This window comes from Streptococcus infantis (genome assembly GCF_047464415.1).
In the GTDB taxonomy this organism is placed as follows: domain Bacteria; phylum Bacillota; class Bacilli; order Lactobacillales; family Streptococcaceae; genus Streptococcus; species Streptococcus infantis_AE.
The window spans coordinates 1-57671 of record NZ_JASHBX010000013.1 but is presented as its reverse complement, the minus strand read 5'-3'; the positions used below and the strand labels follow the sequence as shown (position 1 = coordinate 57671).

The following is a 57671-nucleotide window of genomic DNA, read 5'->3' as shown; positions in this document are numbered from 1 at the left end:
AAGACCTAGCTCAGGAAGAACTAAAAGCCTTGTCAGACATCAACGATGAAAATAAGGACAAATCAGGCTATGATGCCAATAAACTCAATGTAGCCCTTGCCGATATCAAATCTGCTATCGCTAAAGCAAAAGAGTCCAAAGGTGAGCTTACTGAAGATGATGTTCGTAAGATTGTTGAAGATACGTTGAAAAATTATAAGCTGGATCAGGTTATAACAGGAAACCAGATCAATGTCATCATCAACTTTGCCTTCAATCTTTCAAAGAGCGATATTCTTAATAACGAAGACTTTACTAAGACGCTAAAAGATCTGAAACAAAGTATCGTCGCACAAGCAGGTGATAGTTTCAGCAATATTGACCTTAAATTTGATGCTAATAAAGCTATTCAAGACGGTGGCAATATCCTCAGTGCTATTTGGCAAGCAATTGTAAACTTTTTCAAGAGTTTTGGTGCTTAGGCTAATTCATGGTATAATAGATGGTAACAGAACAGTTGCCGTCTTTTTTTGTTGGCTGATAGAAAGTGAAAAATATGTTAAAGAAAAATGATATTGTAGAAGTAGAGATTGTCGATTTGACACATGAAGGAGCAGGTGTTGCTAAGGTAGATGGCTTGGTCTTTTTTGTTGAGAATGCTCTTCCGACTGAGAAAATCCTCATGCGTGTCCTTAAAGTCAACAAGAAGATTGGCTTTGGTAAAGTCGAGGAATACCTTACGCAATCACCACATCGCAACCAAGATTTAGATTTGGCTTACCTGCGTTCAGGGATCGCCGACTTGGGACATCTAGCTTATCCAGAACAACTCAAGTTCAAAACCAAGCAAGTAAAAGATAGCCTCTATAAAATTGCTGGAATCATGGATGTAGAGGTTGCTGATACTCTTGGTATGGAAAATCCTATCAAGTATCGCAACAAGGCTCAGGTACCTGTTCGTCGTGTTAATGGTGTTCTAGAAACTGGTTTCTTCCGTAAGAATTCTCATGACCTTATGCCATTGGAAGATTTTTACATTCAGGATCCAGTCATTGACCAAGTTATTGTAGCTTTACGAGATTTGATTCGCCGCTATGACTTGAAGCCTTATGATGAGAAGGAACAATCAGGATTGATTCGTAACCTTGTTGTACGTCGTGGACATCATTCAGGACAAATCATGGTTATCTTAGTGACTACACGTCCTAAAATTTTCAGAGTTGAACAGGTGATTGAACAACTCATCAAACAATTTCCAGAAATTGTGTCTGTTATGCAGAATATCAATGACCAGAATACTAATGCAATTTTTGGGAAAGAATGGCGTACGCTTTATGGTCAAGACTACATTACTGACCAAATGTTGGGCAATGATTTCCAAATCTCTGGACCAGCCTTTTACCAGGTCAATACCGAAATGGCAGAGAAGCTTTATCAAACAGCCATTGACTTTGCGGAGTTAAGAGCAGAGGATGTGGTCATTGATGCTTACTCAGGAATTGGGACCATTGGACTATCTGTCGCTAAGCATGTCAAGGAAGTTTATGGCGTAGAGGTTATCTCAGAAGCAGTAGAGAATAGCCAGAAGAATGCTGCCTTAAACAATATCATCAATGCCCACTATGTCTGCGATACAGCTGAAAATGCCATGAAGAATTGGCTCAAGGAAGGCATCCAACCAACTGCTATCCTAGTCGACCCACCACGCAAGGGCTTGACCGAAAGCTTTATCAAAGCCAGCGCCCAAACAGGAGCTGATCGTATCGCCTATATCTCTTGTAATGTGGCCACCATGGCGCGTGATATTAAACTCTACCAAGAGTTGGGCTATGAATTGAAGAAAGTACAGCCGGTTGATCTGTTTCCACAAACGCACCACGTCGAGTGTGTAAGCTTGTTAGTGAAACGGGGTTAATCCTCAAAAGGTTCACCCAAACCTTTTGAGTCTCGCAGACGCACCATGTTGAGGCAGTATCACTGCTTATACGAGCTGAGGCATTAGCGAAGTAGAAACAGATGTTCTGCCCATGGGATAGCTGTCGTAGAGTAAGGGGTATACGACGAAACGATACGGTAAGTCCGAAACGCTGAATGTGTGAGTTTGTTAGTAAAACGTGTCTAATCCAGGTTCACCCAAACCTTTTGAGTCTCACAGACGCACTATGTGGAATGTGTAGTGTTGCTACAACGACTAAAAGGGTGAAAATTCTTGATTTTAAGCACTTTTTCAAGCATTTTGTCTTTATTGAAAAGAGTGATTTTGACATAAAAAAGGTGCAAAAAAAATACATTGATGTGAACGTCTGTTTGAATGTCGACTGCGTAGACAAAAAATAGATACGTCAGTAATAAATGAATCCAGCGAGAACATTTTGATAAGTGTTCTCGCTTTTTTTATCTTTTGTAAGTCACTTTTTATTATCAAAAAACTTGCATTTTATCATTTAAAATGATAAAATACATACAAAATGATAAAAAGGAAAAACAATGAATGTTAAAAAGATAATTTCTATTTTTCAATCGTTTTATATTAATGTAAGTGTTGAAAAAATAGCTTTAACTTTACCAATTAGTTTTGAAAAAAGATTTCAATATGCTCAAATGAAGTTTCATAAGGAGTCATTTTTATTGATTAAAGAAAAGAGAAGAGGAAGTTTAGACTCATTTGTTACTCAAGCTCGTATTATGGGTGAAAAAGCTAGCATGGATATTATTTTGGTATTTTCAAAGCTATCAGACATTGAAAAAAAACAACTCCTTCAAGCTAGAGTTCCTTTTGTAGATTTCAAGGGAAATCTCTTTTTTCCTCCATTGGGATTAGTATTGAATGCTAATGATGATGTTGTAGCATCTAAAGAATTAACACCTAGTGAACAATTAACTTGGATTGCCTTTTTATTGACAAAAGGTCAAAAAGTAGTAGATGTTGATATACTTTCACAGGTAACTGGACTTCCAAACTCAACGATTTATAGATGTTTGAGGACTTTTAAAACTTTAGATTGGTTAAATAAGCCAAATAAACTTTACACCTATACTGCATCAAAGAAAGAATTATTCTTAAAATCAGAGTCCTATTTATTTAATCCAATCAAAAAACGGCTCTTATTGCCCAATGTAGATCTAGAGAATATAAAATCTGCTTCTAGTCTTCTATACGGTGGTACTTATGCTTTATCCTATTTGACCTTTTTAGCTGAATCGGATGAAAATAGTAGCTATGTCATATCACAGAGACAATTCAATAAATTATCCTTGCCATTATCTCAGCATGTTTTAGAAGGCAAGGTATTAGAAATATGGCGATATCGTCCTTTTGTATCTGAATTTTGGAACGGTTTTAAAGAAAATCAAGATAGACAGTTTGTAGATCCTATTTCACTTTATTTGACCTTAAAAGATGATGATGATCCACGTGTGGAGGAAGAGATTGAAGCACTAAAAAATAATATATTACAGTATCTAGGAGAAGATGATGTCAGCTAATACGAAAGCTATTTTTCAAGAAATGTTTGCGAATTTTCAAGACTATTATGTTTTGATTGGAGGGACTGCAACCTCTATTATACTGGATTCGCAAGGATTTAAAAGTCGGACAACAAAAGATTATGATATGGTAATCATTGATGAATTAAAAAATAAGGAATTTTATGATACCTTGAATCACTTTTTAGAATTGGGAGAATATCAAGGAAGTCAGAAGGATGAAAAAGCACAGCTATTTCGATTTACAACCAATAAGCCTGAGTTTCCTTCTATGATTGAACTATTTAGCATTTTACCAGAATACCCATTAAAGAAGGAGGGGAGAGAAACACCCTTACATTTTGATGAAGATGCTAGTTTGTCGGCCTTATTATTGGATAAGGATTATTATAATATATTAGTGCATGAAAAAGAATCCATTCAGGGATACTCGGTGTTGAGTAATCGTGGTTTAATTATTTTCAAGGCTAAAGCTTGGTTGGATATGAGAGAACGCTCTGCCACAGGTACTCAAGGTTTAAGTAAAGCCATTAAAAAACATTTGAACGACATTACTCGATTAACAGCTTTATTAGTAGGGAGTGAAAAGCTATCAAATATAACCTCTAGTGACACGGTGAAAGCAGATATGCACCGTTTTGTGATAGAACTTGAGTCTGTGATATCAACTATTCCTCAAAATGATGATATTTTGTTGAATCGAAATGAAGTTTTTGAAATTTTGAAAGATTTTTTAGATAGTTAAAATAATTGTAGTAACATAGGTATATTGGAATGTGACATACTTGTTTATGTCTGGGAGGACTGATGCGTTAGTTTTCCCGTTTTTTATGTTCAAGTTACTTGATTTAGTTCAGGTGGCTTTTTTGCTGTTCTTTTTTCTGCGATAACCATTTCAAGGCGTTTTTGGTAGGATTTGAGAGAAATATAAATTGCAGGAGATAGTCACATGTTGATTCAAGAAAAAAGTGAGAAACATGTTTTTCGTAAAAGCAAAAAATACCGCCCTTTTGTTCGATTACGATTGGAACACTGATGATCACAGTTGTTGGTCTAGGTGGACAACTTGTTCATGCAGATGAGGTTGTGAGAACTGAAAATCCTGCCACCAATCTTACACAAGCAAAGCCAGCTGATAGTGCTGAACACATAAACTAAGCCAAATTAAGTGGTCAGGCAAGTGGAGAATTAACCTTTGCCGTTTCGAACGAGGAATTAGATAAAGTAGCCCAAGTAGCTAAGCATGAAGCTGTTCAAGTTATCACAGATAAGGAAGTCAATCTGGCTACAAAAACAGCTGTGGAAACAAGCGTCGCTCTTTCAAAAGTACAGACTGACTCTGATAAGCAGGTCTCGGAAGTTAAGAAAGTGACAGCTGGTTATGCATTGGGAAATTATGGCCTATCTCCTTTAAAATCAATCAAATTTAACAAGGCTAGATGGAAAGAAATGGTAAAACCTTATTTTGAAAAAATGATGTTTTTACTATGCCTCAAAATGAAAATATAAGTTTCTAAAAGGAACAGAAGTAAATCTGTGTTTAACTGCACCTAGTAAGTTGCAGTTTTTTGTTTTGAATAATGATATAATAGGTTAAGAAAATAATGAAAACGCTATATATTTGAAAATTGATTAGGAAAGCAGAAAGTATAGAAACAATCGATATGCTAATTAAATCATCAACTGAATTTTATAACGATTTAAAAGCTGATGAAAATGATAGATATCGTTCATGGGGAGCATTGCTATTCACATTTTATGACAGCTCGAAAAGAGAATGATGTGAATCTTGATTACCTGAGTTTACAACTTGCATTTTATTTAGCAAGTTGGGGGATGTATCGAGGTTCTTCATTCTTATTACAAAAGGATTATAGAGTACATATACCTGTAGTAAGAGAAATCTTAAGCAATAAATATGATTCTCTAGCAGGAATAGAATGTAAAGATTTTAAAAATGAAAGTAATCAAAAATTGCTAAAGGAAATAAATGAATTTATTGCTAATTATTATGATGAAATCAGGCGTGAAGTAAAAGGTTCAGCACTAAAAAATAACTTGTCAGAAACACTAATCACAAAGATACTGATGGGCACACTCGATTGTGTTCCGGCATATGATAGATATTTTGTTTCTGGGGTAAGATCACAAAAGATTGCAATTGGTACCTATAATATTAAATCTATTTTACAACTAGTAGATTTTTATGAGAAAAATATAGAACAATTTGATTCAGTCCAAAAAAGTTTTATTATTGCTGATATGCTATATCCTTAAATGAAAATACTTGATATGGGATTTTGGCAGATTGGTTTTGACCTAGATAGTAAATAACTATTTACGTCTAAATCTGGAGTTAATTAATGAACTTAGCTTGAAAAGATAGTAACTATAAATCTGAAGAGATTATTTTTTGATTAATAATAATTTTTCATTGAATTGATTTTAGATTATTAGCTTTCATAGTATGGTATGCTACATATTAATTTGATTATTAGGGAAAGCAACTAGATAACATCGTATTAAGATATTTTTACATAGATGATATTGCATTTTGAATTATAACAACGGAGTACTAACATGCCGAAATATACCGACGAAGATATTAGAAAATTAAATAAAATCACATTAAAAATCGCTGGTGATTATTTAGGTATAAGTTCACAGGCAGTTGCGATAGGTCTTAGAAACAATCTTCTTCCAATTGGTTTTGCTATTCATAATGAAGAAAGAGACAGACGTTTCACAGAGAGTTGGTCATATCATATTATCGCCGAAAGAATGATTTCATACAATCACGGTAAGCTATCAGAGATCCGTGTTGAAAATATTGAAGCTAGTTTAGATAAAATTATAGAGGAATTTAACGGTTTAAAACAAGATTTACTTTTTATATTAAGCGAAAATGCAGAAGTGAAGAATTAGAAGTTTTTGAATTTGCGTTTTCGCTTGGTAAATATAAAAACAGTGATGTAAAGTATAAGGGTAAAGGTGTTTCAAATGAAGATGATAAAGACCTTTTCTAGAGAAGAACTCTATGAAGAAATCTGGGAGATAAGTGCGAAACAAGTTTCATTGAAATATGATTTAAGTTATTCTGACTTACTCAAGAAATGTAAAGAATTTGAAATCCCAATTCCAAAGGGTAGTTATTGGTATCGTAAGAATACTGGACAAGACTTAAGTGAACTTATCGTTCCATTACCACAAAATGACATAAATGAGGTTCATATTGATAGAAAAAGTTTAAAGAACAGTAGAATTAAAGCTGCTAAACATAAAGAAGATAGTACGGAAGATAAAAAAGAAGATACTGTTAAACTTGATACAACTAGTATAAGAAGTTCATTATCATTTTTAGAGGACGATAAAATAGAGCTTATTATTGAAACAGTTTCAAATCTAAATCAGTCTCCAAATAAGAGATTACATAAATCTGTAGCTAATCTAAGAGATAAAATTTCAGAGTGGAATAAGAGGGAAAAAGCTGCTTCTTATCCTTACTTTGATTCTAGGCACAGATATAATGATTTAAAAGAACCTAAATTTGTAAAAAATATTTCACTAAATTCTCTTCCGCGTTTATATCGCTTTTTAGATACACTAGTTACTGTAATTGAAAAAATCGGCGATAATGTAACTTCAAATTGGGATATTCAAATTGAAAAGGATATTGTTCGTTTTGAAGTTATAGAATCAACAGACAAAGTAATTCATGAATTAACAAAAGAAGAAGCTAAAGAACTTGCAGAGTACAATGATAGCGTTAAGTTTAATAGATATGCTTTTAAACCAAGAATAAAGAAGTATGACTATATTCCAAATGGAAAATTTCGATTTAAGATAATAGATGGTAAATACATTAAAGATACTAAAGAATTCACACTTGAACAATCAATACCAGAAATAATCGTTTTAATTTACCAAGAGTATTATAAAGTTAAGAACTTACGACTTGAACGTGAAGAGAGAGAAAGACAATACGAAGAGGAGCAGGAGCGAAAAAGAAAATTACAAAATAAAATCGAAGATGAGAAGAAGCGGACAATGTCTCTTCTGAATATGCTAGAAGATTTTCAAACAGCAAATGATTTAAGACTAATGGCTGATAAATTGGAGATAGCAGGGAAACTTAGTAAGGAGGAAATTGATTGGATTAGATCCAAAGCTGACTGGATCGACCCAATAGTTTCTTCAACAGACGAATTACTAGGAATTAGAAATCATGAAAATTCTAGAGAACAAAAAGAACAATATCTAAGTGAGAAAAGGTACTACTGGTAACTTTATTTATTATAAAAAGCTGTAAATAATGGAGTTATAATTATGACAAATAGTTCAACAATTAATGAGTTTATAAAAAAACAAAAGGTGCTTTAGATGTAATAAAGAAAGATCCAAAACTTGGGGTTAGAGGCTTTGAATTTGATAACTCAACATCTGAAAAGATTGTGTTTTGGTGATTGGTCTAGATCCTGCAGGAAATGAAAAGGAAGTAAACAAGATTAAGATTAGTAAATGAGATAAAAGATTATTTAAATAAACTTGAAACAAAAATAGAAAAATAATTAAAATTAAGTGTCAGGGTCAAGTTACATGAAAGAATATATTGCGAGTTTAGAAAAAGAATTTTCTTTGATAGAAAATGGATTTAAAGAAGAAGAAAAAAGAGCTCTTGCTGACTATCAATCAAACGATAATGCGTATACTAAAGAATTAGCATTTCTAGCCTTTAAATCCAATGTATATCAAGTTAGAATGTACAGTGTATTTCTTTTGGGATACTTATCAGAACAAGATGATATTTTAGCTTTTATGCGAGATGAAGTTTCAAAAGATGATAATTGGAGAGTTCAGGAAGTGTTGGCAAAGGCATTTGATGAATTCTGCAAGAAAAAAGGATATGAAAAAGCACTTCCAATAATTGATGAATGGTTAAAAAACAATAATCCTAATACAAGGAGAGCTGTTACGGAGGGACTAAGAATATGGACAAGTAGACCATATTTCAAGGAAAATCCGAATGAAGCTATTGAAAGGATTGCCAACTTAAAAGAAGATGCAAGCGAATATGTGAGAAAATCAGTTGGAAATGCTTTAAGGGATATTAGTAAGAAATTTCCAGAGCTGATTAAAATTGAGCTTGATAGCTGGAAATTAGAAAGTAAAGAGATAAAACAAGTTTACAAGTTGGCAAGTAAATTGATTGTATGACAAATAAGAATTCATAGGAGGTAACGATGAACAAGATTACTTGTATTTGTTTAGGTGTGAAAGATATGGAAAGGTCAATAAAGTTTTATAGAGATGGTTTAGGATATAAGACTGATTGCAGAGAAAATAATCCGTCAGTATGCTTTTTTGATACTCCGGGAACAAAGTTTGAACTATTTCCTTTGGAACAATTAGCAAAAGATATTGATGAAAATAATCCACCAAAAGGGAATGGATTTTCAGGAATTACATTAGCCTACAATGTTGAACATAAAGAAGATGTAGAGACTGTAATTGCATTAGTAAGAAAAGCAGGTGGAAAAATTGTAAAAGAGCCACAGGAAGTTTTTTGGGGTGGATATCACGCATATTTTTCGGATTTAGATGGATACTATTGGGAAGTTTCATGGGGACCGAATTTTCAATTTGATGAAAATGGATTGCTGAAATTTTGAGGATAAATAGGGAAAGAGTATGCCATAAAGTAAGGTATATTTGATTTTGAAGGAGGTAATCATGGTGAATGAATTTAATGAATTTGTTCGTGAGATTTTTTCCGCAGCAGGTGATATTGTCATAAGATCCATGATGGGCGGATACCTTATATATTTTAACGGTAAGCTGATAGGTGACATTTGTGATAATGAACTATTTTTAAAGAGAACGCCGACATCGGATAAACTTCTTGCAGACTCAGAATTGCGTTATCCGTATGAGGGTTCAAAGACATTGATGTATGTATTCGACAGATTTGAGGATATGGATTTGATTACTGAACTACTGAAAGGTATGTTTGCGGAACTGCCAGAAAAGAAACCCAAGAAAGCTAAATGAGACAAACAAGCGTCAGTTTGTTGAACTTAGCAAGGTATAAGTTTCTATGAGATGAAACTTGTAAAACTTGTACGGATATTGTAGGGTAGGAAAAGAAATTTTCCTCTATACTAAAATAAACTGAAGGAAAGGGGGAATCGAAATGAATATTATCAAGTCGTTTAATGATACGATTGATTATCTTGAAACAGTTCTTGATGATGAAATTGATGAAAAGAAAGTAACTCAGTTATCCGGATATTCGTATTCAATGTTCAGTCGCTTGTTTTCTATTCTGACTGAAACAACGCTTTCAGAATATTTAAGAAGCAGAAGATTGACGGAAGCAGCCGTTATATTAAGAAATACGGATGAAAAAATTATTGATGTTGCTTTCAAATTTGGATATGAGTCATCAGATTCATTTGGAACAGCTTTTAAAAATTTTCATGGATTTACTCCTTCTGAGGTAAGAAATGGAAAACCATTCAAATTAGTATCACGAGTGCAGTTAGCACTAAGTGTAAGAGGAGGAAGAAGCATGAACATTACAATTCAAAAGAAACAAGCATTTACAGTTGCAGGGGTAAATGAACAAAGCATCAATTCATCATTATGTCCGAGTGTATGGAATAAGCTATATAAAAAATACAGTCACGATGAACTTGCAAGTTTGGGAAGCGATCAAAGTATGGGCGTTTGCCATGATGTGGAAAATTCAAGCACAATAAATTATATGGCTGGTTATATCGTTAATGATGTAGATAAAGCCACAAGTATGGGCTTAGATGTTTTGGAAGTGGAAGAAGCAGAGTATGCAGTTGTAGAATTAGTAGGAAGTGTTCCGGAGTGCATTCATAACGGGTGGAAATATGTAATGGAAGTATTCTTCCCTGAGCATGGCTATATTCATTCAGAAAAACCTGACTTTGAATATTACTATGAAGGTGATATGCACAGCAAAGACTACAAAATGGAACTTTGGATTCCGATAACTAAAGCTTAAAAACCAGCTTGTCGAGCTGGAAAATTCCAGTTTGCCGAGGTAATACCTTTTAACGATAACCTCAAGCTATCGTTAAATAGTTTAGTGGATATGTTTCCGCATACAAATCAACTACTTGACATACTTGGTGTTCACTCGTTCCATGTTGAGGCGGTATCACTGCTTGTACGAGCTGATACTTTAGCGAAGTAGAAGTAGATGCTCTGCCCATGCGACAAGGTGAGACCGAAGGTCGAGAAGGTGCCCTGGGGTATAGCCGTCGTAGAGTGAGGAGATTACGACGAAACGATACGGTAACAGCGAACCGCTGAGTGCGTGGCTCTGCTCTTCCGATTTGAGACAGTGAAAAGTAGAAGGGGATGGTATTGGTATCAATCAATGAGTAACAAAGTAACAGCATGATTCGAAACATTTGCTTGTAATTTGCGGAGGAACATCAATATGGATGGAATAACAAAAGATTCTATAAAAACGGCTAGACTAATGAAACAATTATGGCCCCAATTGACCGATAAAGAAGCTATTGATGAAGTAAAAAGATATACGAATGGCAAAAATACTGCAATCTTTACTGAAGTTGAAAGTGACACAATTGTAGGTCTAGCACTATGTTCACTCAGATTTGATTATGTTGAAGGTTGTAAATATAGTCCTGTTGGATTCTTAGAAGGGATTATTGTCGACGAGGAATATCGTTTAAAGGATATTGCTAAAAATCTCTGTACAAAATGTGAGGAATGGGCGAAAAATAAAGGATGTAAGGAATTTGCAAGTGACTGTACTTTAACGAATACGGATTCTATAAGATTTCATCTCAATATTGGATTTCAGGAGGCAAATAGAATTATTCATTTTAAGAAGAAATTATAATTTAGAAACATGAATAAACTTGTTAAACTTTATGTATCTTTAGAAAGTGTGTTAACTTGAAAGAACAAATTTTTTTGATGGGTGGGAATCCCCCAATAACGAAATATAGCATTGTTGATAAAATTGTATTATCAAGCAAGATTGAAAGAATTGTTATTTTTACAGTTTTTCGAGATAATTGGCAACCCTATATGAAAAAGTACACGGAAATTTTCCAAAGTCAATTTCCTAATCTAAACACTGATTATTTACTCTTGGACACTGAGCAGATTGATTTTGATAGCTATCTAGATGCTGATCTAATTATCATTGGTGGTGGAAATACGGAAAAGTATCTAGCTACTTATGTCAATCAGGAGTTCAAAAATTATATCGATCATATGCTTAATAAAGGGGCAAAAGTTATAGGGTTTTCTGCAGGAGCCCTATTATTAGGAGAAAAAGTCTATATCTCACCTAATGATAATTCAGATTATCAGATAAAGATAAAAAATGGATTAGGACTCTTTAGTCAGTTTTTAATTAGTGTCCATTATGATTCCTGGAATGACAAAGCTAATAAGGATAGAGCAGAAGAACTCGTCAGTGTTCCCATAATTCCACTAAATGATCATTCCTGTCTTGTATTAGATAAACTTGGAAACATTATTGAGAAAATTGACTAGTTTTAATCATGCGAATCTGAATCTACGAAACTAAAGTATTGACGAAATGAATAATGAAAAGCCTTGATTGTAAGGCTTTTTTGTGTTTTTGTGATAGAATATAGGTAGTTATAATCGATAGCAACTAAGAAGCAGTAAAAAATATTATTCATAAAATAATCAAAATAAGGAAGATAAAATGACAGAAATTGACAAAAAGAATTTAAAAAATTATCTTTGTTTTGCATTTGGAATTACTTATATAGCTTGGGGGATTCTTGCCATCTTTACTCAATCTCATATTTTGGGATTAGAAACATTTATAGGGAGAATGTTACATATAGTAGGTGCACTCGGTCCAGCTATTGCAAGTGGCTTTTATTTGAAAAGTAATAATATAAAATTTAAACATTTTGTATTTAATAAAAGAAAAAATAGTAGTATTTATTTCATTATTCACCTGTTAGCAATTTTGATACTATTTTCTGTATCTTCTTTAGAATTAAATGGAGTATCAATTTATCTGATGCCATTATTCTTTATACAACTAATTTTTTTTGGTGGCGGACATGAAGAATTAGGATGGAGAGGAATATTACAACCATTACTTGATAAAAAATATACTTATTGGCAATCTAATTTGATTGTAGGTTCAATCTGGGGAATTTGGCATCTGCCTTTATGGTTTATAGTTGGAGAAAGTCATCAAGGATTTCCTTTTATTTTATTTTTTATATATACATTATTTCTAAGTTTTGTTTTAGGGCTTCTTTACCGTCAAACCCAATCAGTGGGTTACTGTATATTATTTCATGCGTTCGCAAATTTGTTAAATCTCTATTTTGTGTTAAAAATTAATGTTATTTTTATTATCATTTTTATTGCTTATTTAATTTATACTATATTGGCTAGTAATAGAATTAGTAAGGAAAAATATTTTAAATTTTAGAACAGGAAGTCCATTATTGAAAGTAACGATTTGCTAATTAGATGATCAATGTTAGAGACTTTTCTATTTGATGAGGCATTACTACTTGTTCAAACTGATTGAACAAGTATTTATCTAGTGAGAGTCCTTTAGTAAGGAGTTTAAGTATGAAATTCCATGAATTTGGTGATAAGAATTTGCCTCCTATTTTACTGATACATGGTGGTGGCAGTTCTTGGTGGAATTATCTTCGTCAAGCACGGATCTTATCGGAGGAGTATCGTGTCATTCTACCCACCTTGAATGGCCACGGCGAAGAATATCAACTTGATTATGTTTCTACTGAAGATTCTGCTTTGGAGATTCTAGACTATATCAAAGCAAACTGTGGTGGGAAATTGTTTGCAATCGGTGGTGTTTCACTTGGTGGTCAAATTGCCATGGAGCTTTTGTCTTTAGACAGTGAAATTGCTAAGAAGGCCATCATAGACGGAAGCCTCTGCATTCCTCAACCAAGGTTAGCTAAAATCAGCATCTTTCTAGTGTCTCTATTTGGTAAGTTGATGTTCAATAAAATCTCTTGCAAACTTCAGTTAAGCATGATGAACAAACTCTATACTAAACTGACTTATCCAGAGGAAATAAAAGCTTATTATTTGGAGGATTTGCCAAGGACGCCTGTCAAAACATTGGTGACCATTTACAAAAACTATATGGGGCGTTACAAGCTGAAAGATATGATTTTTGCTAGCAAGGCTCAGGTTCTGTATATCTATGGTGAAAAAGAATTGAACTGCGTGAAAGAATCAGCGAAATTATTTCATCAGCTACATTCAAATACAATTTTGTATGAAGCAAAGGACTATAATCACGGCTATTTATCAGCTTACCTGCCTCATGAGTGGATTGATTTGGTGGTGCCATTTTTAAAGAGTGATTCATCGGAAACGTGTAACGAATCGGATATGCCATAAGGAGGAATCTTTTGCTTGGAGCAATAGTAGGAGACATTGTAGGTTCTGTTTATGAATGGAACAATATTAAAACCAAGAATTTTCCTTTATTTCGTGAGGATTGTTTTTTTACTGATGATACAGTTATGACCTGTGCTGTTGCTGGTAAAAACGTTAAAACTTTCTAGCAAAAAAATTTATAAAAGCCTTGATTGTAAGGCTTTTTGTTATACCAAAAATTACAATCGAAAAGTAATCAATTTAAACGATAATATGACTCATACAGATTGTTAAATATTGAACTAATATAACTGTTATGCTATAATATAAACAGATAAAACAGAGATAACAGTTGGATAGTTAGGAGGATATGGAGTGTGAATATACAAATTAATAATTCAAATGATGATCCGATTTATTTGCAGATAAAAAATCAAATAAAAGCTCAGATTATTTCGGGAGAATTAAAGGTTGGCGAGCAATTGCCATCAATCAGATTTTTAGCAAAAGAACTACGAGTGAGTATGATAACTGCTAAAAGAGCTTTTGATGAACTGGAACTTGATGGTTTCATTAATTCAGTTCAAGGTAAAGGTAATTTTGTTGCGGCTCAGAACAAAGAGCTTATTCGTGAAGAATATTTGAAACAAATTGAATCAAAGTTACAAGATATTGTTGAGCTTTCAGCAATTGCAGGTGTATCCAATGATGAGTTGGTGGAGATGTTTAGTAGTTACATGGAGGGGAAATATGAGTGATTATGCTATTGAAATCAAAAACTTGGTTAAAAAGTTTGATGGCTTTACATTAGGACCGATAGATTTGTCTATTCCTAAAGGGACTATCGTTGGATACATTGGTCAAAATGGTGCAGGAAAAAGTACAACCATAAAATTGTTGTTAGGATTACTTAAGAAAGATTCAGGAGAAATTAAAATTTTAGGTTATGATAATCCTAACAGTATTGAACTGAAAGATAAAATCGGAGTAGTGTTTGATGAGTTGTTAGTTCCAGAAGAGTTGGCACTTGTTGATTTGGAAAAATTTTGTTCAAGGATTTATTCAAAGTGGGACAGAGAATTTTTTTATCAATTAAAAAGGAAATTTAATCTATCTGAAAAACAGGCTATTAAAAGTTATTCTCGTGGAATGAGAATGAAATTATCTATGGCAGTAGCTTTATCTCATAATGCAGAAATTCTTATATTGGATGAAGCTACGAGTGGTTTGGATCCGATAGTAAGGGAAGAAATTTTAGATTTTCTTCTTGACTTTATGCAAGATGAAAATCATACAATTTTAATATCGTCACATATCCTATCAGATTTAGAGAAGGTAGCAGATTATATTGCTTTTATCAATGATGGTAAAGTTCTTTTTGTAGAACCAAAGGATGAACTCAAGGAAAACTATGGTATCTGTACTTTATCTAATGAAGAAGTTAAAGATCTTAATGAGGAAGCCATAATTGGGAGAAGGCTACACTCATTTGGACAAGAGTTACTTGTTAAAAGAAATCTTGTTCCGGATGAAATAGGATTACAAAAACCATCTATCGAAGATATTATGATTTATTTTGTGAAAGGAGATAAAAGATAATGACTGCATTGATATTAAAAGATATAGCTACTTTAAAGAAAACACTACTATTATCGATTACTCTCTGTATTGCACTCGTTGTGTATGAGGTATATGAAAATGAAATTTTTATGATACCGCTTATTTGTACAATGATACCGTTAATTTTAACTGCTATCGCTTTTGGTTATGATACGAAATCAAAGTTTGAACAATTTGCCTTTTCAATGCCTATTAAAAAGAGTAGCTTTGTATTGAGTAAATTGTTTTTTGCATTTGTGTTTGGGCTATTCGGTTCAGTATGTTTATTTGTTCAATTGGTAATTAAAAGTGAGATGTCGATAGATAATATCATATTTATCTCACTAATTACATTAGTTGCTAGTATTCTGATATCAGCTATTCAACTTCCGTTTATCCTTAAATACGGTGCTGAAAAAGGTAGGTTGATTATGGTTATAACCTACTTTACAGTATTTGCTCTATCTAGTCTTTTAAAAGCAAAATCAGATTTACTGACTAATGTTGTAGAGTTCTTCTTAAATAATTCGAGGGGAATGATTTTTCTTGGAATAGTCTTTGTCAGTATTGTTATCATAGGAATTGCTATAAAAATATCTATTTTAATTATGGAGAAAAAAGAATATTAGAGAAGTTGAGAGTTGATTATAAAAACTAAAAAGGAGGAATCTTATGCTGGGAGCAATAGTAGGAGACATTGTAGGTTCTGTTTATGAATGGAACAATATTAAAACCAAGAATTTTCCTTTATTTCGTGAGGATTGTTTTTTTACTGATGATACAGTTATGACCTGTGCTGTTGCAGAAGCCATTATGAATGGCGGTCAGAAGGATAACTTTATTGACGCCATGAAGAAATATGGGAGGATGTATCCTGATGCAGGTTACGGTGCAAGATTTAGTAATTGGGTTGAGGGCAACGATCGAGAACCATATAATAGCTTTGGAAATGGTTCTGCCATGCGTGTTTCTCCTTGTGCTTGGGTCATGGATTGTAGTTTCTGTGCCAGAACAGGAGCCTGGCCGTCCAGAAGAGCTCTTGCACGACTTTCTGCAGAGGTGACTCATAACCATCCAGAGGGGATCAAAGGAGCTATGGCGACGTCTGATACTATATTTATGTGTCGTTATTACTTTGGAGGTTACAGTGGTGACTATGGAAAACCGATCAACGATAATCCTACAGAGTGTAAGAGACTTATCAAGGAGCACATAGAACAAGAGTATGGATATAATCTTTCTCAAACACTAGATGAAATTCGCCCTCATTATCGATTTAATGAGACTTGCCAGAATACGGTCCCTCAGGCCATCATTGCCTTTCTTGAAAGTACAGACTTCGAAGATGCTATTCGAAATGCGATTTCCCTTGGTGGGGATAGCGATACTCTTGCTGCCATCACAGGAAGTATAGCAGAGGCAGCTTATGGAATTCCTGATTGGATTAAGGAAAAGGTCTATACATATCTAGATGAGCCTTTAAAAGATGTGCTTAGACGGTGGGAGAAAGAAGTTTCAATAACATAACAGAGATTAGATAAAGACAACTAAAAACAGCAAAGCGACGAGATAAGAAACAATCTCGTCGCTTTTGCTTTAAAGCTAATGTTGCCATGGATTCACGTTGCTCTATTCAGGTATTTACTCAGATTTTTGTTTATTCAAGAGGAAGATACAAGTCATTACTGCAATACAAGATACAAGAATTAGATACCACAGGTTTTCAAGACTAAAATCATTCTCTAGCATCAATCTGTATCCCCAATAAGCTGGGAAAACTCGCCCTAATATTTGGAGAAAATCGGGTAGTAAGCTAATAGGAAACATAATCCCCGAAAGCATAATTGAAGGTAAAAATACAAGTTGCGCTATCATGGTCAGCTTTGCTTGGTTTTTTAAAGTAAGCCCTAGTAAACTACCAATACATAATGACACAATCATGTAGATGGACAGCGCAAGAAAGAATAAGGGAAGTTGTGTCGGCAGACTTGCTTCAAATAAAATAGGGGCCAGTAGCAGGATTACAATGCAGGTCATCATCAGATGAACAAAGGCAGAGAGAAGTATGCTCACCAATCCTAAATAAATAGGGACACCATTAGCATTATAAATCTTTTTAATGTCGCTTCCATAAATTTCGACCAATGAAGATGGCAAGCCAAGAAAGGCTCCCATTGAGACACTCATGACTATCATAGATTGTATGAGCGTACTTCCCATTTCAGGCATAACAGAAGTAAAAATACCACCCATGATGAGAAAGAAAATAAGCGGTACAATATAGAAAGTAACCCAGAGAGATTTGTTTCGTATATCTAATTTCCACTGTAATACTAGACTATATAAATAACAGTTCATTCTGATTACCTCCTTGCCATTTTTATGAAATGCTGTTCCAAGCTGCCACGATCAACCTTAATATCCAATATCTGAATTTTTTTCTGCTTGCATTCATTCAATAATGAAATTAAGGTATCCTCAATATTGGTCGTTTCAAAAGACTTCTCTGCTTCTTGAGTCTTCAAATGGATATAATATCTTCTTCCAACCTTGTCTGTCAGTTCTGAAGGAGTGCCACAAAAGACAATCTTTCCACTGTTCAAGATAGCAATGCGGTCACATAAGGCCTCAACTTCAGCCATATCATGACTTGCCAAAACGATTGTTTTCCCTTGTGATTTGAGATTCCGTATTTGTTCGTGGAGGGCTAGTCTTGCTTCAACATCAAGTCCCGCTGTCGGTTCATCGAGGAAAATAATATCGGGATTTCCGATAAGTGCAAGGGCGAGATGTAGTCTTCTTTTTTGTCCTGTGGATAATTGCAGATATTGTGATTTCTCAATTTCTTTTATTCCAAGAGCCTTCAGCATGGCATTATTAATGCTTGTCTGATTCCATTTTGCAAAGAGCTTTATCGCCTCCATAGGTTTGATATGAGCTGGCAAAGAAGATGACTGCAGTTGAATTCCCATTTTGCCGTTTACAATAACAGTGCCTCCATCATATTTTCTCAGACCTTCAATACATTCAAGCGTTGTTGTTTTACCAGCTCCGTTCACACCGAGCAGAGCAAAAATTTCTCCTTTTTCGATTTGAAGATCAAGACCTTTTAGGACCATCTTACTTCCGTATTTTTTCTCTAATCCACGAACCTCTATTGCGTATTTCATGCCTACACCTCCTCAAAGGGATTGGTTCCAAGTCTTGAAAAATAAACTTGCAAAGCGGGCTCTAAATATGAGTTAACAATTTTTTGCTTTTCCTCCCAAGCGTTAGTAGCGGTGTCAATATTACCGATTTCCAACAACTTCGGAAGCATAGTCAAATCTCCATTTGTAAACTCCATGATCAAGCTCCAGTATTCTTGTACAACTTGTTGGCACTGTTTACTTTCAGCGGGCACCTTTTCTTTTTGGAGTCGCACAATCTCATCACTTAGGCGATTAAATCTGTCCATAAAGTCTACTCCGCTTTTCTTGTCAAATCGACTGCGTATGTGATCCAGCGTATCATCATCAAAACGTTTAATCAGAGAGTAAGATTCATTCTTCATTTGAAGATTGACAATAATATCTGCATACTTTTTAAAGTCAACCGTCTGTATTTGTAAAACTTCAACTTTTAACTGGTCTATTTCTGACAATGAAGCCTGAAGTTGTTCTATTTTTTGGCGAATATCATCTGCTTGCTCTGTAAGAGCATTTGCAACTTCAGCTGGAGTTTTCAAAGAGTTCAAACGCCCCTTTATGTCCTTCAGAGAAAAACCAAGTGATTTCAAGGATATAATCTGATGAAGCATAACTAAATCTTTATCGGTATAAAGCCTACGTCCTCCCTCACTTTCTGCAGATGGAGAAAGCAATTCTTCTTTATCGTAGTATTGTAGAGTACGGACTGTAACTCCCATTTTCTTTGCGACTTCCCCAACTGTCATAAAACCTTCAGGGATTGCTCTGAATTTTGCCATCATTCTCACCTCCTAATATATATTATACATCATGACGTAAGGTCATGAGCAAGCGCTTTATAAGAAATATTAGAAAAAAGATAGAGAAATTTAATTCCATTAGCTGCAAATGAATTGTGAAACATAATGGATATTAGTATATGAGACTATCATATTAAAAGTGTTAGAGAGTTGTATTATTTTTGTTCAAACTATCTAGAATTGAATTTTCTTGATATAATAGAGTTAGATATAAGAAGAGCTTGATGGTTGAAATATTGAAAGTAAAAACAGAAAACAAGTTCATAAGTTGGCAAGCAAATTGATTTGATGAGAAATCTCGGTCTAGTTGGCCAGATATAACTTCAAGCTAGCTCCTCTTGTTCGTTCTATCATTTAAAATATTTCCAATACTAGATGGATGTGATAACAAGTGATTCATTTTAGACATTATCAAAAAAATAATGAAATTTTTTTAATAGCTTTAAATCCAATATTTATCAATTTAGAATGAACAGTATATTTCTCTTAAACTATATGTCGTTAGATGAATAAAGTTTGATAAGATTTTACAATTTGTTATAATGTTAGCTATAAAATGATGTGAAAGGGTATGAAAGATGACAACTGTGATAAAAAAGGTTCTAGCTTCAACCTTGAAAGAATTGATGGAAGAAAAGTCACTAAGCAAAATCACTATCAATGATTTAACCCAATCTTGCGGTGTTAGTCGCCAAACTTTTTATAATAATTTCATAGATATCTATGATTTGGTAGAATGGATTTATCTTCAGGATACTGAAATTTTGGTGGGGAAAGATGTAACTTATGATAATTGGCAAGATGCTCTTGCTTCTATTTTTCAATATATTGCTGATAATAGGAGTTTTGTACTGAATACCTATCGCTCATTTGGAAAGGAATATTTAGAAAAATTCTTAAATCAAGAAGTAGAACGTTTTTTGACAAATCTCATTTTTCAGGAAATCCAGGTTACGGGTGAAGAAGCACAACAAGTCGAGTTTTCAATTTCATTTTATACTTATGCTCTGGTCGGTATTGGTTTAGATTGGATTGAAAAACAGATGCCTAGCACTGCTGATGAATTAGTTGAAAAGATTGAAAGAGTTATGTTGGGGAGCATTATTTCAAATTTTTAAACCAAAATTAAAATATTACTTTACAAATTAGGGTGTTTGTCTAACCTTTTGACAAACACCCTAATTTGTAAATTGTATTATTTTTTGATTAGATTTATAGTAATAGCATAGTAAATAAAACATCATTTATGGAGGCTATATTATGTACTATTCAAATGGAAATTACGAAGCATTTGCTCGCCCTAAAAAACCACAAGGCGTTGATCAAAAATCAGCTTACTTAGTTGGTTCAGGACTTGCATCCTTATCAGCCGCTGCTTTCTTAGTCAGAGACGGCCAAATGAAAGGAGAAAACATTCATATTTTAGAAGAACTTCCACTTGCAGGAGGAAGCTTGGACGGAATCTTAAACCCAACACGCGGATTCATTATTCGTGGTGGACGTGAAATGGAAGACCACTTCGAATGTTTATGGGACTTATTCAGATCAATCCCTTCACTTGAAGTCGAAGATGCTTCTGTGTTAGATGAGTTCTACTGGCTTAACAAAGAAGACCCTAACTTCTCAAAATGTCGTGTGATTGAAAACAAAGGACAACGCATTCCAGATGATGGCCAATTCACTTTAAGCGATAAATCAAGCGAAGAAATGGTGAAATTATATATGACCTCTGAATCTGAATTACAAGGGCTAAAAATTACCGATGTATTCAGTGAAGAGTTCTTTGAATCAAACTTCTGGACTTACTGGGCTAGTATGTTTGCTTTTGAAAAATGGCATTCAGCGATTGAAATGCGCCGTTACATTTTACGTTTCATTCACCATATCGATGGTCTACCTGACTTATCTGCTTTGAAATTTACGAAATACAACCAATACGAATCACTCGTTTTACCACTCGTGAACTACTTGAAAAAACATAATGTTCAATTCGAGTATGATACAGTCGTTAAAAATGTGATTGTTGAACACGTTGGAAGTGACATGATTGCTAAAGAACTTGTGTTAGAAGTAGGTGGCGTTTTAGAAACACGCAATCTTACAGAAAACGACTTAGTATTCGTGACAAACGGTAGTATTACTGCTGCAACAACATACGGGGATAACAATACTCCAGCACCAATTTCAAAAGAATTAGGTGGAGCATGGAGCTTATGGAAAAACTTAGCCAAACAAGATGAACGCTTCGGACATCCAGAAGTATTCTGTGAAAACTTGCCAGACCAAAGCTGGTTCGTTTCAGCTACAACAACTGTAAAAGATAAACGTATCGCTGAATACATTCAAAAAATCTCAAAACGTGATCCTTATGCTGGAAAAGTGGTAACAGGAGGAATCGTAACAGTTCGCGACTCAAACTGGATGATGAGCTATACATTAAACCGTCAACCACACTTTAAAGCACAAAGTAAAGATGAATTAGTCGTATGGATTTACGGTTTATATTCAGGAATCAAAGGAAACTATGTGGAAAAACCAATTGAAGAATGTACAGGGATTGAAATTGCCGAAGAATGGTTATACCACATGGGTGTTCCAGAAGAATTGATTCATGAATTTGCTAGCGAAGGATGCAACACGGTTCCTTGCTACATGCCTTATATCACAAGCTACTTCATGGCTCGTAAAGATGGCGACCGTCCGCTCGTCGTTCCAAATGGCTCTAAGAATATTGCCTTCATTGGTAACTTCGCTGAAACTCCTCGCGATACAGTGTTTACAACAGAATATTCTGTTCGTACAGCGATGGAAGCTGTATATACATTGCTTGATGTCGATCGTGGTGTACCAGAAGTGTTCGCTTCAGCTTACGATTTACGCGTTCTTACAAAATCAACAAGCCGCTTGATGGATGGCAAGAAATTAGCCGATGTAAAAGTTCCGTTCTTAGTGAAACTATTTGAAAAACGTGCTGCGAAGAAAATCAAGGGAACATTTATTGAGGAACTACTTAAAGATGCTAATTTAATTTAGTTGATATAAATTGGTATAATCATTGAGATAATAGGATACGAGAAAGGGCTCAAATGTAGAGTTTTTTCTCGTGTTTTTATTTTAGAATTGGAAATTTAAGCGAAAATCATAAACCGTTTTTTTATAAAATTTTGTTAGAGGTAGAGAAGTTCGAATGATCAGTAATTGAAAATTATATTCTGATTTTAATAAATTTCAATGAAAATATAGAAATTAATACAATCAGTATTCTTGATAAAAGAAATGCTGTGTTAAAGATTCATCTTTTAAAGCTGAAGGAAAGAATAAAACTAACTAGAAATACTGTGGTTAGAAGATTGTATTGTTTTTTTGTTTTACTTATATAAAGTCGGGTTTACTTGATATAATGGAGCTAGATAAATTTGAATTTGACGGGAGATAATTAAGATGAATGAATTTAACCAATATGTCCATGACAGTTTTTCTGAGTTTGGTGATATTGTCATAAAATCCATGATGGCGGATATCTTGTCGATTTTAACGGTAAACTAATAGGGGAGATTTGCAATCGTGAACTGTTTTTAAAGTGAACAAGGATATCGGATAGACTTCTTGCAGATTCTGAATTGCGTTATCCATATGAAGGCTCAAAAACTCTTATGTACGTATTTGATAGTTTTGAGGACAGGGTACTCATTCTAGAACTTCTAAATGGCATGTATTCTGAACTTCCAGAAAAGAAGTTTAGGAAAGTTTGATGAGACAGTAAGAGTTATGTTAAATATTGATCCATGTCAATGATTGGTGCTATAATGTAGTTAAAAAGTAAAGAAAATATAGGAGATATATGATGAACTCAACTTATATTATTGTATTTTTTCTTGTCCTTTGGCTCTTGCTTTTTGTTGGATTTATGATTGTATATAGCAATAGAAAGAAAAAAGCTGTTAGCTTTGTTAGTGATAATAGTGATAAAGCTATTGTTCATTTATACTGTTCAAAAACTAAAATTAATGGACAGAATCTTGCTGACTTTAATCCAATAACTGGAGAAAACCTAGAAAAGGTAGTTGCTTTAGTTCCAGGGAGATATACAATTGAGGGCGTTTATAAAACGACTGAGACTCGACTGAATCAAACAATCAATATCAAATCAGAAAATATCAGTATGGATCTTGACTTGGAGGCTGGGAACACCTATTCAATAGCTATGTACCTATACTCTCCTGAAGAAAGACAAGAGTATGAGAATGGCAAAACTGATGAAGTTGTTTTGAGTGTTCCGTTAACCATTGTTGTGGGTAGTGATTTCATCAAAGCATACATTATCTGCAACAAAGAAAAATGATTATCTAAGAGGCTGGGCTTAAGTTTGTTACTGGCCTCTTTTCTAAAATTAAGTCAAGCTATGAGCAGCATCATTTTGTTAAGTAGGCTTGCTAATTAATCCAAATTTATGTGGGAGATAAATATTATGAAAAAGATTACCTATAATCTATTAACTAAGATTCCTATATACGGAGTTTTATTAAAACAATCGAGTAAAGGTGAGATGAGGCTATGCAGTCCATTCCTTCAAGATTTGGCGGAAGAAGGGGTTAGACCAATTGAATTTTATGAACTTCTAGAAGAGAAATATCCAGGTGAAGTGGTAACAAGAGATCGTTTTTATGAAGGTTATAATAAAATACTTGAATTAAAGTTTAAGAAGTAGATTGACAAAATTTAATGTCTTACTTTTATTTTTCAACAGTAGTACCACCTGAGAATGAGTAATAACGTAAAAATGATCAGAATTAATAGAAACAGTTAAGATTAGAGGATGATAGATGGTTATATTGGAATTGTACCAAAATGATTTTTCTAAAGATTTAGTCGTGTTTGATTCTTTAGAGGAGGGGAAAGCCTTTGTAGCTCAAATCCCGGGGTATACTCTAGAAAACGAAAATGGGTTTGAAGTGGAGTATGTAAAATCTAAACATTTACCGGATTATATGGAAATTGTCTTCAATGGAAATATTGTCCCTTTATCTAGGTTTTCGTTTAATTCTGAGGAAAATGTGGACATTATTTGGAAAGAGATTTCGAATCTATCCCTTAAAAATGATAAAGTAATCGAAGGCGCTACAAAAGTAGATGCCTATGTCGTTAACAACGATGAAGTCAAAGCTTATATCGAAGCGAGAGAAGGCAAGTATCGTCAGGCAAAAGACTTTTTAGAAGGCAGTGGATATGAAGTCGACAGAAGCTTTTTTGGAAGTGAAGACGGCGAAGCGATTCTCTACAAAAGATGCGAAACCGAAGATTGGCACTTCTTGTGTCACTTAGACCCTCTGTTTGTAGAGATTGAAGATGTCGAAGGGTTTGTAAAAGAAGCAGTGGATGCTATTCAGTAGTCAACCAAAGTTCGTTTTGAGATTGTGTCACTTCTTGTGTGACCTGATTAATTAGCAAAGAGAAAATCTTTTGAACTATTAGTTTCTTAAGGAGAAAAACCATTATGAAAATGACAATCGGGAAAACCTATCTTGTAAAAAAAGATATTTTCGGTTTAAACAAAGAGGAACTCTGGACTTTGGTTGACAAGGGTTATCAAGCTTATTTTGGTGAACATAATTTCGTATTTGTCAATGATGATAAAGTGAAGGTATTTGCAGTTTTGCAAGATGGTTCAGAAGAAGATATGCGGTTCTACCATCATCTGGATGACTATTTTGAAGAAGTTGCTCATGAGAATTTCTAAAGAATGTGAGATGACAATTGTATTTGTGCGTTTTTTAAACTACTTTAGATTTTTATAGAGAGAAAGCGTATGAGATGAGAAAATAGTGGAGGGAGAGATTTAATGCTAGAGTGGCAATCTATTATTCCAGAAGATGAATATGAAGCTAGTGCAGCTTTTAGTGAAAATAGTCATTACGAGATTTCTACGCTAACTTTGAAGGGAAAGAAACACATGATTAGATTGAAATTTCCCTTCTGTCATTTTTACCAAATTACAGATAGAAACTTATATGATGTTCTTCATCAGATTCCTAGTTCGTCAGATCTTGAATCCCTTATTTGTATTTGTAAGCTAGAGACTAGTAGCCTGATTACAGAAGTGATTCATAGGGCGGGTGGAGTTTTGTCTGAAGAAGACTTGGTTCATTTTCGTATTTGTGCAAAGAATCTAGTCATTGACTTAGTTCTCTATAAAAATGAAGAGAGTGATATAAGGATAGAAGAGGTTGGTTAAAAATGAAGTGGGTTCATATTGGTGAGGAAATAGAGTATGATTGGTATGAATTACGGTGTCAACTTTCTCAAGAAAATCATCTGCAAATTTTTCTTGAGGGCTTAAAAAATCAAAAGTTAAAATACTGTATTGATTTTGGTAAGTTTCTTTTCTGCAGATCTATTGATGAGGGATGGGGCCTAAATTTACTAGAAGAAGATTTACTCATCGGACCAGAATTTCCCAATTTATCAGAAGGGATTTTACTTGAAATGATAGACACTCATCTAAAAAACAGAGTTCAAAAGTTTTGTCCTGACCCCATCTATCACTACCAAGTACAGGGAATTAATTTGGGGATAGACGTTCTTACAGTGGCTATTCCAATTATCAAAAAGATCTAGACTGAAACCAAGCTGAAAGCCATCTGGTTCAGTCTTTTTTCTGTTAATGTAGTATAATAAAGGGTGTAGGGATTCTATTTTTTAATAGGTTTTTTCCAAGTTAAGACTAGTCATTTTATGGAGTTAAAAGCTAAATCAGAGGTGAGAAAGTTGACTGAATTTGAGAGCTTATTTCTTCAAATAACCGAGTATTCGAATCAGGTTACAGCTGAAAATTATCAAGAATATGCGGAGTTAGGCTATGATCTTTTAAGGAAAATCCCTCATCTAGGTATGAAGGAGACACAAGTTTATGAGAGATTTTTTACATACTATGACAGCTTACAAGATGGAATGATAAAAGAGTGGTTTGCAGAAATGCTAGACTATATTTCTGGCTGCTGTCATTCAGAAAAATATCTTTGGAATCATCAGGAATAAGGGAGACCAGATTAGCAAATTGCAGCATTGGTAGTTGAAACTGATTTTGAATAAGATATAGGTGTTAGCTATGTTTAATGACAGTTATATTTGGGGGCGTCTTTTCATCCCCCTTATCATGATTTTCGTCTTAGGATTGATGGTATTCTTTCATAGACGTCAGGTTTTTAAATATTTATATATCGTGAATATTTTTTTGTATCTAGTTGCGATTATTACTTTTTTTATTTTAGAGAATCATCCAGTCGGCCAACCATTTCCATATCCATGGATGACAGTTATTCCGTTTGTTTGGGCAATATCTATCTTTCTAGCTTTTGGATTATCGTTCGCGTCTCTTAGTGCTTTTGTCATCGAACAGGCACAAAGGCATATCTGGGCAAGGATTATCATTGGTTTAGTTGTTTTAGCAATTATGATAGCTATCGCAATAGGTATATACTACTTTATAGAGATTATTAGAGTTATAGGTTACTTTTAATTTTTAGTCAGTTTCTGATAGTAAACATGTAGAAAGAGGAGCAATATGAAGCAATCACTTGAATTTTTAAGAAAAAGAATCACCGATAAGATGCCCTTAGAGGATATGGTAGCAATCTTTGAAGACTTGTGTCGTGAGCCTATTGAGGATGAGATGATTTTATTTGAAACAGGGACATTTACAGCTATATCTGATAAGCCCTTGTTTCAACTATCCTTAGTAAGGCAAGTCCCAAATGAAGATGAAGAATTTTATCAAGTTCACCTTGATATTTTTTATGAAGCTAGTCAAGACAATCAAATCTTTAGTGAATCAACCTGGGATGAAGATTTAGAGGAAAATATTTTTGACTACATTAGAGCTTCAGAGGTGTTTGCCTATGCTAAAGAAGAGGAATATTTAGCAGTTAAAATTTATCTAGAGGAAACTTAAGAAAAGGTAGTAATATGTTTGATTTTTTTAAGAAAAAAACACACAAAAAACTTGAAATCAATCTTCAAAACAATTCAATGATTATTAACGGAACCAGCTTAGCTTTTCCTTGACTGGAGAGAAAGAATTGCCAAAGCAACCATGCCGAGCTGTGGTATTATCAGATGGAAAATCTCCTTATTTCTTTTCTGATAGGCAAAGAGTAGGGGATTTTAACCTGATTTTATGGACTCCTTATGGAAGAAATTTTAATGGAATTCCAGAGACCATCACAGACACACTTTCAATTTCCTACTTCCCAGAAGTCCAACATGAACGGGAAAGCTACAAGTTAAAAGAAACTGACGAAGAACTGCTACACTTTGACAATATAAATTTTAAACTAACTATTATCCAAGTTTTGATGTACGATTTACGAGTACTGAAACTCTACTTTGACATCTATGATTTTGCGGATGAATTTAGTGAAGAGGATATCGACACAGAAAGTATGGAGATTATTCAGCCAGCCCTTGATTATATGATAGATCTTCCTATACCTAAGAAATATGCCGAACAAGTCCAAGAAATCTACATGGATGGCGGAAATGAAATTTATCTGAATTTGATTCCTCAGTGGGACGGTGAAGATGATGGTTTCGATCTAAATGAAGTTAGTCTCAAAGAACTGCAACAGTTTCCAAATCTGAAGTAAGCGACTATCATAAGCAGTAATTTTGAACATGTCAAAGAAACGTTCGACATGCAAGGGGTTCAAGTGAAGTTATTATAATTGTCGCATTTATCTGGATAAATCATAAATGGATGGTATAAGTTCTTTAAGGATAAGGGATAAAAAGGAAAGAAATCTGGTGATAGATAATGAACATTCTTGATCTTAATTCTAATCAGAAAGATACGATATTGTTAATCCACCCGATGTTATCATCGGCTCAAGGGATGAAGTCCCTGATTGCAGACCAGATGGGGCAAGAGTTTAGATATATTATTCCGGATTTGTCCGCGCATGGACGATCAGCTTCGGATACTTACGAGTCAGCTCTTAAGGAAAGCCAGATGATCTACGATTATCTAAAGGAACACCAGATAAAAGATTTGAGTTTAGCCTTTGGAGCGTCCTTAGGTGGAGTTGTGTTACTGCAATTATTGAATCATAAGGATATCAGGTTTGGGAAACTTGTTTTTGAAGGGGTTAGTTTATGGACAAATGCGCCTTTGCTAGATGTATTTACTAGGTATTTATTGTTAATAAAGCATAGAAAAGCCTTGCGAAATAGAGATATAGCTGTTCGTAAGATGGTTTCACTTTATGGAGAAAAAGGAGAGATGATGGCGGATTCTTTCATTGCTATGGCTGAAGAAAGCATCAAACATATTTCTCATGATTGTGCATTTGTGGCCTTGCCTAACCTCACGCCAGAGGAACAAAAAAGCTGTGTTTTCTTTTATGGTTCAAAAGAATTCGACTTGATAGCTGCTAAAAAAGTTCTCCCTAAAAAGTATCCTCATGCCACATTTCATATTTGGCAAGGATATGACCACTGTCGCAAGATCACTGAAAATTCGGCAGTTTACTGTAAATTATTAAAAGAAATGATTTTAAAGAAAAATATCAGTTTTAATGAGGTAAGACATGACAAGTAAAAAATCTGATCTTGAACATTATAGAAATATGTTAAAACAACCTTGGGGAAAGATTCAATATGAAATAACCTTTGCCCAACTTGCTCATCTGGAAGGTAAGAATATTCTTGATTTTGGATCTGGATTTGGTTTGGTCAGTGAATTTTTCTCTCGCAAGAATCAAGTTACTTCTGTTGAACCTAATGAGGAAATGCTCTATGCCAACTCTTCCACATCCTATGAAAAATTGTGGGGAAGTATTGACCAACTCGCTCGTTTTACGGATAAATCTTTTGATCTTGTCCTTTGCCATAATGTTTTAGAATATATAGATCCTAATGACCGAAAAGACTATCTTCTGGAGTTCAAAAGAATTTTAAAAGATGATGGCTTGATTTCAATTATCAAGCATAATCACGTTGGAAAAGTTCTACAAAGTGTTGTTTTTGCTAATGATATCAATCAAGCATTTAGCTTACTCAATGGTGAAAATTTTGAGAGCCTATCTTTTGCAAGTGGTTCTACTTATACGATAGAGGAATTATTAGCTTTGTCTGGTCTTAAATTAGAAAACTATTTGGGGATTCGAACATTTTACAGTCTACAACCAAATGAATTTAAGAGCAAAGAAAACTGGTTAGAAGAAATGACAAAGATTGAACTTGCAGTATGTGATTTAAAACCCTATAAAGATATTAGTTTTTTACAACATTTGTGGCTAAGAAAATAATAGAAGCATAGGTTTTGTTTTATAGTAAAATAAAAACTGATGTATATGAAGAAAGAGTGAATGAGATGATTTCTTCAGTTTGTAACTTGATAAAATCTTTTCCACAAATCTATTTTTCCAATTTTGAAAGAAAAATTCTTAGACAGTTCAGGATTGTATCTATTTTAGTTCAGTACTTTCAATTTTTGTTTTTAGAAATTTCATTATATAATAAAGTATATCAAAAAAAGATATATTGATAGCCTAAAGGTGTAAATAGATATTGAGGAGAAAATGAATGCAAAAAATAATGTTGATTATCAATCCAACCTCTGGTGGAGAAAAGGCTTTAGATTATAAGGATAAGCTAGAAAATAAGGCTAAAAAATACTTCGAGCAAGTCGATACCAGAATTACACAAAAAGCGCAAGACGCAACCAACTTCGCCACAGAAGCTTCCAGAGAACATTATGAGGCAGTTCTCGTATTCGGTGGAGATGGGACTGTCAATGAAGTAATCTCTGGTATCGCTGAAAGAGACTATATTCCAAAACTAGCAATTATACCTGGAGGAACTGGAAATCTCATCACAAAATTATTAGAAATCAATCAAGATATTGATGGTGCCATTGACGAGCTTGATTTTAATTCTACGAGTAAGATTGATATCGGAAAATCAAATGGAAATTATTTTGGTTATATCTTTAGTATTGGTTCACTACCAGAAGCCATCCATAACGTTGGGATAGAAGATAAAACAAAATTTGGCATGTTCGCCTATGCGATTAATACAATGAAGTCTGTAGTGACTGATCAAGCATTTAATATTACTGTTGAGACAGAAAATGGAAACTATATTGGAGAAGCAAGTCACGTTTTAGTTCTCCTAACCAATTATTTTGCTGATAAGAAGATTTTTGATGAAGATAAGGACGGATATGCAAACGTTCTGATTCTTAAGGATGCATCAATTCTTTCTAAATTATCTGTAATCCCTGACTTATTAAAAGGGGATGTCGTTGAAAATGATCACATCGAGTACATAAAAGCTCGTCATATCAAAATCTCTTCAGACACTGAGTTAGAAACGGATGTTGATGGTGACAAATCCGATAACTTGCCAGTAGAAATTAAGGTACTAGGGCAGCATATCCAAGTCTATTCTCAACCGAAAGCATAATCTTATTTACCTTTAACAACAATTTTTTTAAACAAAGGAAAGCCTATGAAATTTAGAAGATTAGCGACTATAGGTCTTTGCTCAACACTTCTTTTGACCTTAGTTGCTTGTAATCAAGCTCAAAAGTCGAGTGATGGAACTACTGAAACTTCAGTAACTCAAACAAAGTCTGCTCAAGTTTCTTGGAAGGCTAGCTATACCAATATGAACAGTCAACCAAGTTCAGAAGAAGTTCGAAAAGCCTTGGCTGCACATTTGGATAAAGATAGTGTCGATGCATTTTTCAATCTTGTCAACGATTATAACAATACTGTTGGTTCAGTTGGCTTAACTGGAGATTTTTCTACATTTACCAAAACAGACTATGATGTTGAAAAGATAAGCAATCTTTGGGCACCGAAGAAAGGTGATTTTGTCGGCACTAACTGTCGTATTAACAGTTATTGTTTATTGAAAAATTCTATCGAAATTCCGAAGTTAGAGAAAGATGATTCCCTTTTATTTGTCGATAATGATGCCATTGATAAGGGCAAAGTCTTTGATGCAGAAGACAAGGATGCTTTTGATATTTTATTCTCAAGAGTCAAGACTGAAGCAACAACTGATGTAAAAGTTCATGCTGCAAAGATGGAAAAATTCCTTTCTCAGTTCAAGTTTAATGAGAATGCTCGAATGCTCTCCGTAGTAGTCCATGATGACTTGGATGGTCAATCCTTATTTATTGGCCATGTCGGCATACTTGTACCAAGTGAGGACGGTTATCTCTTTGTCGAAAAGTTAACTTTTGAGGAGCCTTATCAAGCTATCAAATTTGCAACCAAGGAAGATTGCTACAAATATCTAGATACAAAATACGAAAACTATACAGGAGAAGGTCTAGCTAAACCATTTATTATGGATAATGATAAGTGGGTTCAACTCTAAAAATAGGATGATTTGCCTAAAGAGTGGGATAAGAAGTTACCAACCGAATGATAGTTAAATTAATATGGTTAGAGGACAGCAAGCATGGATGAACATACATTAAGGGTTGTAAAAATTGATAAAGAAGCGATTTTTGAGCTGATCTACGAAACTTTTATAGCGCAAGAGCAAGAACTGCTGGACCTGTCGCCGGTAGATCTTATCAATGATTGTGCTATGGATTGGGAAAATGGAGAGTTTATCTTTGTAGCACACCTTCAGGAAAATAGTCTGGGAGAATTTAATCCTCTTCCCAAAGATATTGATATCCAAGAGTTGCTGAAAAAACTACCTGTTACAACAGATTCCGTTCTTGGGAAAAAGAGGATTTATAGAGATTTTTCATTCGACCAATTAAAAAAATAGTATAATAGAAGTAAATAAAATAGTCATAAGGAGACATAATGGATATTAAAGATTTTACAGAAAAAGAACAAGAGATGATTAAAAAGGGACTAACTTTCTCTAAGCTTAACGATAAGGAAACTGCTGATAAGATTATCGCCTTAATTCCTCAAGATATGATTAAACGGATTCCATTTTTTGTTAGAAAACATGCCATTACACGTACCGTTAAGAGAATCTCGCTTGAGTATCCAGAACTGTATGCTGTAGCTGAACAAGAAGGCCAACTTCCTGAAAAGGAAGCTCAAGAATTGCGACAAATTCTTACAGATATTTTCCAAGAGAAAATGAACAAGCATAAGATTAAATAAGTTTTGAGATTTAGCAATAAGATGTCGATTGAGTATTAGGAGTTGAGAATGGCTATTGATGGCGTTAAAATCATTGACAGTGATCAAGGTTATGACATTTACAATGAGGTAGTTGGTCGCTATAGAGACGGTGAACATGTAGCGAATATAATCAAGGATATTCTCGATGCGGAAAAAGATTACTGTCAAACAGACTTTTTTACAGAAATTTATTGGACTGCTCTTGCCTATTCACTGTGGAAGATTGGTCACCTGACAGGCGATATCAGAGATAAAACAGTAGAGCTTATCCAAAAAGGGGCTGATCCATTTTGGATGGAAATAGATCCAAAGGCTTTGAAGCAAAGGCAAAAAGTCTTGGAAAAACTTGCTATCCAGTTGCAAACTGAAAATCCTAGGCCTCTAAAGGTCCCTAAAGCCAAAACTAAACGCAAACCCTATTTTGAAGAAGGAGATCTCCTTGCTGTTAAGTTCGAAGATGCGTATGGTCTTGTCTTTGTATCTATGGTTGATCAGAGTCCTAGAAAGCTTGAGTATCATCTGGCTTGCACGCGCCTCTTACAAACAAAAAAGCCCACCATCGATGATTTTTTGACCAGTCATATCTCCTGTAAGATGGACAATACAAAGTTTGCTCTCGTTACAGACTGCTGGTTCAATCACAAAGATTTAGGACAATTATTAGAAAATATTGAAAAAATTGGACATGTGAAACTTAGACCTTTTAGTCTTTGGATGCTAGCACCTGCCCAAAATTTAGAAGATATTTATCAAGAAATCACTAGAGATAAAGGCTCTTCTGGCCTTCGTTTCATCGAAACCTATAAACTTGTCGACGATATTTTTCCTGTTTAATGCTTATGTGATAAAGGGGAAAATGGTCAATCATTCCCACATGCTGTGTTGGGCTCTGACACCATAGCTATCTAGGGAACCATCTGAATTGAACTTGGATTCAATCCGATACCTTTTCCAGAGGTCGTAATCTGCTGTTTGAATGGTCAGGATGAAGTTGGCATCGGTGTCAGATACATTAAAATCAGCAGGATTGACTTCAAAGATATCGATTAATTGTCGTGTTTGAAAATCTTGGAGCTTGAGATTTGCTAGCTTGACATGATTGATGGAAATTTCTTCTAGTTGATTCTTATCCTTAGGTGTTCTGTAATAGGTGATGACGCAGTTTTTGAGTTGATCAGTATTTTTACCTGTAGGAGTGAGGCATAGGATTGATTATCCCGCTTGACTTCTAGAAGCTGACCGTAGTAGAAGTGGTCGTTTTTGGGATTGGTGATGGAGCTATCTGCGCCTTTATCTCCAAATGTAAAACCTTGGTCCAAAAGCTCGGAAGCCTTGGTCTCCCCGATAATGACAGTGGTATCTTGAATGGTTACTGGAACAGGTTGCGCTGGAAGGCCACTCATCATCATGCAAAACATAAAAACATAACTCGTTAAAAAAGCTGTCCCAATAATAGCGTTTGTTGATGCATAGGTATGACTGTTATGAAAGTTTTTTCTTATAGCTAGTACAACAAATTTTCCAAGACTTTTTAAAATCATACTAACAAGTATGATGAAAAATTGTTTTTTCAAACATTCATAAATTGCTTGCGGAAAGCTATTAACATGATAGTAGAAACCAGCCAAAACGACTAGATTTACGATTAAATAGATCAGCAAGAACCAATGAATCTCTTTAAGGGCATTAGCATCAGTGATTTCTTCATAGTCAACGTGAATTCTTCCTTGAACAGCATGGCCAAGTTTATAAATCCATTTGGGAATGTCTTTGCCTTTTTTAACCGCAACTACGAGTCTGATATAGAGATAGATGGTAAAGGATAAAGATAGAAAGAAAAGAGCATAAAATCCTAAAACAATAGTAGTGAACATGACTACTTCCCCCGTTTTTCAATTGCTAGAGAACAATTTTGTTAGCTCCATTATAGCACTTTCTATGAAAATAGAGCTAGAAATATCCGTATGATACTAACTGATTCAAAGGAGTAAAATCATGGGAATGATTGCCAATTATCAATATTTACCGGACGATAAATTAAAACAAATAAAGCTACTTTCTAATGAGGAAGATGACTTGCTGGACTTAGCGGAAGATTATGCAGAAGAATATGAAATTTTTCTAGATATTGACAAAATGTGGGATGCCATGGTCTTTGTCTTGACAGGATTTAGTAGTTCAGAATTTTTGGATGAAAATCCCTTGAGAGAAGCTGTTTTAGGGGTGACTCCTCTAGAGGATGTATCTGAATATATCGCCTATACTGAAAAAACTAAGATAGCCGAGATTGTAGAAGCTTTAGAAAGTTTTGACATGGACAGGGCTATGACTAACTTTAGTATGGAAGCCTGTAAGAAAGCCGACTTGTATCCTAATATTTGGGATTATCTTGAGGAAGAGGAAGAAATCAAGGAAGACATTTTAGCCTGCTTTGTCAAAATGAAAGACTTTTACAAGGAAATCTTAAACCATAAGGGGAATGTCTTAGTGACTATTTGTTAAGGTTTTTATATTCCGTTAGAAAGGTAATCCTATGAATCCATTTCTAGAAAAATACATTACATTAAAAAAGCAATACCTGGACCAAGATGGAAATCCCTCTAGTGTCGCAGCCCTTTATGATTTGGCTGATGAATTAGCTAAGTCTGATGATTTAGAAGCGAAGAGAGTCTTAGTTGACCTCTATGAACAATTGGGTCTCTACACTAGTGCCTATAGCTTATTTACTGAAATCTTTGATAAACCAGACCGAAAACAGATAAAGAAACTGAGCCGTTTACAAGAAATGAGTCAGAGTCATGGAGATAGATTTGCCCATTCTCGTCCACTAACAAAAGAAGAGAAGAAGCAAAGGCAGGACTTGTTAAAAGACTTACCCCATTTTCTCTATCATCCTGATCCCTTAGCTACAGGTTCATTTGTTGAAGGAGAAGCTAAGGTTTGTCCATCTTGTGGGAAAGAAAGCAATGTTTATTATGCCCTTATACCTTATAGTATCGAGGATATAGAATACCTTTGCCCATTTTGTATTGCAAACGGTCAAGCGGCTAAAAAATTTGATGCGGAATTTATCCAAGATGCCGAGAGGCAGGGAGAATTGAATCCAGAAAAGAATCAGCTGCTTTTTTGTCAGACCCCAGGCTACTCTAGTTGGCAGGGTGAATATTGGTTATCTTGCTGTCAAGATTACTGCGCTTACTTAGGTACAGTTGGAACTCGAGAATTGAAAGCTATGGGAATCGCTGAGCAAGTCTTGGCAGACTATGAAGCGCGTGAAGAATATCAAGAGGTAGAAGACTACTTGGTCAAAGACGGGCCTATCTGTGGTTATTTGTTTAGATGCCTCCATTGCCAAAAATACCAGATCTGGGTTGATGCAGATTAAATCGGAATGTGATTAGCTATGAAAATTAAAGAGAAGACTATGGAAGAACTAGAATTATTCGAAGATGCCTCCAAAGATTTATTAGATACTATGCAGGGATTTAAAGACAATCTATCTGTTCGATTTCCCCTATTAGATAGTGATAACTGGCAGTATGATAAGGGATCGATAAAAGTTTGTAAAGCTGATGAGTCAGGATTAAAAAAAGATGTAGGGTCGGAATCAGCTACAACTTGAAAGTCTCCCTATTAAACGAAGATGTCGAGCAAATCTGGTTACTGTTCAAAGACCGGTTCAATGCTAGCAGATTGAGTCTAGTTGAAAGAAATTCTAATAATGAGGATTTGGGAAGATATGTCTTTTCAGCAAGTTCCCCTCTAGGTGATCAGGTAGATTGTTCAATTTATTTGCCTAATGAGTGGAATATCCCTCAGATTAGCCTTTCAGGCTATCTAACAGCTCGTTATAGGGCTTGTGATCTTGATAAATCGCAAGAATAAGATGGAGGTTTTTAGAGATGAGAAAGATTGATTGGGACAAGATAAAGACTCGATTAGATGCCTTGCTAGTCATTGATGAGTATCTGACCGATCCAAGTGAGGATTGGCTCAGACTCGTGTTTAAAACTGAGGAAGACTATGGCATCCGTTATCTTATCGACAATGGCTCTGGTGATTCTCTAGATGTGGTTTTGACTGATAAAATGATCCTTATAAAAGGTTTTGATCATGAAAGTGGTTTAAGCCAGTTTGCTGCTGACGAGTGGGATCAAGACGTCATTGATGATTTTTATAAAGGTCTGGATGAAAAGTATCTCTCACTTTATTCTGAAGACCAAAAAGATGAAACAACCTTCTTTATCTGGTACGACGGTCAAGTGCATCAACAGACTTACCAAGATCAGGATGGTGGAGAATGGTTGCTTTCATACCTTTTTGATAGCTTTGAGAGATTTCATGAGTTTGTGACTGACTATTATGAAATTACAGTTGATAAAGATTTACTTAGGAAACTCTACATGGAAGGAAAACTTTCAGACTTAGAATTAAAGCAATTAATCCAGGAGAATTAAGAGGTTTATCATGAGAGTGAACTATAAAAATACCCCTGAAAAATATCAAGCCATAGCAGAAAAAATCATTACACCATTGCTTGATATCCTTAAAAGTTTAACCTTGTTAGAAGAGGAAATTTTTGAGCGAAACAGAGCACTGGATAAGGAAAAAGAAGGCCTTGGCATCCCAGCAAATCAAGTTCATCCCAAGTGGAATGAACTTATGGATGACTATTTTCAGAGGCAAATGCAACTTCTAACTGAACGAGTGACCCAAAAATACTTGGAAGGAGGAGTTCGAAATTCTTATGGATCCCCAAGTGAGTATAACTATGTTCAAACGAATGATTTTTCTGTAGATTTTATCATGATAAAAGCTGAAGAAGCAAGAGTCATCATTCATTATCAAGAAGCTTTAGAAATGAAGCATCAGTTTGTACTTAGATTGGTGGATAGAAATTGGTTGCTTGACCAGAAATTTTACAGTTTTGAGGATGAGAAAACTTGGTATCTCGACTCACTTTGAGCAAGATAGCTTTGCTTCCCAACTGATATGAAAAAAAGGAGAAGTCCTATGAAATTTTTGAAAAATCTATTTTCTAGTAAGAAAGAAAAGTCAGAGAAGAAAAAGACCCTTACCTTGTCCATGCCCCTCTTCAAAGGCAAGCAGGCTTATTCTTTAGACCAGGTCGTTCAGGATTTAAAATCTCACTGGGGGCTTGAAATTTCTGAAGTTTCTGGGGATGATTCTAGTGCAAGCTTTGTGATTGATGGTGCTCTCGTTGCTTTGGCATTGATGGATCTTCCCATCCCAAGTCAAGAATTTGAAGAATTGTATGCCTATTCTTACCTCTGGCAGGATGTTGAGAAGGAAACACAGGAGCACACACAACACGCCATTGTTACTATTTTGTCTGATAATCTTTCGCCAGTAGAAACTTATTCCTTATTAACTAAAGTCAATGCCTCTATTCTAAAAACTAGTCAATCAGCTATTGGTATTTATCAGGGTTCTACCACCTTGCTCTTGCCCAAAGATCTTTATCTGGACTTAGCTGATCTTTTGAAAGAAGAACTGCTTCCCCTTCAACTCTGGATTTATATGGGAATTATTAACCAGGGAGATAAAACTAGTATTTACACTTATGGTTTGAAAGAGTTTGGAAAAACTGAGATTGAAATTATCGAGTCTCCTATGAATAGTGATGACTTATATTATTTCCTTTTGTCTATTCTTCAGTATGTTTTAGGTAGTGATGTCACCTTGAAGGACGGTGAAACCATTGGATTTTCAGAAGATCAAAAAATCAAAATCACTGAGTCAAAAGCCGTCTATTTGGAAGGAAATTCCTTGAAATTAGATGTTTAGACCATGATTTATAATTGAGTGTCCTTCCTAGATTGGGGGTTTTATGAAGCGTGATATAAAAAAGTATTATCTCTACCGATTTCTGGTCTATAGATTTGAAAAACTCTCTTGTAAGGACCCAAGTCTCAAGGAAATAGAGTCAGAGAAGAGAGAAAAAATCCTTCTGGAGGCTACTCGAACTAGTCAAAAGATTATTCTAGTCCTTGGAATTCTTTATGTTTTTTTAAATTCTGCTATGTTCATTTACCTAAGGCTCAATGATTTTCAAAATCCCTTATTGACTTGGTTTACTGACTACATCGACTATTTAGGTGGACTGATAAACGGAGAATGGGGCGGTAGTTGGCGTCAAAAGAAAGCTAGTTTTTTGATGATTGCTATACTGGCTTTGCCCATTGTGGTCATAGATGGCGGCCCCTTCTTCTTGCTGGTTTTATTAGTTGGGAATTGGACATTAAAGAGAAAAATAAGATTTGAGAGAGAACATAAAGGAGTAGAGAGCCATGGCTAGAACGGTGATAATAGGTACTTTAATAGTTTTTGCAATCTTTAATCTGCTACTCGGTCTGGGCTTTTATCTCTTTCTAAAAAAGAGGAGAGAGAATGGGCAGTCATTGTACGAAACCCCTGTAAATCAACAAACTCGAACAGAAAAACTGGGTCTAGGTGAGATTTTGATCTACCTGACACTTATTGCAATCGCAGGGATGTTTGCTTTTCAGACCTTAAATAGAGGTGGAGTTGGGAATTCTATTTTAGCCAAAATGATCCTCCTACCTGCTCTAATGGCCCTTTTCAATGCAAGAAAAAGGACTGGAAAGTCATTACTTGCCCTCCTTATAACCTTCCTTGTCTTTCTAGTAGGAGTCATGTTTAATCTCACGATTGGACTCCCACCCCAAGCACCGATTTTGCAAATTAATGAAAGTAAAATCACGTTAGCAGAAACAAAAGCAAGTGATCTGATGGAAGCTGGATTTGATATCTATGTAAGACAAGGTGATGGTGCTAGCGACTACGAAGATCTCCTGACAGATGGCAATTTCCAAAAGTATTCAGGAGATAAGTCAGTCACTATCGAAAAAGGCTTCAGACTTGATAGCAATGCTGTTCCCTACGCTCCCTATCTCTTTGCAAAAGATGGCATAGTTCTTGGGAGTATTTCCTTTTACGGGGCAGAAGATAAGGACGTGGTTCTAGAAGATTCTAAGGTTATTCAGGTTCGATTTAACAAGGATAGCATTGAAGCAGCTAAGGAACATTCTATAATTTTGAAATTGGATAAACTCGACTTGACTAGTCGACTTGATATTTCACTTGTTCAAGAAACTTTTAAAAAGCATCTATGGTCAATTCCCCCATCACATACAAGTGATGTCACTCAATTGTGGTATGGATTACAGTGGTCAAGTAACAGTGACTCTCTATTTTGGAATGAGTATTATAGTCTTATCCGTCTAGATGAAAATTATTTGATGACTGATTTTGAACTAGCTGCCAAAGTAGCGCGTGATGAGTAAAAGCAATTTTGAATAGTTGATTATGCTTATGATTCATTAAAGAAACTAATCTATTTAGTTTCTTTTTTTGTTTTTTGATTTAAATTTAAAACGATTTCCATTTTTAAGTTAAAGCAATTTCACGAACGAAAAAATGAATTTATTTAAAAAAGTTTCTAAAAATACTTTACAAGAATACGAAAACATGATATAGTAATGAAGCTTAGAAAATGAGATGATGTTTTCTAGCAAATATAAACCCGAGTAAAAAATGCCTACGGACAGGCAGGGTTGAATGCCGAAGCGTGGTTGAAAAGCCACATTATTGATAGGGTTAAAAGCCTACTTTTATAAGTTGATGTTAGGACATTTGTCCTAATTCGTATAGATTTGTTAGTGTGGTGAAAGCACACGTCATCTTGTGAAACGATCAATAAAGTACGTAATATTTGCTACTAGAGAGTTAGGAAACATCAGGAACAGACATACTCAAAAGAAACAAACATAAACACGTCAGTAGATTGTAGAGCAGGTGTCAACCTGCTCTTTTTTCATAAGTATCCTTTAGAGCCTTACATGGTTAAGGTGTAAAAAATATGATAAAGGAGTATGTCTTTATAATGTTAAATCAAAACCAAGCTCCCATCTATGAGGGGTTGGTCAAGTTACGAAAAAAAAGAATTGTACCGTTTGACGTACCTGGTCACAAGCGTGGCCGTGGAAACCCAGAGTTGGTTGAACTTTTAGGGGAAAAATGTGTAGGTATAGATGTTAACTCTATGAAGCCCTTGGATAATCTGGGGCATCCCATTTCGATTATCCGAGAAGCTGAGGAACTAGCTGCAGAAGCTTTTGGTGCTGCTCATGCCTTTTTAATGATTGGGGGCACAACCTCATCTGTTCAAACTATGATTCTCTCCACCTGTAAAGCGGGAGATAAAATTATCCTTCCTCGAAATGTCCATAAATCAGCCATCAACGCTCTAGTTTTATGTGGTGCTATTCCCATCTATATCGAGATGAGTGTGGATCCAAAAATCGGTATTGCTTTGGGGCTTGAAAATGAGCGTGTAGCACAAGCTATTCAGGACCATCCAGATGCTAAGGCTATCCTGATTAACAATCCAACCTACTATGGAATTTGTTCAGACCTTAAGGGGCTAACAGAGATGGCCCATGCTGCAGGAATGAAAGTCTTAGTAGATGAAGCCCACGGTGCTCATCTGCACTTTACAGATAAACTTCCTCTGTCTGCTATGGACGCAGGAGCAGATATGTCAGCTGTATCCATGCATAAGTCCGGTGGTAGCTTGACTCAAAGTTCCCTTCTTTTAGTTGGCAATCAGATGAATCCTGAGTACGTACGCCAGATTATTAATCTGACTCAGTCAACATCAGCATCCTACTTGCTAATGTCTAGTCTAGATGTTTCTCGTAGAAACCTAGCCCTTCGTGGCAAAGAGTCGTTTGAGAAAGTTATTGAGCTATCTGAGTACGCACGTCGTGAAATCAATGCCATCGGTGGCTACTATGCCTACTCAAAAGAGCTAGTAGATGGTGTATCGGTTTGTGATTTTGATGTAACCAAGCTGTCAGTTTACACTCAGGGTATTGGCTTAACAGGTATCGAGGTTTATGACCTCCTACGAGACGAATACGACATTCAGATTGAGTTTGGTGATATCGGGAATATCTTGGCCTACATTTCGATTGGTGACCGTATCCAAGACATCGAGCGCTTGGTCGGTGCTCTTGCTGATATCAAGAGACTATATTCACGAGATGGGAAGGACTTGATAGCTGGAGAATATATCCAGCCTGAGTTGGTTCTATCTCCTCAGGAAGCCTTCTATGCAGATAGAAGAAGCTTAACATTAGACGAGTCCATTGGCCAGGTATGTGGGGAATTTGTCATGTGTTATCCTCCAGGAATTCCAATCCTAGCGCCAGGTGAACGAATTACACGAGAAATTGTCGATTATATTCAATTCGCCAAAGAACGTGGTTGTTCACTCCAAGGAACGGAAGATCCAGAGGTCAATCACATCAATGTTATTGAGAGAAAGGAGAATTAGATGGATTTATGGTTTTCTGAAGTTCATACTCCAGATGTGAAATTATCCTTGAGAACTGCCAAGCAACTCTACGCTGGAAAAAGTGAATGGCAGGATATTGAAGTATTAGATACTCCAGCTTTTGGGAAGATTTTGATTTTAAATGGGCATGTCTTATTCTCAGATGCAGATGACTTTGTCTACAACGAAATGACCGTCCACGTTCCTATGGCTGTCCATCCAAATCCAAAGAAAGTCTTGGTTATTGGGGGTGGTGACGGTGGTGTTGCCCAGGTTTTGACACTATATCCTGAATTAGAACAAATCGATATTGTAGAACCAGATGAGATGCTGGTTGAGGTTTGTCGAGAATACTTCCCAGATTTTGCTGCAGGACTTGATGACCCTCGCGTCACCATTTACTACCAAAATGGACTGAGATTTTTGAGAAACTGTGAAGATGATTACGACATCATCATCAACGATGCGACAGATCCATTTGGCCATACGGAAGGGCTCTTTACCAAGGAATTTTACGGCAATAGCTATAGAGCCTTGAAAGAAGACGGAATCATGATTTATCAGCATGGTAGTCCTTTCTTTGATGAAGATGAGTCTGCTTGCCGAAGTATGCACCGCAAGGTCAATCAAGCCTTTCCAATCAGCCGGGTTTATCAGGCACATATCCCAACTAGTCCTGCGGGCTATTGGTTGTTTGGATTTGCATCGAAAAAATATCACCCTGTCAAAGATTTTGACAAGGAAGGCTGGAAAAAACGCCAGTTATTTACGGAATATTACACTGCAAACTTACATGTGGGGGCATTCATGTTGCCCAAGTATGTTGAGGACATTTTAGAAGAAGAGGAAGGAAAAAAATGAGTCGTTTACTAGTTATTGGATGTGGGGGCGTTGCCCAAGTTGCTATTTCAAAGATTTGCCAAGATAGCGAAACTTTTAAAGAAATTATGATTGCAAGCCGTACAAAGTCAAAATGTGATGACTTGAAGGCTAAATTAGAAGGCAAAACAAATACTAAGATTGAGACAGCTGCTCTTGATGCTGACAAGGTAGAAGAAGTGATTACCTTGATTGAAAGCTACAAACCAGAAGCTGTTTTGAACGTAGCTCTACCATACCAAGATTTGACTATTATGGATGCTTGTTTGGCAACAGGTGTCCACTATATCGATACTGCCAACTATGAGGCTGAGGACACAGAAGACCCTGAATGGCGTGCTATTTATGAGAAACGTTGCAAGGAACTTGGTTTTACTGCCTACTTTGACTACTCATGGCAATGGGCTTATCAAGAAAAATTCAAGGAAGCAGGTCTGACTGCCTTGCTTGGTTCTGGTTTTGACCCAGGGGTAACCAGCGTCTTTTCAGCATACGCCCTCAAACACTATTTTGATGAAATCCACTATATCGATATTTTAGACTGTAATGGTGGTGATCACGGTTATCCATTTGCGACAAACTTTAACCCAGAAATCAATCTCCGAGAGGTTTCTGCACCAGGTTCTTACTGGGAAGATGGAAAATGGGTAGAAGTCGAAGCTATGTCTATCAAACGTGAGTATGATTTCCCTCAGGTTGGTGAAAAAGACATGTATCTTCTTCACCACGAAGAAATTGAATCGCTTGCTAAAAACATCCCAGGAGTTAAACGTATTCGTTTCTTTATGACTTTTGGTCAATCTTATCTAACGCACATGAAATGCTTGGAAAACGTTGGGCTTCTTCGTACAGATGCCATTAACTTTAACGGACAAGAAATTGTTCCAATCCAATTCTTGAAAGCCTTGCTTCCAGATCCTGCAAGCCTTGGCCCACGCACTGTTGGAAAAACAAATATCGGCTGTATCTTTACAGGTGTTAAAGACGGCGTTGAGAAGACCATCTACATCTACAATGTTTGCGACCATCAAGAATGTTACGCAGAAGTTGGTTCACAAGCCATTTCTTACACAACAGGTGTTCCAGCCATGATTGGAACAAAATTAGTTATGGATGGTACTTGGAAACAACCAGGAGTTTATAACCTTGAAGAATTGGATCCAGACCCATTCATGGAAGCTTTGAATAAATACGGTTTGCCATGGGTTGTGGTAGAAAACCCACAAATGGTGGACTAATGAAGTTAGAACAAGTACCAACACCAGCTTACGTCATTGATTTAGCAAAACTAGAAGAAAATTGTAGCATTCTGCAAGAGGTTCAGAAAAAGGCAGGTTGTAAGGTTTTGCTAGCTCAAAAAGCTTATTCCCTCTATAAAACCTATCCTTTGATTAGTCAGTATCTGTCAGGTACGACGGCTAGTGGACTCTATGAGGCTAAGTTAGCTAGAGAAGAATTCCCTGGGGAAGTCCATGTTTTTGCGCCAGCTTTCAAGGAATCAGATATGGAAGAGCTACTGCAAATATCGGATCATATTGTTTTTAACTCAGAGAGACAACTACGAAAATATGGTCAACGTTGTCGTGAAGCTGGTATCAGTGTAGGTCTACGCCTCAATCCTAAATGTTCAACGCAGGGTGACCACGCGCTTTATGACCCTTGTGCTCCTGGCTCTCGTTTTGGAGTAACTTTGGAAAAGATACCAAGTGATTTATTGGATTTGGTTGACGGGCTTCATTTTCATACCCTCTGTGAGCAAGGGGCAGATGATTTACAAACGACTTTGAAAGCAGTAGAAGAGCAGTTTGGAGCCTATTTGCATCAAGTCAAATGGCTCAATATGGGTGGTGGCCATCATATTACGAGAGATGATTATGATGTGGACTTGCTGATTTCTGAGATTAAACGCGTTCGAGAAACTTATAACCTTGATGTCTATGTCGAACCAGGTGAAGCCATTGCCCTTAATGCGGGTTATCTAGCGACAGAAGTCTTGGATATTGTCGAAAACGGGATTGAGACCTTGGTGTTAGATGCTTCAGCAAGTTGTCATATGCCAGATGTTCTTGAGATGCCTTATCGCCCCCCATTGAGAGATGGATTTGAAGCGCAAGAAAAACCTTATACTTATAGACTCTCTTCAAATACTTGCCTGACAGGAGATATCATTGGGGATTACAGCTTTGAAAAACCGATTGAAATCGGCGATCGCCTCTATTTTGAAGACATGGCTATTTACTCATTTGTCAAAAATAATACCTTTAACGGCATTGGGCTTCCAAGTTTATATCTCATGGATAAAGAGGGTGAGTGCAGTCTAGTTAAAGCATTTGGTTACCAAGACTTTAAGGAGAGATTATCATGATGGACAGCCCAAAGAAATTAGGTTATCGTATGCCTGCAGAGTATGAACCCCATCATGGGACTCTCATGATATGGCCGACTCGACCAGGCTCTTGGCCTTTTCAAGGAAGGGCTGCAAAAAAATCTTTTAGCCAGATTATCAAAACTATTGCTCAGGGGGAAACAGTCTACCTTTTGGTTGAGGAGGACTATCTATCTGAAGCGCAATCCTATCTAGGAGACCAAGTTGTTTATTTAGATATTCCGACAAATGATGCCTGGGCACGTGATACAGGTCCAACTATTCTCCTCAATGATCAAAGGGAAAAGTTGGCGGTAGATTGGTCTTTCAATGCTTGGGGTGGTGCTGTTGACGGTCTCTACCAAGACTATGAAGCAGATGACCAAGTAGCCAGCCGCTTTGCAGAAGTTTTAGAGATACCTGTTTATGATGCCAAACCTTTTGTACTGGAAGGTGGAGCTATACACAGTGACGGTCAAGGAACCATTCTTGTTACAGAAAGTTGTTTGCTCAGTCCGGGTCGCAATCCTCACTTGACTAAAGAGCAAATTGAAGAGATCTTATTAGAGAGTCTTGGTGCTGAAAAAGTTATCTGGTTGCCTTACGGTATTTATCAAGATGAGACAAATGAACACGTCGACAATGTTGCTGCCTTTGTAGGCCCTGCAGAAGTTGTTTTAGCTTGGACGGACGACCAAGATGATCCCCAGTATGCCATGTCTGCAGCGGATTTAGCTCTTTTAGAGAAGGAAACTGATGCAAAAGGCCGGAGTTTCACTATTCATAAACTTCCAATCCCAGCTATTCATCAAGTAGTTACAGAGGAGGATTTGCCGGGCTATACTTATGAAGAAGGGGAAGAAGAGCGTTATGCGGGCGAGCGTCTTGCTGCTTCCTATGTCAATTTCTATATCGCCAATAAATCTGTCTTGATGCCACAATTTCAGGATGTAAACGATCAAGTGGCCTTGGATATTCTCAGTCAGTGTTTCCAAGACCGTGAAGTCGTAGGAATCCCAGCTAGGGATATTCTTTTAGGTGGTGGAAATATCCACTGCATTACCCAACAAATTCCAGAATAGGAGAAAAAGATGAGAAATGTAACGGTTGCAGCTATTCAGATGCAATGCGCTAAGGATGTGGAAACCAATATCCAAACAGCTGAACGTTTAGTTCGACAAGCTTCAGACAAAGGAGCCCAAATTATTCTCTTGCCTGAATTATTTGAACGTACCTATTTCTGTCAGGAACGTCAGTATGACTACTACCAGTATGCCCAGTCTGTGTCTGAAAATACAGCTATTCAGCATTTCAAAGGAATTGCCAAAGAGCTAAAGGTCGTTTTACCGATCAGTTTCTATGAAAAAGATGGTAATGTCTTATACAATTCCATTGCTGTCATTGATGCGGATGGAGAAGTATTAGGAGTTTATCGCAAAACTCATATCCCAGATGACCATTATTATCAGGAGAAATTCTTCTTTACACCTGGAAACACAGGCTTCAAGGTCTGGGACACTCGCTATGCCAAGATTGGTATTGGCATCTGTTGGGATCAGTGGTTTCCTGAAACCGCCCGTTGTCTTGCCTTAAATGGTGCAGAATTGCTCTTTTATCCAACAGCTATTGGTTCGGAACCAATTTTGGATACAGATAGTTGTGGTCATTGGCAACGTACCATGCAAGGGCACGCAGCAGCAAATATTGTCCCAGTTATTGCTGCCAATCGTTATGGCTTGGAAGAAGTACAACCTTGCGAGGAAAACGGGGGCCAAAGTTCTAGTCTTAATTTCTACGGTTCATCCTTTATGACCGATGAAACAGGAGCTATCTTGACTCAAGCAGAACGACAAGGCGAAGCTATCTTGTTAACAACTTATAACCTTGACAAGGGAGCAAATGAACGCCTAAATTGGGGTCTGTTTAGAGACAGAAGACCAGATATGTATAAAGATATTGTGAGATAAAAAAAGCCTATCGTAGGCTTTTTTTCTGTAGATACTATAATAATTTTTGATAATGTCCTAGGATTCTGATAAAACGGGGTGTAAGAAGTTTTAAAATTTCATATGACAGATTTTAAAATTGGAATCTTTTAAGAGGTAAGATATGATTACAGGCAAATTAAAGAATAAGATTGATCAGCTTTGGGAAATGTTATGGACAGAGGGAAATGCGAATCCGTTAACTAACATTGAGCAATTGACTTATCTTTTATTAATGAAGGATTTGGATAGGGTTGAACTTGGACGGGAAAATGATGCTGAATTTTTAGGGATTTCCTATGAGGGGATTTTTCCAAAGGATAAACCTGAATATAGTTGGTCAACCTTTAAGAACTTAGGAGATGCGCAAGAAGTTTATCGTCTGATATCATAAGAGATTTTTCCATTTATTAAGAATCTCAAGGGGAATACTGACGATACAGCATTTTCACGTTATATGAGGAATGCTATTTTCCAAATCAATAAACCTGCCACCTTACAAAAGGTGATAGCTGCTCTAGATGAGTTAGCTACGGATATAAAAGATATTGGAGATATCTATGAATATCTATTGTCAAAATTATCCCAGGCAGGGGCAAATGGTCAATTTCTTACTCCACGTCATATCATTGATATGATGGTTGAGTTAATGTAACCGACAATTAAGGATATTATTTCAGAAATCACCACTATCAAATTGATACCAATTAACTCTTGGTTCAGTCAAAAAGTATCTTGAAATAAAATTTTTTGAGTTAATTTATTTTTAAAGAGCGATTCTCATATATGGGTGCAGAGCAATGACCTGAAATCTAAAAGCAAATTTTACCTCTTTTTAATGATGGGACATTATCGTTAAAAGGTTCTATCTAATTGTTATAACATTCAATATTCAGTTCTCAAATCAAAAGATAAATTCCAAGGAACAATAATTCAGGTTGCTATACGAAGTGAAGCTGGCTTGAAAATAGGTGTTTTCGTATGTTCAAGAATGGATTTGTCTTACTCCTTTTTTGAGATCATTATGCAAGGCCTATTCTATTAATTTAGACACATAAATAGATGCTAATTGTAAAGTGAGTATTTATATATTGCTTATAAGAAGAACTGAGAAATGAAAGTCTATAATTAAAAAGGTACAGACAATACCACAGCTCATCAGATTAGATTGCAAGAAAAATGATTAAAAGAGTTGTGGTTGATATTGAAGAAACATTGAATTTAGTGTGCGAGGGTGGCCGCATAGTTATAACTCTTTGAAATAAAGTTATTAATGAGGGTGTAGCTTGTCATCGGTAATTGTGTTATTTATTTGATTATAGTTTTATTTTACATAGAACATCGATATTTATATAGTATTAATAGTTATTTTTTTACTATGTTACTATCGTACTAAGACAAGGAGTTATTTGAAATAAGCAAAAGTAAGAAACTGATTAGCCTGGAGAAAAAAATAAGGCGATCAAAAAAATTAACAAAAAAGTGTAAATTCAGGATTGCCAATCGTTAAAAGGTGTGCTAGAATATACATAATAGAAATACTGGGACAGGAGGTGCCGAGATGGCAGATGTTGTTAGGAAAATTGAATTTGAAGAACTTTTTAACTCCACCACCATGTTTTATGTGAATGATAAATATGAAGAGGAAATGGAGAAAGAGGTACAAGCCAAGGTTGATGAATTGGCTGGAGAATTACAATTTATCCATTCGAAAGAAGATTTGAAGCAGTACATTATTGACCATAAAGATGCACTTGATAACCTTACAAGTTTGATGGAAATTTCAACTGAGCGATTTAAGAGAATGGTTTCCATGATTAGAAAGGACCGAGGTTTTGTATTCTCCACAGAATGGGGACTAGGCAAAATAAGAACGGCAATGATGGACAGCCCTGCAATGATGGAAAGTGTATTAGATCTGTTGTATGACGGCAGAAATGATGAAAGAATGAAAGCAAAAATCCCATTCTTCTATTTGGATAATATGGGAATTACAGAAGCTACATTAGCAAAATTGCAGAATAAGGACTCTATCCGTTTGTTTGTGAAAAGAGGACTTGAAGGAAAATACAGCAATAATATCGGAGATTTGATTCTTGAAGATATAGAAAGAAAAATTAATCAAGTTTGCGTTAAGCATGGTCTTGATTATGAAAAGAATGTTAGGGTGCCTATTCTAGATAGAGCTGTCAGCTTTGTTTTAGAATCACCAACAGATCCTAAAATAATAATTGATGTCTCGTACAGCGTCACAACATCAAGCGCACAAGGAGATAAAAAGAACGCTGCTAGAAAAACGGAAGATACTCTTAAGAAAGAACGTGAAAAAGGTAATCAGATCATTTATGTTAATTTCTTGGATGGCGCGGGCTGGATAGGACGTCAAGCGGACATGAGAGAAATTCATAGATGCTCAGATTATGTCATCAATTTTAACAACTTGAACCTAATCGAAGATATCATAACTTCGTATGTAGAAAATCATATGTAAATCGGAGGTAATAGACATGAATGCAGAAGAGAGAAAAGCAAAACTTAAAGAATTCACTGATCACCCTGAAAAAGCTGTTCGTACTGGAATTCCAATCATGTATCATGGACAGAGAAGAACATTTCCTGCGTATGAAATTCCTCTTGAATATCTGGTCTACAATCCATATAACGGAAGAATCGGTAGCGTTGTAAAATCGTATGAGAGACAGAATCACCAGATTGATCCTGAAGATCCTCAGGATAAATTATTGATTGAAAAATTCCTGTGGGAATCAAAGGTTGATGCAAATAAGAAGACAAAAGAACGCTTGTTGAAGGAGCATCAAGAAAAACACGGTATCGTAACAGCAGATGGTATTATTATTGATGGAAACAGAAGAGCAAGTCTTTTGAATAATATTATGGCTGATGATAGCATTCCATTTAACGAGAAGAGTCATTGCCAATATTTCGTTGCTATTATTTTGCCAGAAGACGCTGACAGAAAAGAAATCCTAGCATTAGAGACAACTTATCAAATGGGTGAAGATGCAAAAGTCGACTACAATCCAATTGAAAAGTATTTAAAATGCGCTGATTTAAAGGGCGAAGGATTTCATGAAGAAGATATTGCACGAATGATGGATGATACGAAGAGTAATGTTACAATGTATCTTTCAGTTTTGAAGTTGATGGAAGAATATCTTGATGAGTTTGGTTATACTGGTATGTATACACAGTTGGAAAAGAATGAAGACTCATTCCAAAAACTTGACAGTGCGCTTAAAAGATACAAAGCGGGTGTTCCATCAATGTGGGATTATGACCCAGATGCAGATGTTTCAGATTTGAAACTGATTGCCTTTGACTATATTCGTGAGGGTTTTGAACAGACGCTGTTCAGAAACATTATTAATGTTCCATCTCCAAAGAAACCTGCTGCAAGTTTCTTTGCAAAGAAGGAAGTATGGGAGCCATTTAGAGATAGGCATTTTGAAATTGTAGACGATATTCAAGAAGAATCTGTCGATGATGTTATGGCAACTAATCCGCCTGATTTGGGATGTGCATTAAAAGCAAGAGATAAGCAGTGGAAGCAAAAGGTTGAGGATGATTTCGAGGAAAACTTTACTAGAAGTTTAGATAGTCTGAACAATCATGCTAATTCAGCAAAACCTCTGCAGCAGTTAATAAAGGCCTGCCAGGCATTAGAGGTTGTTGACACTGAACAGGCTGGATTTACTGACGATGCGAACGTTAAGGATTGCGTAAAAACATTAGAGGAATATGTAAATGAGTTTAAGAAAATTCTTGGAATGTAGGGGTGATGGTGCATGAAGAGAATTTGTCTCGAATCGAATGAGGACTCGTCTAAACTATATATTACGGGCGATATAGATGATATCTTTGCTAACAGAAGAGCGGCAAGATATATAAAGGACACAATAGAATTTACTAAAGCTGATGGAAAACTGATTGTAAATGCAGAGAAGGATATCAATAAAACCATTGATAAACTGAAAAAGGTGTGCGAATACATCTCTGCAGAATTAGTTTTTTCAGGAAAAGTATCTGAGGCAGTAAATAACTATGCTTTGGAGGAAGAAAAATTCCATATTTTTTCGGAAAAGGCACGATTGATTAGAGATAACTGCTGTGACAAAGAAGACTTCCAAAAATTTGTAGATTCATTAAGTATTAATTTGAAAAATAGAAGTTTGTATGAGTTGCAGCTTTTGTCTGCCTATCATTTGGCTTTTTCACAGAATGCGTGTAATTTTTCTGTGCCTGGTGCAGGAAAGACAAGCGTGGTGTATGGAGCATTTGCGTACTTATCAAATCTGCCCGCTGATGATAGTAAGTATGTCGATAAACTTCTCATAATCTCTCCGTTAAGTGCCTTTGGTCCTTGGGAATTAGAATATGAGGAGTGCTTTGGTGAAAAACCTTCAACTAAACGACTGAACGGTAAAGTATCTGTGGATGAGAAAAAACAATATTTGTATTCTCGTACACCTGCAAAAATAACCCTGTTATCATATAACTCAGTGCCGTCATTAAAAGATGAACTTATTTATTTTCTGAAAAATAACCAAGTTATGGTTGTTTTAGATGAGGCACACAAAATAAAAAATACAAGTGGTGGAATAACGGCAAATGGTGTGTTGGATATTGCACAGTATTGCTCGTCTAGAGTTGTATTAACAGGAACCCCTGCACCAAATGGATATGAGGATTTGTACAATCTTTATAAGTTTATTTGGCCAACAAAAAAAGTTATTCCTTTTGAAATATATCAGCTGAAGGATATGAGTAAGCAAGAGTCGGATAGCAGAGTTGAAACATTATTGAATGCGGTGGCACCGTTTTTCATTAGAGTGAAAAAAAGTGATTTAGGTATTCCGATGGCAACTGAGCATGAACCAATAATTGTTCCAATGGGATCTGCACAAAGAAGAATCTATGATGTAATAGAAAAGAAATATATGAATGAAATTGTTTCTTCAAAGGATAATAGTTTCAAGCAAGATCTCATAAAGGCTCGATTAATTCGAATGATGCAAGCCGCTACAAATCCAAACTTGCTCAGTGTGCCATTGCAGCAATTTGCAAACAACGAGGGGTTTGATGCTAAAGAAGTGGTTGAAGACTCTTCGCTTATAAAAGAGGTATTAGAGTATTCTAAGAATGAAACACCGGCAAAATTTATCAAGGCAAAAGAATTAATTGAGAAGATCATTGCATCTGGAGGCAAAGTTGTAGTTTGGGCCATTTATGTAAAAAATATATTAGACTTCCAGGAGTATTTGCTAGAGAATGGTATTGACTGCCGTACACTTTATGGTGCAACACCTGTCGCTACTGGAGATGAAGAGGATGATGATACAATAGAAACCAGAGAAAAGATAATTGCTGAGTTCCATAAAGAAGATTCATCTTTTAAAGTTATAATTGCAAACCCATTTGCTGTATCAGAATCTATATCCTTACATAAAGTATGTCATAATGCAATATACATGGAGCGAAGTTTTAATGCCGCACACTTTATACAGTCAAAGGATAGAATACACCGTTATGGTCTTAAACCAGGAATTGAGACCAATTACTATTACTTGCTATCAGAAGACTCAATTGATTCCGTAATCAATGATAGATTACGAGCAAAGGAAGAGCGCCTTAGAGAAATTATCGAAAGTATGCCAATTCCTCTATTTTCAAATATGGAATTGGAAACAGGAGATGATGATATTAAAGCGTTAATAGCGGAATATGTTAGCCGAACTAAAACGTTGTAATTCCGTTGGAAACATTGATGGTATTATTTTCCTGGTGTCAATGTTGAACGGAAGAAAGAAAGTAGGATTTTCCGAATTAGTAAATAGGTGCGCATTAGAAAAAGGTGTAACCATACATTGCAGTGGTGCAGTAGCATTCTTACAGTATCTTGGATATATAGAGAACGATGGAGAAATAGTTACAACTACGGATAAATATGCTTCTATTGATTCTAAAGAAAAGAGTGTTGTAATAAGCAGCCTTGTAGAAGAGTGCATAACAAAATTAACCGAAGAAGGACTCTTTGATAAAGAAGGATTAGTATTTGATGCTGAGCAAGGACACTTAAGCATTAGGCGTTCAGCGTTCCCATTAGCGTATGCTTCTATTAGAAATTTTCTGACGATAGCAGGAGTTTTGGAACGAGAGTTCAATGGGGAAATTGGTATATCTGATAGCTATGAACAAGAGTTTTCAGCTAGACTAAGAAGTAGAAAAGACAAATTCACCTTAGAACAGTTGATGGAACGTCAAAAGGAACAGAGTAGAAGAGGTCTAGAAGCAGAAGAGTTTGTAGTTAGATTTGAACGTAATAGAATACCGTTAAAAGCATATAAAATTAAGAGAATCTCTGACTTTGATGTATCTGCAGGATATGATATTGTTTCATTTGCTGATGAAAGTAGCGGAATATATGATCGATTTATAGAGGTGAAATCCTTTATTGGAACTCCGCACTTCTATTGGTCTGAGAATGAAGTTGATGTCGCTAAGGTGAAGGGCGATAGATATGTATTGTGTTTAGTTGAATATGAGCGTATGAAGGATTCTGAATATGAGCCGATATTCATTGTCAATCCTTATGAAAAGATTTTCAGCGATAATACTTGGTTAGTGAATACCTCCTCGTACAAAATACAAAAGATATAGGGCATGGTAAAATCCATGCCCTATATACTCAGCTTTTATACATTTCAGCTAATCTTTCTGCGATAGCCTCTATTACAGGAACACATACTGTGTTGCCAAGTAAATCAAAGGCCTCTCGATCTTTTAGAAATGATAAATCATAATCTTCAGGGAATCCACACAAACGTTGTCCTTCTCGTATGGAAAGGCGTCTAAGACCACCGTTGTCAACAATTCCTAAATGAGACACATCCATCGCAACCAAAGTGGGTGCAAGTGCGTTAGGATCTAATATTTTAGTGAATTCGAAAGATAATTTTCCAGCAACAATATTATAACCTTTTGGCTTGGTTTCGTCTGGAATTCTTCTATTCTTTTCACGCTTTCGAGGATGCTCCAATGTTAAGTATCCCATATCTACTAGTTCATCTAAGAATTCTTGTAGATTTTCCCTAGAATAGAATGTGGATATTTGTTTGGCAGTAAGCGGCATTCCATCCATCCAGTCTATACCGATTTCTTCTGCCCATTTTTTCTTTCTTCTTTCTTTAAGTAGAAGATTAAGAAAATCACATTGCTCCTGTGTTGTTTCTCCTTTAAGTCCTAATTCCCAACTATGTATGTTGTCTTCTCCGCCTCGCTTATCCTTGATGGCTTTTCCCACTACCTGTTCAGGGGTGAAATGACTAAATAGTTTTTGAGTAAATGGTGAGTCTACAACAGGTAAACCTGATTCTAGTATATCTCCAAGTAGAACTGTGTGTTCGTCAAAATTATCTAGCGATATGTGGGCATCTCGGGTTCCTACAATATACACTCGTTTTCTGGATTGCGCTAATCCAAAGAACTGACTATCAATGAGTCTGTATGAAACAAAATAACCGAGTTGTTTTAAATGAGTCACAATGACGCTGAGTGTGCGACCACCATCATGGTTGATGAGTCCTTCGACATTTTCAAGCAAAAAACCATAAGGCTTTTTTGCTTGGAGAATACGTTCGATTTCGAAGAAGAGAGTTCCTCGAGTGTCCTCAAAGCCGAGCTGAAGACCTGCCGAGCTGAAAGGTTGGCAGGGGAAGCCCGCTAGGAGAAAGTCGAAATCAGCAATATCCGATGCTGGTATTTCGGTTATATCTCCAGCAACGTCAGAATCCTTATAGTAGTTCGTGTAAGCTTTGATAGCGTAGTCTTTAATTTCACTACTAAATACGCATTTTGGAATGAGTCCTTTTTTTCTGAATGCTGTTTCGAATCCTAAGCGTATGCCGCCTAATCCCGCAAATAGATCAATAAACTTAACTTCGTTATTATCAAATCGCTTCCTACATTCAATCTGAGTTGTTATTAAATCAAGACATTTCTCAGAGAAACTATCTCCCTTAGCGTAAAGTTCGATATCATCATTTTGAGTAGGAGTGATATATATAGTCTTGGCTATTTTTTTCTGGTCATCTGGTAGTGGATTTCTACCCGAACCTTCACGCTTACCTCCGTGCATTACGAATGTCTCCTTTGTTTAATATTACATAATTAGTATATCATAAAATACTTGATTTCGCAATGTTTTTAATCAAGTTTAACAAAAATTATAAAACTCACATTTTGTACATTGACAAAGTGCAAAAGTTTGGTTACAATCGTAAATACACAATTTTACGTAATTGTTAAAATACGAAAATATTGTGCTAAATTATTAGAAGGAGGAAAAGATGGCAGGTGAATTTGGTGCATTTATTGCACGCAAAAGAATTGAAAAAGATTTAAAACTTAAACCTATCGCCGAGAAACTTGGTGTTTCAGTTGCTTATCTATCTGACATTATAAGGGGGAGGCGTAACCCACCAGATAAAGAAGGATTAGATATCTTAGCAGCAATGTTAAACTTGAATGATGAAGAGAAAGCAGAAATGTTTGATCTTGCAGGAAGAGAGCGAAACCAGGTAGCATCAGATCTGACTGAATATATTATGGATGAATCAATTCCTAATGCACGAGTTGCATTTAGAAAAGCACGTAACGCAAATTTAGGAGATGACTTTTGGAAAAAAGTTAATGATATAATTGATAACAAGGAAGATCCACAATGAGTTATAACTTAAATAATCTAATGCCATATATTCCTGCATCAGATTATGAAAAGGTTGCTACTGAATTTCTTGAAACGTATTATCCGCAAGCATTGAGTAGTCCACAGCCTGTTCCTATATTGGATATTGCAAAAAATGAACTGAAACTAGATCTGAAGTTTATTTGATTATCAGAAGAGCTGGATATATATGGTATGACCAATTTTGATGATGGGGTGGTCGAGGTTTATGATCCGGTTAAAGGACTGTATGATAAAAAAAAGTATTCTCGTAAAACAGTACTTATTGATCCAGATGTTGTAAAAAAAACAAATGTCGGATGCCTAAACAATACGATTGCACATGAATGTGTACATTGGTATAAACATAGAATGTATTATCTTATGTAACGACTTGTTCTTCCTCGCCACGCAAAGTTTTGTAAGTGTCAGTTAGATCAGGTAGGATATTTTTCTAATGAAGAAGATATTCTTGAAAACCAAGCTGTTGGAATTGCACCCAAAATACTAATGCCGAAGCAGATGTTTGTTAAGGTGGCAGAAGAATTAGGGATTAACGATGAACAGGCTAATTGGAGAGAAATCAATAGATTAGCTGATTTTTTTAAAGTTTCAAAGCAATCTACAATAATAAGATTGGAAGAGTGTAACATTATTTAATCTTGCTGTGTGAAAGTAGCAAGAAATGGTTTTATTTGGTCATACTTAGGTTATAGGCTCGTATATATCAGAAAAAGTATTTTGTTTTACTTAGACAATCGGACAAGTTGGATTATTAATCTCGCAGATTGTAATAAAATTTATTAATTAAATTGATAATGAAATACCGAATAAGCCACCGAGGTTCATAGTGATATCTAAATACTCAATCTCCGGGGTATAGCAAGTATCGAGAGAATAATGCTCTTTTCTTGTTATACCCATTTTTTCTTTAAGCACTCAGAATTAATATACACAACTGCATCACGAATTTTCTAATGAGGTGAAAGAGAGCAAGAGGAAAGTGGGATACACATTTAGATATTTAATGTTTTCAAATGAAGTCACAAGATTAATTGTAGTGGATTTAAACTCTTACTTCTGTGCACCATCTTTAGTACGTTAAACCAACTGAAGTTATAGTGCACTTCGCATTCAAGTAATGACAACAGGATCAAAGGAGAAAACTAAGATAGGCTATTAATATCAATAGTCAAGAGGTCATTTGCGAGGTCGGAGAAGTACAGTTTTGTTTTAGAAAGTTTATAGCTGTATTCATTCCCGTAACACATGGATTGTATATGGAACTCACCAAAGATGAAATGAACAAGCAGGAAGATATGTAGCAGTGCTTAAAGTATGCTTTACAAACAGATGATCTGATAGCTCAAGCCTGTTCCTTCAGAGGTTTGGGAGAGATTTATTCTGTAGAAAAACCTGAAAAATCGCAAGAGAATTTTTTGCAAGCTATCGATCTTTTTGAAAAAGCAGGCGATCAGGTTGGAGCTCAAGAAGTTAAAGACTTGTTAAACAAGAAAAAGTAGCCCAATTAGGCTACTTTTTAAAATTCTGGCTCTATAATATTTGTAGTGGGTAAATCCCCTATGGATCTTATGGAGCCTATTTTTGTGTAGAAAAAAAGTCCCATAAGATCTATAATGAAAAGCGACCAAACCATCATTAGAAAGAATCATATGG

General features: G+C 35.6%; 63 protein-coding genes and 9 pseudogenes (1 of these 72 running past the window's edge). 67 read left to right on the top strand and 5 right to left on the bottom strand.

Going from position 1 to position 57671, the window contains the following annotated elements:
- From QM460_RS08400 to QM460_RS08285, 24 genes and pseudogenes are all read left to right on the top strand, one after another.
- Positions 1-461, top strand: partial view of a DUF1002 domain-containing protein gene (locus tag QM460_RS08400; RefSeq protein WP_414289808.1) — the end only. It extends 514 nt beyond the left edge of the window; 461 of the gene's 975 nt are visible here — the last part of the coding sequence; the start codon falls outside the window, past its left edge; the stop codon is at positions 459-461.
- A gap of 74 nt (positions 462-535) precedes the next feature.
- Positions 536-1894 carry a 23S rRNA (uracil(1939)-C(5))-methyltransferase RlmD gene (gene rlmD, locus QM460_RS08395; RefSeq protein ID WP_414289807.1) on the top strand — a complete coding sequence of 453 codons (1359 nt, stop codon included), beginning with the start codon at positions 536-538 and terminating at the stop codon, positions 1892-1894.
- 572 nt (positions 1895-2466) lie between these two features.
- Complete coding sequence (locus tag QM460_RS08390; protein ID WP_414289806.1) at positions 2467-3465, top strand: hypothetical protein; 999 nt, start codon at positions 2467-2469, stop codon at positions 3463-3465.
- A pseudogene (locus tag QM460_RS08385) lies at positions 3455-3919 on the top strand (hypothetical protein); the annotation flags it as partial. The gene QM460_RS08390 and the pseudogene QM460_RS08385, both read left to right, overlap by 11 nt.
- A 30-nt stretch (positions 3920-3949) precedes the next feature.
- The gene (locus tag QM460_RS08380; RefSeq protein WP_049529624.1) at positions 3950-4210 is read left to right on the top strand and encodes a hypothetical protein; all 261 of its coding nucleotides are present in this window, start codon (positions 3950-3952) and stop codon (positions 4208-4210) included.
- A gap of 290 nt (positions 4211-4500) precedes the next feature.
- Positions 4501-4623, top strand: a complete 123-nt coding sequence (locus QM460_RS08375) for a hypothetical protein (RefSeq protein ID WP_414289805.1) — start codon at positions 4501-4503, stop codon at positions 4621-4623.
- A gap of 75 nt (positions 4624-4698) precedes the next feature.
- Positions 4699-4791, top strand: a pseudogene (locus QM460_RS08370) (hypothetical protein); the annotation flags it as partial.
- A 33-nt stretch (positions 4792-4824) separates the two neighbouring features.
- A pseudogene (locus tag QM460_RS08365) lies at positions 4825-4974 on the top strand (DUF4343 domain-containing protein); the annotation flags it as partial.
- A gap of 207 nt (positions 4975-5181) precedes the next feature.
- Positions 5182-5742, top strand: a complete 561-nt coding sequence (locus tag QM460_RS08360) for a hypothetical protein (RefSeq protein ID WP_414289804.1) — start codon at positions 5182-5184, stop codon at positions 5740-5742.
- A 303-nt stretch (positions 5743-6045) separates the two neighbouring features.
- Positions 6046-6390: a hypothetical protein gene (locus QM460_RS08355; protein WP_045606823.1), complete on the top strand. Its 345-nt coding sequence runs from the start codon at positions 6046-6048 to the stop codon at positions 6388-6390.
- A 75-nt stretch (positions 6391-6465) separates the two neighbouring features.
- Positions 6466-7749 carry a cellulose synthase gene (locus tag QM460_RS08350; protein ID WP_414289803.1) on the top strand — a complete coding sequence of 428 codons (1284 nt, stop codon included), beginning with the start codon at positions 6466-6468 and terminating at the stop codon, positions 7747-7749.
- A 312-nt stretch (positions 7750-8061) separates the two neighbouring features.
- Entirely contained in the window at positions 8062-8679 is a 618-nt protein-coding gene (locus QM460_RS08345; RefSeq protein ID WP_414289802.1) for a DNA alkylation repair protein, read from the top strand.
- A gap of 26 nt (positions 8680-8705) precedes the next feature.
- Positions 8706-9134 (top strand): VOC family protein, encoded by a 429-nt coding sequence (locus QM460_RS08340; RefSeq protein WP_001033924.1) that lies wholly within the window; start codon positions 8706-8708, stop codon positions 9132-9134.
- A gap of 64 nt (positions 9135-9198) precedes the next feature.
- Complete coding sequence (locus tag QM460_RS08335) at positions 9199-9513, top strand: TfoX/Sxy family protein (RefSeq protein WP_414289809.1); 315 nt, start codon at positions 9199-9201, stop codon at positions 9511-9513.
- Between the two features lie 142 nt (positions 9514-9655).
- On the top strand, positions 9656-10498 hold the full coding sequence (locus QM460_RS08330; RefSeq protein WP_414289801.1) for an AraC family transcriptional regulator: 843 nt from the start codon (positions 9656-9658) through the stop codon (positions 10496-10498).
- Between the two features lie 441 nt (positions 10499-10939).
- Positions 10940-11368, top strand: coding sequence for an aminoglycoside 6'-N-acetyltransferase (gene aac(6'), locus QM460_RS08325; protein WP_414289800.1), 429 nt, complete (start codon positions 10940-10942; stop codon positions 11366-11368).
- 56 nt (positions 11369-11424) lie between these two features.
- Positions 11425-12033: a Type 1 glutamine amidotransferase-like domain-containing protein gene (locus QM460_RS08320; RefSeq protein ID WP_414289799.1), complete on the top strand. Its 609-nt coding sequence runs from the start codon at positions 11425-11427 to the stop codon at positions 12031-12033.
- A gap of 178 nt (positions 12034-12211) precedes the next feature.
- Positions 12212-12961, top strand: coding sequence for a lysostaphin resistance A-like protein (locus QM460_RS08315; RefSeq protein ID WP_414289798.1), 750 nt, complete (start codon positions 12212-12214; stop codon positions 12959-12961).
- Between the two features lie 146 nt (positions 12962-13107).
- Positions 13108-13914 carry an alpha/beta hydrolase gene (locus QM460_RS08310; protein WP_414289797.1) on the top strand — a complete coding sequence of 269 codons (807 nt, stop codon included), beginning with the start codon at positions 13108-13110 and terminating at the stop codon, positions 13912-13914.
- An 11-nt stretch (positions 13915-13925) separates the two neighbouring features.
- Positions 13926-14057: pseudogene (locus tag QM460_RS08305) on the top strand (ADP-ribosylglycohydrolase family protein); the annotation flags it as partial.
- A 213-nt stretch (positions 14058-14270) separates the two neighbouring features.
- On the top strand, positions 14271-14651 hold the full coding sequence (locus tag QM460_RS08300) for a GntR family transcriptional regulator (protein WP_301559575.1): 381 nt from the start codon (positions 14271-14273) through the stop codon (positions 14649-14651).
- On the top strand, positions 14644-15492 hold the full coding sequence (locus QM460_RS08295; protein WP_414289796.1) for an ABC transporter ATP-binding protein: 849 nt from the start codon (positions 14644-14646) through the stop codon (positions 15490-15492). The genes QM460_RS08300 and QM460_RS08295 overlap by 8 nt, the downstream gene beginning before the upstream one ends.
- On the top strand, positions 15492-16121 hold the full coding sequence (locus QM460_RS08290) for an ABC-2 transporter permease (protein ID WP_414289795.1): 630 nt from the start codon (positions 15492-15494) through the stop codon (positions 16119-16121). Before QM460_RS08295 ends, QM460_RS08290 begins: the two co-directional genes overlap by 1 nt.
- A gap of 43 nt (positions 16122-16164) precedes the next feature.
- Positions 16165-17019 carry an ADP-ribosylglycohydrolase family protein gene (locus QM460_RS08285; RefSeq protein WP_414289794.1) on the top strand — a complete coding sequence of 285 codons (855 nt, stop codon included), beginning with the start codon at positions 16165-16167 and terminating at the stop codon, positions 17017-17019.
- Positions 17020-17133: 114 nt separating this feature from the next.
- On the opposite strand, the gene QM460_RS08280 is transcribed toward QM460_RS08285, so the two are convergent.
- Genes QM460_RS08280 through QM460_RS08270 form a run of 3 tightly spaced genes read right to left on the bottom strand, consistent with a single transcriptional unit; the run spans position 17134 to position 19462 of the window.
- The gene (locus QM460_RS08280) at positions 17134-17850 is read right to left on the bottom strand and encodes an ABC transporter permease (protein ID WP_414289793.1); all 717 of its coding nucleotides are present in this window, start codon (positions 17848-17850) and stop codon (positions 17134-17136) included.
- Positions 17851-17855: 5 nt separating this feature from the next.
- Entirely contained in the window at positions 17856-18662 is an 807-nt protein-coding gene (locus tag QM460_RS08275; RefSeq protein WP_414289792.1) for an ABC transporter ATP-binding protein, read from the bottom strand.
- A 2-nt stretch (positions 18663-18664) separates the two neighbouring features.
- Positions 18665-19462, bottom strand: a complete 798-nt coding sequence (locus QM460_RS08270) for a MerR family transcriptional regulator (RefSeq protein ID WP_414289791.1) — start codon at positions 19460-19462, stop codon at positions 18665-18667.
- A 644-nt stretch (positions 19463-20106) separates the two neighbouring features.
- On the opposite strand from QM460_RS08270, the gene QM460_RS08265 reads away from it, so the two are divergent.
- The 20 genes and pseudogenes from QM460_RS08265 to QM460_RS08170 all read left to right on the top strand — a co-directional run bounded on the left by QM460_RS08265 (position 20107) and on the right by QM460_RS08170 (position 33474).
- A complete protein-coding gene (locus QM460_RS08265; RefSeq protein WP_414289790.1) occupies positions 20107-20598 on the top strand; it encodes a TetR/AcrR family transcriptional regulator in 492 nt (163 codons plus the stop codon).
- Between the two features lie 142 nt (positions 20599-20740).
- Positions 20741-22513, top strand: coding sequence for an oleate hydratase (locus tag QM460_RS08260; protein ID WP_414289789.1), 1773 nt, complete (start codon positions 20741-20743; stop codon positions 22511-22513).
- A 408-nt stretch (positions 22514-22921) separates the two neighbouring features.
- Positions 22922-23232, top strand: a pseudogene (locus tag QM460_RS08255) (competence protein TfoX).
- A gap of 92 nt (positions 23233-23324) precedes the next feature.
- Positions 23325-23822, top strand: a complete 498-nt coding sequence (locus QM460_RS08250; protein ID WP_414289788.1) for a hypothetical protein — start codon at positions 23325-23327, stop codon at positions 23820-23822.
- Positions 23823-23948: 126 nt separating this feature from the next.
- A complete protein-coding gene (locus QM460_RS08245) occupies positions 23949-24188 on the top strand; it encodes a hypothetical protein (protein ID WP_414289787.1) in 240 nt (79 codons plus the stop codon).
- Between the two features lie 115 nt (positions 24189-24303).
- Entirely contained in the window at positions 24304-24870 is a 567-nt protein-coding gene (locus QM460_RS08240) for a hypothetical protein (RefSeq protein ID WP_414289786.1), read from the top strand.
- 104 nt (positions 24871-24974) lie between these two features.
- Positions 24975-25217, top strand: coding sequence for a phosphohydrolase (locus QM460_RS08235; protein ID WP_414289785.1), 243 nt, complete (start codon positions 24975-24977; stop codon positions 25215-25217).
- A gap of 102 nt (positions 25218-25319) precedes the next feature.
- Positions 25320-25712: a hypothetical protein gene (locus tag QM460_RS08230; RefSeq protein WP_414289784.1), complete on the top strand. Its 393-nt coding sequence runs from the start codon at positions 25320-25322 to the stop codon at positions 25710-25712.
- A 2-nt stretch (positions 25713-25714) separates the two neighbouring features.
- Positions 25715-26095 carry a hypothetical protein gene (locus QM460_RS08225; RefSeq protein WP_414289783.1) on the top strand — a complete coding sequence of 127 codons (381 nt, stop codon included), beginning with the start codon at positions 25715-25717 and terminating at the stop codon, positions 26093-26095.
- A gap of 150 nt (positions 26096-26245) precedes the next feature.
- Positions 26246-26515 carry a hypothetical protein gene (locus tag QM460_RS08220; RefSeq protein WP_414289782.1) on the top strand — a complete coding sequence of 90 codons (270 nt, stop codon included), beginning with the start codon at positions 26246-26248 and terminating at the stop codon, positions 26513-26515.
- A 70-nt stretch (positions 26516-26585) separates the two neighbouring features.
- On the top strand, positions 26586-26996 hold the full coding sequence (locus QM460_RS08215; protein ID WP_414289781.1) for a hypothetical protein: 411 nt from the start codon (positions 26586-26588) through the stop codon (positions 26994-26996).
- Positions 26997-27041: 45 nt separating this feature from the next.
- Entirely contained in the window at positions 27042-27428 is a 387-nt protein-coding gene (locus QM460_RS08210; protein WP_414289780.1) for a hypothetical protein, read from the top strand.
- A gap of 127 nt (positions 27429-27555) precedes the next feature.
- Positions 27556-28122: a DUF6892 domain-containing protein gene (locus QM460_RS08205; protein ID WP_414289779.1), complete on the top strand. Its 567-nt coding sequence runs from the start codon at positions 27556-27558 to the stop codon at positions 28120-28122.
- 167 nt (positions 28123-28289) lie between these two features.
- Entirely contained in the window at positions 28290-29072 is a 783-nt protein-coding gene (locus tag QM460_RS08200) for an alpha/beta hydrolase (protein WP_414289778.1), read from the top strand.
- Entirely contained in the window at positions 29062-29781 is a 720-nt protein-coding gene (locus QM460_RS08195; RefSeq protein ID WP_414289777.1) for a class I SAM-dependent methyltransferase, read from the top strand. The genes QM460_RS08200 and QM460_RS08195 overlap by 11 nt, the downstream gene beginning before the upstream one ends.
- Positions 29782-30058: 277 nt before the next feature.
- Positions 30059-30940 (top strand): diacylglycerol/lipid kinase family protein, encoded by an 882-nt coding sequence (locus tag QM460_RS08190; RefSeq protein ID WP_414289776.1) that lies wholly within the window; start codon positions 30059-30061, stop codon positions 30938-30940.
- A gap of 45 nt (positions 30941-30985) precedes the next feature.
- Complete coding sequence (locus QM460_RS08185) at positions 30986-31864, top strand: DUF4300 family protein (RefSeq protein ID WP_414289775.1); 879 nt, start codon at positions 30986-30988, stop codon at positions 31862-31864.
- 84 nt (positions 31865-31948) lie between these two features.
- Positions 31949-32269, top strand: a complete 321-nt coding sequence (locus QM460_RS08180) for a hypothetical protein (protein WP_414289774.1) — start codon at positions 31949-31951, stop codon at positions 32267-32269.
- Positions 32270-32307: 38 nt separating this feature from the next.
- Positions 32308-32619: a hypothetical protein gene (locus QM460_RS08175; RefSeq protein WP_000351658.1), complete on the top strand. Its 312-nt coding sequence runs from the start codon at positions 32308-32310 to the stop codon at positions 32617-32619.
- Between the two features lie 48 nt (positions 32620-32667).
- Positions 32668-33474, top strand: coding sequence for a hypothetical protein (locus QM460_RS08170; protein ID WP_414289773.1), 807 nt, complete (start codon positions 32668-32670; stop codon positions 33472-33474).
- Positions 33475-33504: 30 nt separating this feature from the next.
- Here the strand turns inward: QM460_RS08170 and QM460_RS08165 are convergent.
- Positions 33505-34514: pseudogene (locus tag QM460_RS08165) on the bottom strand (hypothetical protein).
- A 121-nt stretch (positions 34515-34635) separates the two neighbouring features.
- Here QM460_RS08165 and QM460_RS08160 point away from each other — a divergent pair.
- From QM460_RS08160 to QM460_RS08070, 19 genes and pseudogenes are all read left to right on the top strand, one after another.
- A complete protein-coding gene (locus QM460_RS08160) occupies positions 34636-35142 on the top strand; it encodes a YfbM family protein (protein WP_414289772.1) in 507 nt (168 codons plus the stop codon).
- Between the two features lie 31 nt (positions 35143-35173).
- Entirely contained in the window at positions 35174-36025 is an 852-nt protein-coding gene (locus QM460_RS08155) for a CbrC family protein (RefSeq protein WP_414289771.1), read from the top strand.
- Positions 36026-36043: 18 nt separating this feature from the next.
- Positions 36044-36525, top strand: a pseudogene (locus QM460_RS08150) (hypothetical protein).
- A 17-nt stretch (positions 36526-36542) separates the two neighbouring features.
- Complete coding sequence (locus QM460_RS08145) at positions 36543-37097, top strand: hypothetical protein (protein ID WP_049502958.1); 555 nt, start codon at positions 36543-36545, stop codon at positions 37095-37097.
- A gap of 10 nt (positions 37098-37107) precedes the next feature.
- The gene (locus QM460_RS08140) at positions 37108-37605 is read left to right on the top strand and encodes a hypothetical protein (protein WP_414289770.1); all 498 of its coding nucleotides are present in this window, start codon (positions 37108-37110) and stop codon (positions 37603-37605) included.
- 48 nt (positions 37606-37653) lie between these two features.
- Positions 37654-38448, top strand: a complete 795-nt coding sequence (locus tag QM460_RS08135) for a DUF4261 domain-containing protein (protein ID WP_414289769.1) — start codon at positions 37654-37656, stop codon at positions 38446-38448.
- A gap of 43 nt (positions 38449-38491) precedes the next feature.
- Positions 38492-38959 carry a hypothetical protein gene (locus QM460_RS08130; RefSeq protein ID WP_301559603.1) on the top strand — a complete coding sequence of 156 codons (468 nt, stop codon included), beginning with the start codon at positions 38492-38494 and terminating at the stop codon, positions 38957-38959.
- Positions 38952-39968 (top strand): hypothetical protein, encoded by a 1017-nt coding sequence (locus QM460_RS08125; RefSeq protein ID WP_414289768.1) that lies wholly within the window; start codon positions 38952-38954, stop codon positions 39966-39968. The genes QM460_RS08130 and QM460_RS08125 overlap by 8 nt, the downstream gene beginning before the upstream one ends.
- Before the next feature lie 599 nt (positions 39969-40567).
- Complete coding sequence (locus tag QM460_RS08120) at positions 40568-42022, top strand: aminotransferase class I/II-fold pyridoxal phosphate-dependent enzyme (protein WP_414289767.1); 1455 nt, start codon at positions 40568-40570, stop codon at positions 42020-42022.
- The gene (gene speE, locus QM460_RS08115; RefSeq protein WP_000366713.1) at positions 42023-42883 is read left to right on the top strand and encodes a polyamine aminopropyltransferase; all 861 of its coding nucleotides are present in this window, start codon (positions 42023-42025) and stop codon (positions 42881-42883) included.
- The gene (locus QM460_RS08110) at positions 42880-44139 is read left to right on the top strand and encodes a saccharopine dehydrogenase family protein (RefSeq protein ID WP_075227394.1); all 1260 of its coding nucleotides are present in this window, start codon (positions 42880-42882) and stop codon (positions 44137-44139) included. Before speE ends, QM460_RS08110 begins: the two co-directional genes overlap by 4 nt.
- The gene (nspC, locus tag QM460_RS08105; protein ID WP_414289766.1) at positions 44139-45266 is read left to right on the top strand and encodes a carboxynorspermidine decarboxylase; all 1128 of its coding nucleotides are present in this window, start codon (positions 44139-44141) and stop codon (positions 45264-45266) included. The genes QM460_RS08110 and nspC overlap by 1 nt, the downstream gene beginning before the upstream one ends.
- The gene (gene aguA / locus QM460_RS08100; protein WP_414289765.1) at positions 45263-46348 is read left to right on the top strand and encodes an agmatine deiminase; all 1086 of its coding nucleotides are present in this window, start codon (positions 45263-45265) and stop codon (positions 46346-46348) included. The genes nspC and aguA overlap by 4 nt, the downstream gene beginning before the upstream one ends.
- Before the next feature lie 9 nt (positions 46349-46357).
- Positions 46358-47233 (top strand): N-carbamoylputrescine amidase, encoded by an 876-nt coding sequence (aguB, locus tag QM460_RS08095; RefSeq protein ID WP_414289764.1) that lies wholly within the window; start codon positions 46358-46360, stop codon positions 47231-47233.
- 142 nt (positions 47234-47375) lie between these two features.
- Positions 47376-47903: pseudogene (locus QM460_RS08090) on the top strand (type I restriction-modification system subunit M N-terminal domain-containing protein); the annotation flags it as partial.
- 909 nt (positions 47904-48812) lie between these two features.
- On the top strand, positions 48813-49742 hold the full coding sequence (locus QM460_RS08085; RefSeq protein ID WP_285875537.1) for a DpnII family type II restriction endonuclease: 930 nt from the start codon (positions 48813-48815) through the stop codon (positions 49740-49742).
- Positions 49743-49758: 16 nt separating this feature from the next.
- The gene (locus QM460_RS08080) at positions 49759-51045 is read left to right on the top strand and encodes a hypothetical protein (RefSeq protein WP_414289763.1); all 1287 of its coding nucleotides are present in this window, start codon (positions 49759-49761) and stop codon (positions 51043-51045) included.
- Positions 51046-51057: 12 nt separating this feature from the next.
- Positions 51058-53019, top strand: coding sequence for a DEAD/DEAH box helicase (locus QM460_RS08075; protein WP_414289762.1), 1962 nt, complete (start codon positions 51058-51060; stop codon positions 53017-53019).
- The gene (locus QM460_RS08070) at positions 52994-53929 is read left to right on the top strand and encodes a protein NO VEIN domain-containing protein (protein WP_414289761.1); all 936 of its coding nucleotides are present in this window, start codon (positions 52994-52996) and stop codon (positions 53927-53929) included. Before QM460_RS08075 ends, QM460_RS08070 begins: the two co-directional genes overlap by 26 nt.
- 28 nt (positions 53930-53957) lie before the next feature.
- Here the strand turns inward: QM460_RS08070 and dcm are convergent, their stop codons facing one another.
- Entirely contained in the window at positions 53958-55406 is a 1449-nt protein-coding gene (dcm, locus tag QM460_RS08065) for a DNA (cytosine-5-)-methyltransferase (protein ID WP_414289760.1), read from the bottom strand.
- Between the two features lie 211 nt (positions 55407-55617).
- On the opposite strand from dcm, the gene QM460_RS08060 reads away from it, so the two are divergent.
- The 4 genes and pseudogenes from QM460_RS08060 (at position 55618) to QM460_RS08045 (ending at position 57517) form a co-directional block, all read left to right on the top strand.
- Positions 55618-55995 carry a helix-turn-helix domain-containing protein gene (locus tag QM460_RS08060; protein ID WP_414289759.1) on the top strand — a complete coding sequence of 126 codons (378 nt, stop codon included), beginning with the start codon at positions 55618-55620 and terminating at the stop codon, positions 55993-55995.
- Entirely contained in the window at positions 55992-56162 is a 171-nt protein-coding gene (locus QM460_RS08055; RefSeq protein WP_414289758.1) for a hypothetical protein, read from the top strand. The genes QM460_RS08060 and QM460_RS08055 overlap by 4 nt, the downstream gene beginning before the upstream one ends.
- 291 nt (positions 56163-56453) lie before the next feature.
- Positions 56454-56654, top strand: a pseudogene (locus QM460_RS08050) (ImmA/IrrE family metallo-endopeptidase); the annotation flags it as partial.
- A gap of 728 nt (positions 56655-57382) precedes the next feature.
- A complete protein-coding gene (locus tag QM460_RS08045) occupies positions 57383-57517 on the top strand; it encodes a hypothetical protein (protein ID WP_414289757.1) in 135 nt (44 codons plus the stop codon).
- Positions 57518-57671 lie beyond the last annotated feature (154 nt).

Bases quoted from the DNA above. Each gene is read 5' to 3' on its own strand.
- rlmD (WP_414289807.1), top strand. From the start codon at position 536: ATGTTAAAGAAAAATGATATTGTAGAAGTAGAGATTGTCGATTTGACA.
- QM460_RS08390 (WP_414289806.1), top strand. From the start codon at position 2,467: ATGAATGTTAAAAAGATAATTTCTATTTTTCAATCGTTTTATATTAAT.
- QM460_RS08380 (WP_049529624.1), top strand. From the start codon at position 3,950: ATGAGAGAACGCTCTGCCACAGGTACTCAAGGTTTAAGTAAAGCCATT.
- QM460_RS08375 (WP_414289805.1), top strand. From the start codon at position 4,501: ATGATCACAGTTGTTGGTCTAGGTGGACAACTTGTTCATGCAGATGAG.
- QM460_RS08360 (WP_414289804.1), top strand. From the start codon at position 5,182: ATGATAGATATCGTTCATGGGGAGCATTGCTATTCACATTTTATGACA.
- QM460_RS08355 (WP_045606823.1), top strand. From the start codon at position 6,046: ATGCCGAAATATACCGACGAAGATATTAGAAAATTAAATAAAATCACA.
- QM460_RS08350 (WP_414289803.1), top strand. From the start codon at position 6,466: ATGAAGATGATAAAGACCTTTTCTAGAGAAGAACTCTATGAAGAAATC.
- QM460_RS08345 (WP_414289802.1), top strand. From the start codon at position 8,062: ATGAAAGAATATATTGCGAGTTTAGAAAAAGAATTTTCTTTGATAGAA.
- QM460_RS08340 (WP_001033924.1), top strand. From the start codon at position 8,706: ATGAACAAGATTACTTGTATTTGTTTAGGTGTGAAAGATATGGAAAGG.
- QM460_RS08330 (WP_414289801.1), top strand. From the start codon at position 9,656: ATGAATATTATCAAGTCGTTTAATGATACGATTGATTATCTTGAAACA.
- QM460_RS08315 (WP_414289798.1), top strand. From the start codon at position 12,212: ATGACAGAAATTGACAAAAAGAATTTAAAAAATTATCTTTGTTTTGCA.
- QM460_RS08310 (WP_414289797.1), top strand. From the start codon at position 13,108: ATGAAATTCCATGAATTTGGTGATAAGAATTTGCCTCCTATTTTACTG.
- QM460_RS08295 (WP_414289796.1), top strand. From the start codon at position 14,644: ATGAGTGATTATGCTATTGAAATCAAAAACTTGGTTAAAAAGTTTGAT.
- QM460_RS08290 (WP_414289795.1), top strand. From the start codon at position 15,492: ATGACTGCATTGATATTAAAAGATATAGCTACTTTAAAGAAAACACTA.
- QM460_RS08285 (WP_414289794.1), top strand. From the start codon at position 16,165: ATGCTGGGAGCAATAGTAGGAGACATTGTAGGTTCTGTTTATGAATGG.
- QM460_RS08280 (WP_414289793.1), bottom strand. From the start codon at position 17,850: ATGAACTGTTATTTATATAGTCTAGTATTACAGTGGAAATTAGATATA.
- QM460_RS08275 (WP_414289792.1), bottom strand. From the start codon at position 18,662: ATGAAATACGCAATAGAGGTTCGTGGATTAGAGAAAAAATACGGAAGT.
- QM460_RS08270 (WP_414289791.1), bottom strand. From the start codon at position 19,462: ATGATGGCAAAATTCAGAGCAATCCCTGAAGGTTTTATGACAGTTGGG.
- QM460_RS08265 (WP_414289790.1), top strand. From the start codon at position 20,107: ATGGAAGAAAAGTCACTAAGCAAAATCACTATCAATGATTTAACCCAA.
- QM460_RS08260 (WP_414289789.1), top strand. From the start codon at position 20,741: ATGTACTATTCAAATGGAAATTACGAAGCATTTGCTCGCCCTAAAAAA.
- QM460_RS08250 (WP_414289788.1), top strand. From the start codon at position 23,325: ATGAACTCAACTTATATTATTGTATTTTTTCTTGTCCTTTGGCTCTTG.
- QM460_RS08245 (WP_414289787.1), top strand. From the start codon at position 23,949: ATGAAAAAGATTACCTATAATCTATTAACTAAGATTCCTATATACGGA.
- QM460_RS08240 (WP_414289786.1), top strand. From the start codon at position 24,304: ATGGTTATATTGGAATTGTACCAAAATGATTTTTCTAAAGATTTAGTC.
- QM460_RS08235 (WP_414289785.1), top strand. From the start codon at position 24,975: ATGAAAATGACAATCGGGAAAACCTATCTTGTAAAAAAAGATATTTTC.
- QM460_RS08230 (WP_414289784.1), top strand. From the start codon at position 25,320: ATGCTAGAGTGGCAATCTATTATTCCAGAAGATGAATATGAAGCTAGT.
- QM460_RS08225 (WP_414289783.1), top strand. From the start codon at position 25,715: ATGAAGTGGGTTCATATTGGTGAGGAAATAGAGTATGATTGGTATGAA.
- QM460_RS08215 (WP_414289781.1), top strand. From the start codon at position 26,586: ATGTTTAATGACAGTTATATTTGGGGGCGTCTTTTCATCCCCCTTATC.
- QM460_RS08210 (WP_414289780.1), top strand. From the start codon at position 27,042: ATGAAGCAATCACTTGAATTTTTAAGAAAAAGAATCACCGATAAGATG.
- QM460_RS08200 (WP_414289778.1), top strand. From the start codon at position 28,290: ATGAACATTCTTGATCTTAATTCTAATCAGAAAGATACGATATTGTTA.
- QM460_RS08195 (WP_414289777.1), top strand. From the start codon at position 29,062: ATGACAAGTAAAAAATCTGATCTTGAACATTATAGAAATATGTTAAAA.
- QM460_RS08190 (WP_414289776.1), top strand. From the start codon at position 30,059: ATGCAAAAAATAATGTTGATTATCAATCCAACCTCTGGTGGAGAAAAG.
- QM460_RS08185 (WP_414289775.1), top strand. From the start codon at position 30,986: ATGAAATTTAGAAGATTAGCGACTATAGGTCTTTGCTCAACACTTCTT.
- QM460_RS08180 (WP_414289774.1), top strand. From the start codon at position 31,949: ATGGATGAACATACATTAAGGGTTGTAAAAATTGATAAAGAAGCGATT.
- QM460_RS08175 (WP_000351658.1), top strand. From the start codon at position 32,308: ATGGATATTAAAGATTTTACAGAAAAAGAACAAGAGATGATTAAAAAG.
- QM460_RS08170 (WP_414289773.1), top strand. From the start codon at position 32,668: ATGGCTATTGATGGCGTTAAAATCATTGACAGTGATCAAGGTTATGAC.
- QM460_RS08160 (WP_414289772.1), top strand. From the start codon at position 34,636: ATGGGAATGATTGCCAATTATCAATATTTACCGGACGATAAATTAAAA.
- QM460_RS08155 (WP_414289771.1), top strand. From the start codon at position 35,174: ATGAATCCATTTCTAGAAAAATACATTACATTAAAAAAGCAATACCTG.
- QM460_RS08145 (WP_049502958.1), top strand. From the start codon at position 36,543: ATGAGAAAGATTGATTGGGACAAGATAAAGACTCGATTAGATGCCTTG.
- QM460_RS08140 (WP_414289770.1), top strand. From the start codon at position 37,108: ATGAGAGTGAACTATAAAAATACCCCTGAAAAATATCAAGCCATAGCA.
- QM460_RS08135 (WP_414289769.1), top strand. From the start codon at position 37,654: ATGAAATTTTTGAAAAATCTATTTTCTAGTAAGAAAGAAAAGTCAGAG.
- QM460_RS08130 (WP_301559603.1), top strand. From the start codon at position 38,492: ATGAAGCGTGATATAAAAAAGTATTATCTCTACCGATTTCTGGTCTAT.
- QM460_RS08125 (WP_414289768.1), top strand. From the start codon at position 38,952: ATGGCTAGAACGGTGATAATAGGTACTTTAATAGTTTTTGCAATCTTT.
- QM460_RS08120 (WP_414289767.1), top strand. From the start codon at position 40,568: ATGTTAAATCAAAACCAAGCTCCCATCTATGAGGGGTTGGTCAAGTTA.
- speE (WP_000366713.1), top strand. From the start codon at position 42,023: ATGGATTTATGGTTTTCTGAAGTTCATACTCCAGATGTGAAATTATCC.
- QM460_RS08110 (WP_075227394.1), top strand. From the start codon at position 42,880: ATGAGTCGTTTACTAGTTATTGGATGTGGGGGCGTTGCCCAAGTTGCT.
- nspC (WP_414289766.1), top strand. From the start codon at position 44,139: ATGAAGTTAGAACAAGTACCAACACCAGCTTACGTCATTGATTTAGCA.
- aguA (WP_414289765.1), top strand. From the start codon at position 45,263: ATGATGGACAGCCCAAAGAAATTAGGTTATCGTATGCCTGCAGAGTAT.
- aguB (WP_414289764.1), top strand. From the start codon at position 46,358: ATGAGAAATGTAACGGTTGCAGCTATTCAGATGCAATGCGCTAAGGAT.
- QM460_RS08085 (WP_285875537.1), top strand. From the start codon at position 48,813: ATGGCAGATGTTGTTAGGAAAATTGAATTTGAAGAACTTTTTAACTCC.
- QM460_RS08080 (WP_414289763.1), top strand. From the start codon at position 49,759: ATGAATGCAGAAGAGAGAAAAGCAAAACTTAAAGAATTCACTGATCAC.
- QM460_RS08075 (WP_414289762.1), top strand. From the start codon at position 51,058: ATGAAGAGAATTTGTCTCGAATCGAATGAGGACTCGTCTAAACTATAT.
- QM460_RS08070 (WP_414289761.1), top strand. From the start codon at position 52,994: ATGTTAGCCGAACTAAAACGTTGTAATTCCGTTGGAAACATTGATGGT.
- dcm (WP_414289760.1), bottom strand. From the start codon at position 55,406: ATGCACGGAGGTAAGCGTGAAGGTTCGGGTAGAAATCCACTACCAGAT.
- QM460_RS08060 (WP_414289759.1), top strand. From the start codon at position 55,618: ATGGCAGGTGAATTTGGTGCATTTATTGCACGCAAAAGAATTGAAAAA.
- QM460_RS08055 (WP_414289758.1), top strand. From the start codon at position 55,992: ATGAGTTATAACTTAAATAATCTAATGCCATATATTCCTGCATCAGAT.